The organism is Devosia yakushimensis, assembly GCF_030159855.1.
Taxonomy (GTDB): domain Bacteria; phylum Pseudomonadota; class Alphaproteobacteria; order Rhizobiales; family Devosiaceae; genus Devosia; species Devosia yakushimensis.
The window spans coordinates 3,134,219-3,191,889 of the sequence record NZ_BSNG01000001.1 but is presented as its reverse complement, the minus strand read 5'-3'; the positions used below and the strand labels follow the sequence as shown (position 1 = coordinate 3,191,889).

Here is a 57,671-nt window from a genome sequence, read left to right as displayed (position 1 = left end):
TCTCGATATCGTCGCGGGCCCATTCCGGCAGCCGGACGCTGACCGTGTAATTGTCGCCATTGGGGGCGGTCCAGTCGGTCACTTCCTCGCCACCCAGCATCGGCCCCAGGGTCGAGCCGATCTGCTGCAGGCTCACCCCCAGATCGCTGGCCAGGTCCCGCTCGATCCGCACGCCCAGCACTGGCTGGGCATCGTCCAGGCTCGACTTGATATCGATCAGCCCGTCGATCTGCCCGAGCCTGGCCATGAGCTGGTCGGCCAGTTGCTCCAATATGGTGAAGTTGTCGCCATAGATAACAATGGAGATCGGCGCGCTAACGCCACCCAATCCGCCCGCGGCGCCCACGGTCGTCTCGACCCCCGGGATTTGTTGGAGCGCAGTGCGAACCGGATCGGTCATGTCCTGCGGGCTGCGGCTGCGCTCGGATTTCTCCACCATGGAGACCACGATGGTCGCTTTGTTGTCGCCCGTCGTCGTGCCGGCATTGATCGTGGCATAAGTGCCCGCAACCTCCGGGAAGCGCTTGAGCGTCGCGTCGATCTGGCGAACCTTGGAGGCGGTATAGTCGATGGACGAGCCGGTCGGCGTTTCGATATCCACCTGGAACTCGCCATTGTCGGTCGCCGGCACGAATTCGACGCCGACCAGCGGGAACAGGAAGAATGTGCCGATAAACGAGGCCACGGCGATGGCCAGCGTCGTCTTGCGGAATTTGAGGCACCAGCGCAGCAGGCCGCGATAGCCTTCCCCGATCCACTGGAAGAAGCGGTCGAATTGCGCCACCGCCCGGCCGATCGGACCGCGCTTGGCATCGGGATGCGCCGCTGGATCGTACCAGACACTGCTCATCATCGGGTCGAGCGTGAAGGCCACGAAGAGCGAGATCAGCACGGCCACCGAAACGGTGACACCGAACTGCAGGAAGAAGCGCCCCAGAATGCCTTCCATGAAGGCCACCGGCAGGAACACCGCGACGATCGATAGCGTCGTCGCCAAAACGGCAAGGCCGATTTCATTGGTGCCGTCGAGGGCCGCCTGCCGGTGCGATTTGCCCATATGCAGGTGCCGCATGATGTTCTCGCGCACCACGATGGCGTCGTCGATCAGGATACCGACCGCCAGCGACAGCGCCATCAGCGTCATCATGTTCAGCGTGAAACCCAGGAAATAGAGCACGATCATCGCGCCGATGATCGAGATGGGCAGGGTCAGCCCGGTAATGACAGTCGAACGCCACGAATTGAGGAAGAGGAACACGATCAGCACGGCCAATACCGCGCCTTCGATCAGCATGTTCTGCACCGCGTGGAAGGAATCCTCCACCGGCACCGCATTGTCGCGCACGATTTCCAGCCGCACATCGTCGGGCAGCTCATTGGCCTGCATATTGGTAATGGCCGCGCGCACATCCTTGGCGACGCCAACCGTATTGGCGCCCTGCGTTTTGACCACATCGATAGCCAGCGCCGGCTGGCCATTGAGCAGTGCCATGCTCACGATATCGGCCTGCCCGTCCTCAATGGTCGCCACGTCGCGCAAATAGACCGGCTGCCCGCCCTGGCGGGCCACAATGATGTCGAGGAAGTCGTTGGCCTGCTCGATGCGGCCTTCGACCTGGATCGACTGCACTTGCGAGCCCTGCGTCAGCGAGCCCGCCGGCAGGTTCTGGTTTTCCTGATCCAGGGCCTGGATCACCTGGCTCACGCCCACATTGAAGGCATTGAGCTTGTCGGGATCGACCAGCACATTGAGCTGGCGCGGCACGCCGCCGACCACGGTGGCGCGGCCCACGCCGGAAATATTGGACAGCCGGGCCACGATGACGTCTTCGGTCAGTGCCGTCAGGTCGCGCGGCGACAGCGTCTGCGAGCTGACCGCCACCGATATCACCGGCAATTCGGCCGGATCGAACCGCAGCACCTGCGGGTCGCCCGCATTGGTTGGGAATCCCGCCTCCACCGTCGCCAGCCGGTCCCGCACGTCCTGTGCTGCAACCTGCGAATTGACGCTCATGTCGAAGAAAATGAGCACCATGGCCTGGCCGGACTGCGAGGTCGACTGGATATTATCCAGCCCGCCAATCGTATTCACCGCCTCTTCGATCGGCTTGACGATGTCGTTTTCCACCGCCTCGGGCGAGGCGCCGGGATAGCTGACCACCACGGCCACCACGGGAAAGTCGATATCGGGCAATTGCTCGATCGGCAGGCGCTGGTAGGAGTAGATGCCGAAGACCAGCATGGCCACCATGATCATGGTGGCAAAGACCGGATGGTTGACGCTGATGCGGGTGAGGAACATGGATCAGTTCTCCACCATCTCGATGCGATCACCCGGCTGCAACTGGGTCAGCACGGCACTGACAACGACGTCGCCGGCGCTGATGCCCGACGCGATCTCAATCACCCGGCCGGCATTCCATTCTCCGCCCTTTTCGATCCCCTGGCGCACCACCTGCTCGCCATCCACCTTGAGCACGTAAAAGCCCTCTGCATCCTCCCGGATTGCCCCGCTTGGCAGGGCCAGCGCATCGGGTTGCTCCTTGACGGCAATCTGCCCGGTGGCAAACATCCCGCCGCGCAGCAGGCCTTCTGCATTGTCCATGGCGATATAGACCGGAATGGTGCGGGTACCGGTCGCGGCGACCGGATTGACCCGCTCGACATTGCCCTCAAAGCTGCGTCCGGCAATGCCTTCCACAGTTACCGTGACGGCCTGACCGGGCTTCACCAGTGCCCCGGCGCTGACCGGCGCAGCCGCGTTGAGCTCGACCGTGGTCAGATCCACAATGGTCAGCACGGCCGTTCCCTGCTGCACCATCTGTCCCGGCTCGACGGTCCGTTCCGAAACAATGCCCGTCATAGGGGCCTTGATCGTGGCATTCTGCACGCCAATGCGGGCCGCATCCACCTGGCCTTCCAGTGCCGCAAGATTGGCGCGCAGGGCGTCAACGCTGGATTGCGCCTGTTCCAGACCCGACGAGGCCGTCAAACCGCGTTCGATCAGGTCCGTTGTCCGCATCAGCTGGCTCTCCGCCAGCACCAGTTGCGCGCGGGTCGCCGCCGCCGTGCTGGTCTGCTGGTCGAGCTGGATGCGCAGGCTCTCGGTATCGAGCTGCACCAGCACATCGCCCTCGTTCACCGCATCGCCCGGCCGCGCCATCACCGCGACCGCACGCGCGGAAACCTGCGAAGCGACCTGCGTCTGCCGCTGTGGCCCCAGCGAGCCGGTGACCTTGACCGCCTGCACCAGCGTTTGCGGCTCGACGGTGGTAATTTCGGAGGCGACCAGCTGCATGACCGGCTCTGGCGCAGCTGCTTCCACTGGAGTCTCGGGCGCCGGCTGCATGGCCTGGAACAGGAAGAAGCCGGCCACGGCGAGCACCGCCAGCACCAGCAAAATCCATGGCCAGCGCCGGCGGCGTGGCTTGAGACCTGCCGCGACCCGGGCTTCATTGTCTTTTTCGCGCTTGCTCTGTGCCCATTCGGGCTTGGCGGCGGGAGCATTCATGGCTGGGCACCGTCTGAGTTGTCGGCCTGCTCATCGAAATGGCTGGCCCAGTTGGCAAAAAAATCGGCTGATCCGGAATAGAAATCGGCTAACTGGCGGACCCGGCGCTTGGCCGGACCTGCACTGTCGGGAAAAAGCGCTTCGGTCTCCAGCACCTGCGCGGCCGAACGGCGCATGCGGGTGCTGATGGTTTCTATCATGCGACTATAAGGCTTTTGGCCCAATTCGTAATAGTCACGACGGTCGCCCGGCTTGCTGGTCTGCCGGATCATCCCGGTATGAAGCAGCAGGCGCGCATTGGTGCTGGCACTGGCCTTGCTGATGCTGAGCCGCTGCGCCATTTCGTCCAGCGCAAATGGGCGCCCCTCCACCAGCAGCAGCCCAAAAATCCGGCCCGCTATGCGTGGTGCGCCGTCAGTCTGGCTGATGACCCCCATCAGCTCGATAAAGGCATCGACATAGGAAGTATCCATCGTCAAATGGATAGAAAATTCATATCGTTCAGTCAACATTGAACGATATGAACGGTCCGGCAAAAATGACAATGCCGGCGGCTCGGAGGCCACCGGCATTCAGATTGGCTCAAGAGCTGATTAGTTCGTGGCGGGCGGCAGGGTCACGCCATAGATTTCGGCCAGATCGTCCAGCATCATATAGGCGCAATAAATGCCGCCGCCGGCATTCCATGCCAATTCACCCACGCGCTGCGCCTTGCCGGCCTTGACCGCCTCCAGATTGAGCCAAAGCGGGTCCGCCAGCCACTCGTCCATATTCGCCTTGCCTTCGGCATTGTCATTGTCCGAGGAGAAGTAGAAAATCCGGTCCCCCGCCATTTCGGGGATGCGCTCTTTCTGCACTTCGGTGAATGTCTCGAGGTGATCCTGTGCCGGCGGTCGCTTGAAGCCGACAAGGTCCAGCACCACGCCCGGGAAGCTGCCACGGAAATAGAGCCGGGTCCGCGATGGCGAGAAGCGGACCAGCGAAATCTGCTCATTAACGCCATCGCCAATGGCGGTGGCCAATTGCTTGGCGCGGGCTTCAAGCGCCGCCACATTCGCTGCAGCCTTGTCGCCTAGCCCCAGCACCTCGCCATAGAATTGGTAATTCTTGAGCCAGCTTTCCCCGATGGTCTCCGACATCACCGTGGGAGCGATGGCCGAAAGCTGCTCATAAATCTTTTCCTGGCGCACCTTGGTACCGATGATCAGGTCGGGTTCGAGCGAAGCGACGAGTTCGAGATTGATCGCCGTCTCGGTCCCCAGCGAAACGGCATCGCCAAGCAGAGGCACAAGATGGGCGTAGAATGGATCGGCATCCCAGCTCTGCGCCGCCCCAACCGGCACAATGCCCAGATGCAGCAGCGCCTCGGTGCCCTCATTGGTAAGGATCACCACCCGTTGCGGGGCGTCGGGCACTTCGGTTGTCCCCATGGCATGGGTCACCTCGCGCGCCATGGCATTGGACAGCATCAGGGCGGCAATCAGGCTGGCAGAGAACAGGCGCTTCAACATGGACAAGCTCGTCTGGACAGAAAAAAGCCACCCGCCTTGCAGCGGATGGCCAGGAATTTAGCGGGTGGACGCCAGCTCATAGTGCTTTTCGATATCATCGAGCAGCAGATTGGCGGCAATGAAACCACCGGCCGTATTCCAGATCGTGTCGGAAACGGCATAGGCCTTTCCGGCCTTCACCACGGGCAGGTTCTGCCAGAGCGGATCGGCGGTCCATTCCGCGGCCACTTTCTCGGCAACGCCGTCACCGATCTCGTAGACGAAATAGAACAGCCGGTCGCCGTCGAAGTCCGGAATGCGTTCCTTGCCCACATCATCGGCAAATTCGGGCTTGTCCTGAGACGCAGGGCGCTTGAAACCGATTTCGCTCAGGATCAGGCCGGCAAAAGTGTCCTTGTAGTAAATGCGGGTCATGCCGGACATGAAGCGCACCAGCGAAACCTTCTCTTCGAGCAGCGGTCCGGCTTCTTCGGCGATCTTGGCGATACGCCCGTCATAGGTCTCAAGCGCTGCCTTGCCTTCGGCGCCCTTGCCGGCGGCGTCGGTATAGAGGGCCATATTGACCTTCCAGTCGCCGCGCAGGCGTTCCGACATCACGGTCGGCGCGATGGCCGACAGCTGGTCGTAGATCTTTTCCTGGCGCATCTTGTTGCCGATGATCAGGTCGGGTTCCAGCGCCGCGATGGCCTCGAGATTCACCGCCGATTCCTCGCCAACCACCGTGACGTCAGCCATATCGGCCGCGATGTGATCATACCAGGGCTCGCCCACCCAGGAGCGAACGGCCCCAACGGGGGTGATGCCGACAGCCAGCAGGGCCTCGGTACCTTCATTGGTCAGAATAACGATCCGCTGGGGGCTGTCCGGAACATCGGTCGTGCCCATGGCATGGGTAATTTCGCGGGCGAAAGCGCCCGGCGCCAGCGCCAGCACCGTAGCGCAGGCCATCGCCGCGAATGTGTTGCGAAGAGTGGACATGACAATCCTAAATCTTGACATGAGGGATCAGAAAATGGTCTGGGCAAACAGTCAGAATTTAGTATGACTGTCAATATCAGCTTTTTGGTCCTTCACCCTGTCCAGTTCTTCCGTGGCCTCTCCCCGTCCAATGGTCGCCGCCCTGCCTTTACCTGTGGTCTGGGTGGTCCTTGTCATTGCCCTCTTCGCCGCAATGCTGATGAGCCTCACGCTGGGCTTCAAGCTCTATGGGCTCGATCAGGTCTGGCAGGCGCTCTTTGCCTTTGACGGTTCGGAAACGGCAGTCGTTATTTCCAATCTGCGTCTGCCGCGCGCGATCCTGGCGCCATTGGTCGGGGCGGGTCTGGCCATTGCCGGCGTCATCGTCCAGACCTTGTCGCGCAACCGCATTGCCTCGCCCGATACGCTGGGCCTCAATGCCGGCGCGTCCCTTGCCGTTGTGGTGGCCAGCACGGCTCTCGGCGTCAGCTCCCTGCTGGGCCTCTCCATGTCGGCAGCCCTGGGCGCTTTGCTCACGAGCCTCCTGGTCTTTGCCATCGCCGCCGGGGCAGGGGGCCTTTCGCCCATCCGCATTGTGCTGATCGGCGTCACCATTGCCGGCCTCGGCCATTCCATCGTCGAGATCATTCTCACCACCAACGAGGCCCAGCTCCAGCAATTGCTGTTCTGGCTCTCGGGTTCCTTCGTCGACCGGCCGATGACGCTGGCCCAGACCGGTGGACCAATCATTATTGTCGGTGCCGCCCTGGCCCTGCTGCTGTCCCGTGCACTCGATGCCTTGCAAGCCGATGATTCCACGGCCACCAGCCTTGGCGTGCCGCTGGCCCTGGTGCGCGGCACGAGCTTTCTGTCCGTGGCGCTCCTCACCGGCGCTGCCGTATCCATGGCCGGCCCCGTCACTTTTGTTGGTCTGGTCGTACCCCATGCTGCGCGCCGCCTGGTTGGTCTTCGTCATGCCCGCCAGATTCCCGCTGCCGCATTGCTCGGCGCCATCTATGCGACCGTGGCCGATGTCGCCGCCCGCTTCCTCATCTATCCCGTCGAGGCGCCGGTGGGCGCCATAACGGCGGTCGTCGGCGGCGTCGTCCTCCTCATTCTGCTCAAGCGGAGGGCAGCATGAGCGGCCTCACCTCCAACCTCGCTCCGGCGCGTGCGCCAGCGGTTCTTCTCATCATGGCCGTGGCCTTCGTGCTGCTGGCCTTGAGCGGGGTCGCCTTCGGCTCCACCTGGATACCTATCGATCAGGTGACCCGGGTCATCATGGGCGCGGGCGAGAAGACCCAGAACCTGATCGTCCTGCAATTGCGTCTGCCGCGGGTGGTCATCGCGGCGCTTGCCGGTGGCGGCATGGCCGCTGCCGGGTTCCTGCTGCAAAAGATCACGCGGAATTCGCTGGCCTCCCCGGGCGTATTGGGGGTGATCGATGGCGCCGCCCTGGGCGTTGTCATTTTCCTCGCCTTGCTCTCCGACGAATCCAATTCGCTGGTGACCTCCATCGCCTATCAGCCGGTCGCGGCGACACTGGGCGCGCTTGCCGCCATATCGCTGGTCTTCATCCTCTCGGGCCGGCAGTCCTCCTCGGCCATTCGCCTGCTGCTGTTCGGCATCGCCATTGCAGCGGTGGCCAAGGCCATTACCATCGTCATGATGCTGATCGGCCCCATCTATCGCACCAGCCAGGCCGCGCGCTGGATCGCCGGGGCGGTCAACGAGATCAACTGGAGCGAAATCCAGGTCACCGCACTGGCCATGCTGCCTTTGCTGCTCTTGTCCCTGCTCGCTGCCCGGAAACTGCCGCCGGCCGATCTCGACGAGGTCTCGGCGCGCGGCGTCGGCCTCGATCTGCCGGTATTCCGCATCCTGATCTTCGCCCTGGCCGCAGCGCTGACCGCGGTGTCCGTGGCCTTTGTCGGTGGCGTCGGGTTCATCGGGCTCATGGCGCCGCACCTGGCGCGCCTGCTCGTGGGCCGCAATGTCTATGCCGGTCTTGCCGGCAGCTTCCTGCTTGGCGCCATCATGCTGGTATCAGCCGACCTGATCGTCCGGGTGGTCTTTGCCCCCATCGAAGTTCCCGCCGGCACCGTCACCGCGGTCATCGGCGCTCCCTATTTCCTCTTCTTGTTGATGGGCAGGCAACGCCATGACGGATAGCGCAGTGGATCATCGCATCTCGGTCGACAATCTCAGCCTGGCCTATGGCACGGTCAGCGTGCTCAATGCCCTGTCGCTGCCCATTCCCAAGGGCAAGATCACCGTTCTGGCCGGCCCCAATGGCTGCGGCAAATCCACCTTGCTCCGCGCTATCCGGCGCCTCCACAAGCCGAGCGGCGGCCAGGTGCGGCTGGGCGATGTCGATATCGCCACGCTCAATGACCGCATGCTGGCCCGCCAGATCGGCTTGCTTGCACAAAGCCCATCGGCGCCCGACGACATGACGGTCGAGGAACTGGTGCGGCTGGGCCGCTATCCGCATCAATCCATGATGCAGCCCTGGAGCGCCGACGACGCCGCCGCGCTCGACCGCGCCATGGCAGGCACCGGCGTTGCTCATCTGCGCAAGCGCCGGCTGGGTTCACTTTCGGGCGGCCAATTGCAACGCGTCTGGATCGCCATGGTCCTGGCGCAGGAAACCGATGTGGTCTGCCTCGACGAGCCGGTCAACCATCTCGATATGGCCCATCAGCTCGATTGCCTCGATCTCGTGCGCCAGCTCAATGTTGAATTCGGTCGTACCGTGGTTCTCGTGCTGCACGATCTGAACCTGGCCGCGCGCTATGCCGACCGGCTGGTTTTCCTGCGCGATGGCGCCATCGCCGCCTCGGGCACGCCCGAAGAGCTGATGACCGAGGCCCGGATCGCCGAAGTCTTCGACGTGCAATCCATGGTCATCACCGATCCGGTCCATGGCCGCCCGCTTTGCATTCCCCTGCGGACACAGAGCGCGGGCGCCGCGGCGGCGTAGGAGAGACCTCCAACGCCTTCCCATCACCAGCGCCTCCCTCGGGCTCGACCCGAGGGCCACTCTCCCCTCGGCACAAGTAGCGAATGACCCTCGGGTCAAGCCCGAGGGAAGCGACTGCGATTATGACGAGAAGGTGCCTGCCGACCTTACCTCGCCCGCGCCGACCAGATCGGGGCCGGCACATAGGAAAATTCCCTGTCGAACGGATATTGCGGCACGCTTTTATGGTTGCGCACCAGCCGTTCGACGAATTGGTCCACCACGCCTGGCGACAAGGCCATGAGGCTTGGATTGGCAATGGGACCGAGATCGGGTGAGAGATAGCCCGATTTCACCACCACGATCCTGGCCAGGCGCGGGTCGAGCCCGAGCCGGGTAAAGTCCGGGATATTGTGGAAGGGCCGCCGGCGAACCGTCAGCACCAGGTCGATCCCACCGATCCGCACCACGGCCTCGCGCAGCCGCGCATCGTCCGTTTCGAGCAGGAAGATGACCTCCGCTTCGGCCTCGACCGGTTGGCTGCTGGTGTCGAGGCTCCCCCCGATCCGCAGGGCAATCTTGGCCCCCACGCCCGCCGCATAAGCCGCCTCGGTCGCCGCCTTGTCGGCAATGCCGGCAAACACCACGCCCTGCGCGTCCCTCGCGATCAGCGCCGCCAGAACTTCGGCGCGATCGCCCACGCCGCCACCAGTCGGGTTATCCCCCGATTCCGCCAAGACGACAGGCCCCGTTTCCGAAGTCACCGCCCAGTCGACGCATTCCTCGATACTGCCTGTCTTCGTCCCAAAGACGAAATCGCTCCGAATATCCCAGTAATTCTGCGCCAAAGCCGCGGCGGCCTTTTCCATGGCGGAACGATCCGTGCCGGTAATCACCGCGCAGGCGGTCGCCCGTGGCTCGTCCGCCCAGACATAGCCCACCTGGAACGAGGCATCCCAGATGCCTGTCGGGTCTTCGGTCTGCTGCAATTGCGAATAAAAGGTCCGCGCCGGCTCGTCCTGCGTACTGGTCCGCTCGCCCGGCAGCAGTACAGGCACCGGAGCCCAGACCAGGGCCGGACGCTGCCCCGTCCGCAAAGCGCGCACCAGCATGGTCACTGCCCGGCGCATCGTATCGGGCACGTCGATATGCGGCGCCGTGCGATAGGTGGAAAAAATGTCGAGGCTGTCGACGATCCGTTGGCTGACATTGCCATGGAGGTCGTAACTTGCCGCGATCAGCACATCGGGCCCGACCACTTCGCGTACCGCGGCAATGAAATCACCCTCGGCATCGAACAGCCCCTCAACGAACATGGCGCCATGCATGGCCAGATACACCCCATCCAGCGGCAGGGCGCTTTTGAGGCCATCGAGGATTTCTCCCTTCCAGCGCTCATAGATGCCCCGCTCCACCGGCCCGCCGGCAATGGCCCTTGCATGCAGGATGGTGATGAACTCGGGCGGAAAATGTGTCAGGAAATCGAAATAGGCATCCTTGAGCATGCTGGGGCCGCGCAAGATGCGAAAATCGGCCTCGCGGGCCAGCACGGGATTATAAGTGCTGCATTCGGTATGCAGCCCGGCAACGGCAATACGCATCTAAAGAACTCCGGGAACTTCTGCTTCAGGATTATGGGCGGGCGCCCTGCTGTTGACCATCAGCCGTCCGGTCAGCAACAGGCTCACCAGCAATACCGGCACCAGCGCCAATAGGCCCATGCGCATATCGGCATGTTCGGCGATGAACCCGATCACCGGTGGACCGACGAGAAAGCCGCACAGCGCCACGAACGAGAGGACCGCGACATTGGACGAGGATGGTCTGTCGGTAAGGCTCGCCGCCGCGGTCACCGCCAACGGAAACCCCACCGAAACACCGAGCCCGATAATGGCAAAGCCGAACAGGGCGGCAATCGTATTGGGCGCGATGAAGAGGATTGCCGCGCCCGCCAGGGCCAGCGTGCCGCAGATCCGCGCCGTCGTGACCGCCCCGAACCGTGCCTTGAGCGTGTCGCCGCCAAACCGCCCCGTCGCCACCATGAAGGCAAAGACCGAATAGCCTAGCCCGGCAAGGCCCCCATCGGCACCCAATGCCTCGCGCAGGAACACCGCCGACCAGTCGGCCATGGCCCCTTCGGTCATGGTAATGCCGAAGACGAAAAAGCAGATGCCCAATAGCGCCCAGGATGGCATGGCCCAGGCCGAGCGCTGGCCCGCGGTCTTGTTCTCGCTTTCCGTGGCCAGAACCGGCAGGCGGAGCGCGACGATAATCCCCAGCGGCAGATTGATCGCCGCAACCAGGAGAATTGCCCAGGCCGGCGCCAATCCCAGCGCGGCCAATCCCGAGCCGACAAGGCTGCCCACCATGATCCCCACCGACCAGAAGCCATGCGAGGTGGTCATGATCAGTGAACCGGTCGATTTCTCCACCGCATCGGCCTGCACGTTGAGCCCGAGTTCAAGGAAGGAAATCGACGACCCCGCCAGCATCAGGGCGATAAAGAGCAGTGTGGGGCTGGGCGCAAAGGCCGGCAGGCTGATCGCGATGGCGTAAAACAGAAAGCCGGAAAGGATTGCCATGCGCGGTCCGATCCTGCCCACCAGGGGGCCGGCAAAGGGCAACGTCAGCAGCGTGCCGCAGGGCAGTCCCAATAGCGTAAAGGCCAGTGCGGCTGGCCCCAGGCCCAGCGCCTGCTGCACATCGGGAATACGCGGCAACCAGGAGCCGAAGGCAAGCGGCTGCAGGAAAAACACCAGCATGGTCAGCCGCTGGACGCTCAATCCCCCCATGATCGATCAGCCCTTTCGTGGCGTTCCCATCGGGAAGGGCAGGTAGCCGGCAAAGCCAGTCAGCTTCCAGGCGCCGGAAACCTTGCGACAGAAATAGAGCGTCTGCCAGTTCATGATTTCCTTGCCGCCATCGGCCAGGGCAATGGTGCCGTCGAACTTCTTGTGGGCGATGGCGATGTCGCCATTAATCTCGATGTGTTGCAAATTGGTGTTGCGGAAAATGGCCAGGCGCTGGTCCTCGGCATATCTAACTTTCTGGCCCTCGCTCGCCTGGCGCAACCATTCGTCGCGATAGGCCTCCAGCGTCGGAAAGCCGATCTTCCAGCTATCGGGATTGTCCGATCCCCCGCCATTGATCCCCAAAAACCCCTCGCGCACGAAATCGCCATCGACCATGCTCCAGTCGGCGCTGACAAAGGCGTCGATGTCGCGCTCCATCAGCATGGTCCAGATAGCGCCGCGATCGGGGTCGTTGGGGAAAGGGTTGGTGGTGTGGCTCATCTGGCTCTCCCGGGCCTCAGGCCTGGCGCCCGCGCAATTGCGGGCAATGGAGCCTGACTCTGTTATAAATTTTCATTTCTGGCCTCTATGCGAAACTCGATTTGAGGCACGTACATAGATACCAATTCGAGCATGCTGCCCTTTTCCGGTAAGCTTGTCCACAGCGAAAACTTCAGCAAAATCGGGGAAAACGCTCAGGTTTTCGGCAGAATGGCGTTGCTTTGGGCAGGCCCGCTCTCGGTCTAGATTGGTATTGTGGATGTGTCGGATTCGTGTTGACATCCCGTTCAGAACGATCCTAATCTTGAAAATAGTTTACAGAAAACCCGACCAATCCAACAGAGAATGGCGGGAACAGGATGGGCGAATATCTATGCGGGTAGGCATTATCGGTCTGGGCTATCGTCTGGGGTATCTGGCGCGGGTTTTCTCCGCGGCGCGCAGCGATTTTTCGATTGCCGGCTATGTCGATCCTGCCCCTGCCGGCCTGCCCTATGCCACCGAACACGGCGTCAATGTCGGCAAGCAATATGACAGCCTCGAAGCCCTGCTCGATAGCGAACAGCTTGACCTGCTGATGGTCGGCTCGCCCAATCATCTCCATCTCGGCCACATCCGTACCGGCCTCGAGCGCGGCCTCAAGATCTTCACCGAAAAGCCGGTGGTAACCTCAGTCGAGGACACCATGGCGCTGGCCGAGTTGATCGCCCAATATGGCTCGGACAATCTGATGGTTGGCCTGGTGCTGCGCTATGCCCCGCTTTATGTGGACCTGCGCAAGGCCCAGGCCGAAGGCCAGCTTGGCGACATCACCTCCATCGAGGCTTCCGAGCATATCCCGCCCTATCATGGCGCCTTTTTCATGCGCGACTGGCGTCGCTACGAGAAATATTCGGGCAGCTTCATGCTCGAAAAGTGCTGCCACGATCTCGATCTTTACAATGGCGTCATGGGCTGCCGCCCCAAATATGTGTCGAGCTTCGGCGGCCGCCGCACCTTCATTCCCAAGAATGCGCCCCAGGTTTCCGGCATCAACGACATGGAACTCTACCATCGCAAGCCCTCCGGCTGGCAGGGTAGCGATAAGGTGTTCGACAGCGATGGCGACATCATCGATTTCCAGACCGCAATGGTGCAATATGAGAGCGGCGCCGCGCTGACCTTTCACACCAATCTGAACGTGCCTGACGATTTCCGGCGCTTCGCAGTGATGGGAGCCAAGGGCATGGCCGAAGGCGATTTCATCCGCAATTTCCTGCGCGTCACGGACTCGCGTACGTCCGAGCGCCTTGTCGACGCGACCTATAAGACCAGTGGCCTCAGCCAGCACTATGGTGCCGACGAGCAGATGGCCGAGGACATTCTTAAACACATGATCGAGGGCGCCCCCCTGCCGGTCTCGGTCACCGATGCGCTGGAGGCCGGGCTTCTGGCGCTCTCCATGGATCAGGCCATGCGAACCAGAACGGTGGTGGATATGACGCCAATCTGGCAGCAATTCGATGCGGCTTTGGGCCGAGCGAGCTGAGGAGAAGGTAGATGACCGGTACTCGCAGCGCTTCCCTCTTCGCTCTCGCCCTACTGGCTCCCGCCCTCATCTACATTCTGATCATCGTTGCCTATCCGCTGTTCGACACGATCGTCCTCAGCTTCACCAATGCCGCGCTTCGTCCCACCTATGATTTCGTGGGCTGGGCGAATTATCAGCGCATTTTCGGCGCCGGCAATTTCACCGAAGTCATCCTGCGCACCTTCATCTGGACCTTCTTTTCGGTCGCCACCAAGATGATCATCGGCACTTTGGGCGCCACCCTGCTCAATGCCGCCATTCCCGGCCAGACCCTGTTCCGCATCCTCACCATGCCGCCCTGGATCGTGCCCATGGCCATCGGCATTTTCATGTGGGGCTGGATGTATAATGGCCAGTTCGGCATGATTTCGGGCCTCTTGCAGAATTTCGGCATCATCAGCAAGCCATGGCCCATCCTGGCGCAGGGGAACTCGGCCTTCTGGGCCACCATTGTCACCGATGTGTGGATCGGGGTGCCCATGGTGACCATTTATCTCCTGGCCGCCATGCAATCCATTCCCAAGGATCTCTATGAAGCCGCCTGGACCGATGGTGCCGGCCGCTTCTATCGCTTCCGCCGCATCACCCTGCCGCTGATGCTGCCGGCCATGCTGACCATGAGCCTGCTCAGCCTGATCGCCACCTTCAATTCCTTCGATATCATCTGGATCCTGACCCAGGGTGGTCCCTCGGGCTCCACCACCACCATGATCATCGACACCTACAAGACCGCCATGGGTTCCCGCAAATATGGCGAAGGCGCCGCTCGCGCCGTGGTGATCTGCATCTTCGTGTCCATCTTCTGCATCGTCTACTTCCGCGCGGTTCGGAAGCTCTCGCAGGGAGAAGCCAAATGAGCCACCTCGCCCGCACTGCCGCCGCCGACCTTGCCCCGCCCGCCGTTGCAAAAAAGGTCAGGGCCCGTTCCTCCAAGGCCATGATCGACCGCTACAAGTGGTACGAGATCGTCTTGATGTATGCTGGCATGGCGGTGTTCCTGTTCTTCGTGCTGGCCCCCTTCATCGAAGGCTTCCTGGTCTCGCTCAAACCGCTGAGCCAGCTCTTTTCAACGCCCTATAGCTTCATCCCGAAAAACGGCTCCTTCGACGCCTACTTCCAGATGTGGACGTCGGTGCCCATGCTGGGCATGCACATCTTCAACTCCTTCTTCATCTCCTCAGTGGTGACACTGATCGTCGTCGTCATCGTCGTGCCGGCCGCCTATGCCTTTGCCCGCTTCCAGTTTGCCGGGTCGGGGCTGATGCTGGGCGGGTTCCTTGCGGTCAACATGTTTTCGGGCGCCGTGCTGCTCATCCCGCTTTTCCGCCTGATGCGCCAGCTGGGCCTGCTCAATACCTATTGGGCCATGATCGTGCCGGGCGCGGCTTTCCTCATCCCGTCGTCCATCTGGCTGCTGCGCACCTATATGATGCGCATTCCGCGCGAGCTGGACGAGGCCGCCTGGGTCGATGGCGCTTCCCGTCTCTATACTTTGCGCCGGGTCATCCTGCCGCTGGCCATGCCGGGCATTGTCGTGGTCGCCATCATGACCTTCATCGGCGCCTATGCGCAGCAATTCATCTTCGCGCTGACCTTCAATTCCAGGACCGAGTTCATGCCGCTGCCGGTTGGGCTGTTCGCCTTTTTCGGCAAGCAGGAAGTGCAGTGGAACGAGTTGATGGCGGCCAGTTTCGTCGGAATCCTGCCGGTCATGATCGTCATCGTGTTCCTGCAGCGCTATCTCGTCGCCGGCCTCACCGCCGGTGCCGTGAAGCAATAGGGAAAGGCCGGGCGGAAGAAGGGTCCGCTAGGCTGCTCAGTTTGGGTCGGGCTCGTCCCGATCCGAGGGAAGGCGCCTTTCGGGGCGTGCAACAAGGGAGACTAAAAAGTGCAAAAAACGACCGGACTTATCGCGGTATCGCTGCTGGCCCTCGCGGCTTCAGCGCCCGCCGCTTTCGCCCAGGACGTCAAGGAAATCAGCTTTATCAACTGCGGTGACGAGCTGACCGCCGGTTACGCCGACTATTTCAAGGAATGGGAAGCTGAAAATCCCGGCTTCAAGGTCGTTCCCGAAGTCGTCGGCTGGGGCCAGTGCCAGGACAAGGTGACCACGCTCGCCGCCGCCGGCACCCCCGTCGCGCTGGCTTATGTCGGTTCGCGCACGCTCAAGCAGTTCGCCCTCAACGATCTCATCGTCCCCGTGCCGATGACCGACGAGGAAAAGGCCGGCTATTACAATTACGTGCCCGATACCGTCACCTTCGACGGCACCCAGTGGGGCGTCCCGGTCGCTTTCTCGACCAAGGCCTTCTACTGGAACAAGGACGTCTTCGAGGCTGCCGGTCTTGATCCGGAAACCCCGCCCAAGACCTGGGAAGAAGAAATCGCCTTCGCCAAGCAGATCGAAGACAATACCGACTTCGACGGTTTTGGCGTCGTCGCCAAGACCTTCGACAACACCATGCACCAGTTCCTCCATTGGGTTTACACCAATGACGGCCAGGTCATCGATGCCGACGGCAATATCGTGCTCGATTCGCCGCAGAACCTCGAAGCCCTGACCGCGCTCAAGGACATCTCGGCCTATTCCGAAGAAGGCCCGACCGCTTACGAGCAGAACGAAGTGCGCGCCATCTGGCTCGACGGCACGCTGGGCATGATCCATGCCTCGCCCAATGCCGCCAATCTTGCCACCGAAGCCGGCATGAACTGGGGCGTTGCCGCGCTCCCGCTTGGCCCATCCGCCAAGGGCCCGGGCACCCTGCTCATCACCGACTCCCTGGCCGTGTTCAAGGGCTCGGGCGTCGAAGAGCAGGCCACCAGTCTTGCCAAGTACCTGACTGCCGGCGAACGCCAGTGGGCTGCCGAAATGGCCCAGGGCCTGACCCCGCTGCGTCCGCTTGAGCCTCAGACCGCAGAACTGCTCGCCGAGAAGCCCTATTGGGCGCCCTTCCTCGACGGCATCGAATTCGGTGGTCCCGAGCCGCTGTTGACCGACTATGTCGGCCTGCAGAACGTGATGATCGAAATGGTTCAGTCCGTCGTGACCGGCGCTGCCGAACCGGCCGCTGCCCTCACCACGGCCGCGGGCGAACTCGAGCAGTACAAGTAGCCTGAACATTACCGGCCGTCGCCCTTTGGGCGGCGGCCATCCGATCCCTTTCGACCGCCCGCGGCCTCGTGCCGCCGCCCGGAGACGCAGTGCCATGTCCCAGCTCAGCCTCAAGCAACTTGAGAAAAGCTTCAACGAAGCCCGGATCATCAAGGGGATCGATCTCGAAGTCTCCGAAGGCGAGTTCGTCGTCTTTGTCGGTCCCTCCGGCTGCGGCAAGTCGACCCTGTTGCGCATGATCGCCGGGCTCGAGGATGTCAGCGCCGGCGAAATCACCATCGGCGGCAAGGTCGTCAACGATCTGCCCCCCGTGCAGCGCGGCATTGCCATGGTGTTCCAGTCCTATGCGCTTTATCCGCATATGACCGTGTTCGAGAACATCGCCTTCCCGCTGCGCGTTGAAAAACTGCCCAATGACGAGGTCAATGCCCGGGTACACGCCGCAGCCAAGGTGCTGCAGCTCGAGCCGCGCCTGCAGCACCGCCCCGGCATGCTTTCGGGCGGCCAGCGTCAGCGCGTCGCTATCGGCCGCGCCATCGTGCGTCAGCCCAAGATTTTCCTCTTCGACGAACCCCTGTCCAATCTCGATGCCGCACTCCGCTCGGAAATGCGCATCGAGCTGATGGAGCTGCATAAGCGCCTGGGTTCCACCATGATCTATGTGACGCACGATCAGGTCGAAGCTATGACCATGGCCGACAAGATCGTCGTGCTCGATGCCGGCGTGATCGCCCAGGTCGGCTCACCGCTGCAGCTCTATCATAAGCCGGACAATCTCTTCGTCGCCGGCTTTATCGGCAGCCCCAAGATGAACTTCATCAATGGCAAGGTAACCTCGGCCGACGGCGAAACCGCCACGGTCGATCTCGGCACCCTGGGCACCATCGCCTTGCCGCGCCAGTCGAAGGCCGTCAACGGCCAGTCCGTGACCCTGGGCATCCGCCCCGAACATCTCAGCCTCGACAAGGGCGACTTCACCCTCACCATCACCCCCAAGATCGTCGAACATCTGGGCATCCATACCGTGAGCTATGCCGATCTGCCCGCCGGGGAGCATTTCGTCGCCCTGTTCGAAGGCGACCCCAAGGTTGCAGAAGGGCAGGCCGTCGCAATGAGCTTTGCCATCAACCAGGTTCATTTGTTCGACGAAAAGGGCCTGGCAGTCTATTAGCAGCTCGCCCGAGGCGGAGGAGAGCATCATGCTGGATATCGTCGGTCTGTTGCAGACCGAGAAGAACGAGTTCACGCGGTCGGAGCGCGCCCTGACCGAAATCGTGCTCGCCGATGTCGATAGCGTGCTCAAAATGTCTATCGTCGACCTGGCCGCCCAGGCCGATGTCTCCCCGCCCACCGTCACGCGCTTCTGCCGGCGCCTGGGCTGCGATAGCTATGCCGATTTCAAGGTGCGCCTGGCCCAGTCCCGTTTCGTCGGCCAGCGCTATCTGGCTCCTGCCGCCAGCCCCTCCAATGTGCGCGAGATCGCCCAGGGCGTGGTCAATGGCATCCAGTCCATCATCTACGAAACCTTCGAACACCTCGATTTCGGCGCTGTCGAACGCGCCGCTGAAAGTATCGCCAAATCCAATTTCGTGCTGGCTTTCGGCTCCGGCGGCGCCTCCTCGATGATGGCTGGCGAAATCGAGACGCGGCTGTTTCGCCTCGGCCTCAAGGTTGCCTCCACCGAAGATCATCAATTGCAGATGATGCGCGCTGCCTCCGCCCCCGCCGGCACCGTCATCGTGGCCTTTTCGCTTTCGGGCAATAATGCGCAATTGGCCAAGACGCTCACCGTCGCCGGCGAATATGGGCTGACCCGCATCGTCGTTACCCGCTCGGCCTCCATGGTCTCGGCCCAGTCCGATATCCTGCTGCCCGTCAACTGGCACGAGAACATCGACATTCTCCGTCCCACCCCGGGCCGCTACGCCTTTCTCGCCACGGTGGACGTTCTCGCCCAGACCGTCGCGACCCGCCTTGGCGCCTCTGCCGTCGCCAGCATGCGGCGCATCAAGCACCAGCTCGTCGTCAATCGGGACGGCGACGACGCCCAGCCCCTCGGGGACTGAGCCCTCCTTCCACTCCTGCCTTGGGATCCAAGCACATGACTGCCGGCTATTCTTTGTCGCTCGTAACCACCTGGACGCCCGCCAGCGAGGGGGAAGCGCTCGCCTATGGCATCGAGCTCACCAATAATGGCGATGCGCCCCTCAAGGATTTCACCCTCGGTTTTTCGGGGCCGGCCCGCATCGATCCGCACGCGACCCTCGAAAATGGCAAGCTGCTCAAGCGCCTCTCCAATCACACCCTGATCGCCCCGCCAGACGGCTTCGTGCTGCAGCCGGGCGAAACCTGGAAGGCTGTCGCACGCGGTCTCTCCTATGGCCTGCGCCATTGGAGCGACGGCGCCAATTCCGGTTACGTTGCCCTGGCCGACGGCACCATCATTTCCCTGCCCACCGCCCCCACTCAGGGCAAGGGGCACAATTCCCCGCTGCTCAAGGGCGCGATACGGTTCAAGGTTCCGGCCAAGGCGCCGGTCCCCGTTTCGATCATCCCCTGGCCCAAATCCGTTGCCACCACCGGCGCCCGCATTGCCCCGCCCGGCTTCGACCTGCAGCCACAGGGTGACGACGCCGCCAAAGCCGCCCAGGCCTTCGCCACGCTGGTCGGCGATCTCTTCCCCGTCGAGGCTATTGTCCGCCCCGCTTCCGAGGCCGGCATGCCCGTCGCGGTCGAGCACAAGGCTGGCCTGGGCGCCGAGGCCTATGAAATTGCCTTTGCCGACAATGCGGCGACGGTTTCGGCCACCACCCGGCAGGGCATGTTCTATGGCCTGGTTACCCTGGGTCACATTCTGCGGGGCGCAAAACTCCATCCGCAGACCTTCCTCTTCCCTACCGGCGGTACCATCACCGACGAGCCCGGCTTTACCTATCGCGGCTGCCATCTCGATGTGGCGCGCCAATTCTATACCGGGGCCGAAGTCGGCCGTCTCATCAAGCTCATGGCCTGGAACAAGATGAACAAGTTCCACTGGCATCTCAGCGAAGACGAGGCGTGGCGCCTCGAAATCGAGGCCTACCCCGAACTCACCGAAATCGGCGCCTGGCGCGGCCACGGCAAAGCCCTGCCGCCGCTCTTGGGTTCCGGCCCGCAGCCGACCGGCGGCTATTATTCCAAGGCAGTGGTGCGCGAAATCGTGGCTTTGGCCGATAGCCTCGCCATTACCGTGATCCCCGAAATCGACGTCCCCGGCCATTCCTACGCCGTGCTGCAATCCCTCCCGCAATTGCGCGATCCCAACGAGGTTGGCGAATACCAGTCGGTGCAGGGCTTCCCCAATAACAGCCTCAACCCCGCCTATGAGCCGGTCTATACCTTCATGGAAAAGGTGATCGACGAGGTGCTGGAGATGTTCCCCGCCGGCATCTTCCATCTCGGCGCCGACGAGGTTCCGCTCGCCGCCTGGTCCGGCTCGCCACTGGCCCTCGACATGATCGAAAAGCTCGGCGGTCCCGCTCTCCGCAAGAAGCACGAAGCCCAGCTCAACGTTCTGGGCAACCATCACGGCGCCGACGAGATCGAGGGTTCGCCTACCGCGCTCCTGCAATCCGAATTCATCCGTCGCGTGCATGAGTATATCGCCTCCAAGGGCGCGGTGACCGGCGGCTGGGAAGAGGCGGGCCATGGCGACAAGGTCGACAAATCCAAGACCTTCCTCATCGGCTGGCGCAATGTCGAGATCAACGCCGCCCTGGCTGAACGCGGCTATGACATGGTCGTTTCCCCAGGCCAGCGCTACTATCTCGACATGGCCAATGGTCAGGCCTGGGCCGAGCCGGGCGCCGGCTGGGCCGGCTGGTCAGGCCCGCAGGAAACCTATGAATTCGAGGCCCGCGAAGGCTGGACCGAAAACCAGCTCAAGCACCTGCTTGGCGTCCAGAGCTGCATCTGGAGCGAATCCATGACCGATCGCGCCATCTTCGACCGCCTGGTCTTCCCCCGCCTCTCAGCCGTCGCCGAGGCCGGCTGGACCCTGCCGGAACGCAAAAGCTGGAACCGCTTCAAGGCTTTGGTCGGATTGATGCCGATCATGTACGGCAACTGGGCTGAGGAATAGCAAATACCCCCACCTAACCTCCCCCTGATAGGGGGAGGAACCGCCCGGTGGCTAAAACGCGATCCAGTTTCCAGAGTGGAGAGATCCCTCCCCCTATCAGGGGGAGGCCAGGAGGGGGTACTCCGATGCCTAGGGATAAACCTCACCAAGGATTCTCCATCATCGGCCAGATATCCCGCCGCGCCTTGCGATAAGGCGTCGTCGCCGGATTATTCGGATAGGGCTTCCCCGCCGAGCAATAGACAATCTCCGAGGCAATCCGCGAGAACGAGTCGTAGAAGTGGTTGGTCGACTTGATCAGCAAAATCTTCCGCGATGTCGGCTCGATCCCCATCGCCGAAAACAGGCTCGGATCAAAGCTCTGCGCCCGCGTCGTATTGAGGATCACATCGATCCCGTCAAAGCTGATCCAGGCCGCATCGCCAAATGGTGCAAAGCTCTCCCCAAACCGCATCTCTGCATTGGGCACGAGTTTTTTGACCGTTACCAGTTTGTCTATGGGATGGCCCGTATCCGGCGCCGATTTGGCCCCGAAGCGCAGGGCAATCTCCGCCCCTTCGCCCGCCGCCATACAGATCTGCACCGCAATGGGGTCCCAGATCGTCCCCACCGCCACGTCGGTTACGCCCCGCGCAATCAGCTCGCCCAGGATCACCGTAGCGTCGCCCGCCGGGCCACCACCGGGATTGTCCCACACATCGGCGATCACCACCGGCCCCTTGGTCGCAGCAACAGCCACATCCACCGCCACATGCTCATCCACTTGGGCGACCATGAAGGTGCCGCGCATGGCAAACAGTTCCCGCCCCAGCTTTTCCGCCAGCGCCGCGCCGGTCTCCGGCTGATTGTCGGTCACCGCGATAACCTTGGTCCCCATCTCGGGCACATCGCCCGCCATGAAGCCATGCACCACCGAGAGCGAGAGCACCCCTGCCTCGCTCTGTTCCAGCCCATAAAGCCGGTCCACAAAGCTGCGCATCGGTTCCTTGGAGGTGGGGAACACATCGATCATCCGGCAATCGAACACACTCATCACTGGCGTGATCTCGCCCTTGAGCGCCCGCACCGCGATTGACCACAGGTCACGCGCCCGATCGACAAAGTCGATATGGGGAAATTCCTTGAACACCACGAAAAAATCAGCCGCCGCCACCCGCTTGGCCGTGAGATGGCTATGCGGATCAAGCTCGGCGCAGACCAGCACGTCCGGCCCCACAATCTCGCGCACCCGGGCCAGCAGGTCCCCTTCGACATCGTCATAGCCCTGCGCCACCATGGCGCCATGCAGCCCCAGCACCACGCCATCCACCGGCATGGCCGCCCGTAATTGCTCAAGAATTTCGTCGCGCAAGTCCTCATAGGTCGTGCGCGCCACCAGCCCTGCCGGGTCGGCCCAGCTGGCACTGCCCTCGATCAGCGTCCAGCCCAGCTGTGCACACACTTCGCGGCCCACGGTAATGGGCGCGCTGCACAGGGTCGGCGTTGCCGGATGTTCGCCCGGCTTGGCGTAGAGCGAGGCCTCGAAAGCGCGCTTGTCGATCGCGATCGGGGAAAATGTATTGGTCTCGGTGGCCAGGGCGGCGGTGAAGACACGCACTCGGAACTCGCAAAATGACAATAAAACCGGATGTCCCAAAGGGACGGGACCATGCCAAGCTAGCACAGGGCATATCCCGCAATCACGTAAGAAATTTACATTTCTGCTGTCATTTTTCGCGAGAATTGCCCAATTTCTGGCGATAAGCTCGCGATCAGTGAAATTGTCTTTCAGAAAAGACCGAAAAGGAGGGTCCCAAATGCCGATCAAACGTTATGGCGCCGAAAAGTCCGGAGCCGGCGGTCAGAACCTGCCTTTCGCCCGGGCGGTGGAGGCGGGGGGCTGGCTCTATGTCTCCGGCCAGGTCGCCATGAAGGATGGCGAGATCATCAATGGCGGCATTGTCGAGCAGACCCACGCCACCATTGCCAATATCATCGCCATTCTTGAGGAGGCCGGTTACGGTCTCGAACATGTGGTGCGCTGCGGCGTCTGGCTCGATGATCCGCGTGATTTCTGGAGCTTCAACGGCGTCTATAAAAGCTATTTCGGCGAGCATCCGCCGGCGCGGGCCTGCGTGCAGAGCCATATGATGGTCGACTGCAAGGTCGAGATCGATTGCGTCGCCTATAAGGGGCCCTGACATGAGCTCAGCGTTTCGTCTCGATGGCAAAACCGTCCTGATATCAGGTGCGGGGGGCGGCATCGGCCGTTCCCTGGTCGCTGTGTTCAGGCAGGCCGGGGCCAATGTGATTGGTGCCGACCGCGATGCGGACCTGCTGGCCGGGCTGGACCTTGCCGGGCAGGTGCTGTTCGAATTGGCCGATCCCAAAGCCACGCGAACCGCCATTGAGCGCCATATTGCCGAGCATGGTGTGCCCGACGCCGTCGTCTCCAATGCCGGCTTCACCCGCGCCGAAACGCTCGATCATCTCGATGACGATATCTGGGCCTCGGAAATATCGATCAATCTCAACGGCGCCTATGCCATGACCGATCCCGTGGTCAAGGCCATGGCGGCGCGCGGCAGCGGCAGCCTGGTCTTCATCTCCTCCGTCAATGCGCTCGCCCATTTCGGCAACCCGGCCTATTCCGCGGCCAAGGCCGGGCTCGTTGCCTATGCGCGCTCGCTGGCTGTCGAACGCGGCGCCCAGGGTCTGCGCGCCAATGTGATCTGCCCTGGTTCGGTCCGCACCCCGGCCTGGGATCATCGGCTAGCCGCCGACCCCACATTGCTCGACAATGTCTTGCCCCATTACCCGCTGGGCCGCATGGTCCTGCCCCAGGAAGTGGCCAATGCCGCCGTCTTCTTGTGCTCGGACGCCGCATCGGGCATCACCGGTACGGTGCTGCCGGTCGATGCCGGGCTGACAGCCGGCAATCTGCGTTTCGTCGATGAAGTTCTGAGGGGCAAATGAGCAACATAGCCGAACTCGATACCCCCGCGGTCCTCATCGATCTCGACCGCGTCGAGGCCAATCTCAAGCGCGTGCAGGATTATGCCGACGCCCATGGCCTCAAGCTCCGGCCCCATATCAAAACCCACAAGCTGCCTCGCTTCGCCAAGCGCGCCGTCGAACTGGGCGCGGTGGGCATCACGGTGCAGAAACTGGGCGAAGCCGAAGTCATGGCCGATGCCGGCATCACCGAAATCTTCCTGCCCTACAATATTATCGGCCCCGCCAAGCTCGCCCGCCTCAAGGCCCTGGCCGCCCGCATCAATATCGCTGTTACCGCCGACAGCGCCCAGACCGTCGCCGGTCTCTCAGCCACCTTTGCCGGCTCAACCAAGCCGCTCACGGTGCTCGTCGAATGCGATACCGGCATGGGCCGCTGCGGCGTGCAATCGCCAACCGAAGCCGTCGCCCTGGCGCAAAAGATCGCCGCTTCGCCCGGCCTCCATTTCGGGGGCCTCATGACCTATCCCGCCGCCGGGCAGGTCGAGGCCAATGCAAAATGGCTGGCCGACGCCAAGGCTGCCCTCATCGCCGCCAACCTGCCGCCCGAAGTCGTTTCCAATGGCGGCACGCCCGATATCTGGCGCGCTCATGAGGTCAAAACCGCCACCGAACATCGCCCCGGCACCTATATCTATATGGACCGCTTCCAGGTCGCCAAAAATGTCGGCGGCTTTGCCGATTGCGCGCTGACCGTGCTGGCAACCGTCGTCAGCCGCCCCACCGAAAACCGGGCCATCATCGATGCCGGCTCCAAGGCGCTCACCAGCGATACCCTCGGCATGACCGGCTTTGGCCTCATCGAAGCCTATCCCGACGCCGTCATCACCGGCCTCAGCGAAGAGCATGGCACGATCGATCTCACCAATTGCCCCACCAAACCGGCCATTGGCGAAAAACTCCGCATCATCCCCAATCACGCCTGCGTCGTCTCGAACCTGTTCGACAGTGTGACGCTGATCTCCGGCGACCAGGTCGTTGAAACCGTCCATGTCGACGCCCGCGGCCGTGTCGATTAGCGTGGCCTTGCCGCCCGATTTCTTCGATCGCCCCGTCCTCGATGTTGCGCGCGATCTGATCGGCGTGACCCTCCTGGTCGATGGCGTCGGCGGTCCGCTGGTCGAGGTCGAAGCCTATGACCCAAGCGATCCGGCCTCGCACAGCTTCAACGGTCCGACCCCGCGCAACGCCGCCATGTTCGGCCCGCCCGGTCGTGCCTATGTCTACAAAATCTATGGCATCCACTGGTGCCTCAATTTCGTCTGCCGGCCGGGTAGCGCCGTGCTGATCCGCGCTCTCGAGCCCACTTGCGGCACCCATCTCATGGCCGAGCGGCGCGGCGGTCTTCCCGCCCGCCAACTCTGTTCGGGTCCGGGCAAGCTCTGCCAGGCGCTTGATATCACCATTGCCCACAATGGCCTGCCGCTCGATGCCCAACCCTTCGAACTGCTGCCGGGCGAGCCGTCCGAAATCCATGCCGGTCCGCGCATCGGCATCACCAAGGGCGTCGAAACGCCCTGGCGCTTCGTCGCGCGCCATTCACCATTCCTCAGCAAGCCGCTGCCCCGAATGGCCGGCGGATAAAGTCGTTCTTTGCCCTTCCTTGCCTTGCGGCTCACCCCTTGGCTGTGATTCAAGTTTCCCCGTGAGCGCATTGGATTCGAGCATGGACCTGTTTGGCGCGGCAAGCCGGGATGCCTCCCGCGACCCGCTCGATGTCTTGCGCGATATCTTTGGCCATAAGAGTTTTCGCGGCCAGCAGGAAGATGTGGTCCGCCATGTCGTTGGCGGCGGCGACGCCGTCGTGCTCTTCCCCACCGGCGCCGGCAAATCGGCCTGCTACCAGATCCCCGCCATATGCCGCCCCGGCGTCGGCATCGTCATCTCGCCCCTCATCGCCCTCATGCGCGATCAGGTCGAGGCTCTGCGCCAGGCCGGCGTCGCCGCCGCCGCGCTGAACTCGGCCATGACCGCGGAAGAGTCCGCCGAAGTCCGCCGCCAATTGCGCTGCGGTGAACTCGACCTGCTCTATGTCGCGCCCGAACGCGTTGCCACCCAAGGCTTCCGCAATATGGTCGAAGGGCTCGATATCGCGCTCTTTGCCATCGACGAGGCCCATTGCGTGAGCCAATGGGGCCACGATTTCCGCCCCGAATATCGCGATCTGGCCCAGCTCACCGAACTCTTTCCCGGCGTGCCTCGTATCGCGCTCACCGCCACTGCCGATCCGACCACGCGGGCCGACATTATCGAGCGGCTGGGGCTTGAGGGCGCCCACGTCTTCTCCACCAGTTTTGACCGGCCCAATATTTCCTATTCCATCATCGAGCGGGACAAGGCGCGGGAGCAATTGCTGGCCTTCCTCGCTGCGCACAAGGGCAGTTCGGGCGTTGTCTATTGCCTCTCCCGCGCCAAGGTGGAGGACATTGCCGATTGGCTGTCCGGCAAGGGCATTCCGGCTCTGCCCTACCACGCCGGGCTCAGCGCCGAGCGGCGCAGCGCCAATCAGGATGCTTTCCTCAAGGAGGAAAACATCTGCATGGTGGCCACCGTTGCTTTTGGCATGGGCATCGACAAACCCGATGTGCGCTATGTCGCCCATATGGATCTGCCGGCCTCCATCGAGGCCTATTATCAGGAAACCGGCCGCGCCGGCCGCGATGGCCAGCCTGCCGATGCCTGGATGAGCTATGGCATGGCCGATGTGGTGCAGCGTCGCCGCATGATCGACGAGGGCAATGCCCCTGACGAGGTGAAGCGGCTCGAGCATTCCAAGCTCAATGCTCTTTTGGGCGTTTGCGAAACCGCCGAATGTCGCCGCAAGGCGATCCTGGCCCATTTCGGCGAACCTCATGGCGGCAATTGCGGCAATTGCGATACCTGCCGCTCGCCCGTCGAAAGCTGGGATGGCACCGAGGCCGCCATCAAGGCCATGGCCGCCATCTACCGCACCGGCCAGCGCTTCGGCGCCGCCCATGTCATCGATGTGCTCGTGGGCAAGGCTACCGAAAAGGTCGAGCGTTTCGGCCACGACAAACAGGCCGTGTTTGGCCAGGGACGGGATATCGACAGCAAAACCTGGCAATCGGTGCTGCGCCAGCTGACAGCCAGCGGCCTTGTGGTGGTCGATCACGCTGCCCATGGCGCGCTGACACTGGGGGAGGGCGCCCGCGCCGTATTCCGCCACGAGCGGATGGTCACCCTGCGCAAGGACCGGCCGAAAAAGGCCGCCGAAGTGCGCCAGCGCCTCTCCAATGCCGTGCAATTGCCCGAACCGGCCATGACCATTTTCAATGCCCTGCGCGACGAGCGCCTGCGCATCGCCAAGGAGCAGGGCGTGCCGCCCTACGTCATCTTCCACGACACCACGTTGCGCGCCATGGCCCTGGCCCGCCCGCGCCACCTGCACGACATTCTCAACCTGCCCGGCGTCGGCCAGGCCAAGCTCGACCGCTATGGCGCGGCCTTCCTGTCGGTCCTGGACGATCTGGACGTTTAGCCTCGAAATCCCGACCCGCCCACGATGTTATCCACACCACGATGTCATCCCGGACTTGATCCGGGATCCATCCTGAGATGTCGGGGCCGCGCGCAGCGTCGGCACATAGAAACTACGAAAAACCTTGTAAGTACAATCGCTTACAATTAACCGCCACGCCAGCTTCCATTTCTCCTCGCGCCCTGCGGGTGCAACACTTCCTCCAGTTTAATCATGCATTAACCATGACATACTGGCGGTCCGCATGTTTCGCTCCGACATCGTTACCGAAACGGCCACGGTTCTTGGCCAGGTCCCTCCGGTCTCTCCTGCCTTGGCTGACCATCTTGGCCAGCTCTGGCGGGCGCGATACTGGGCCGGGGCAGGGGCCCTGTGCTGCGCTGCCCTGGCTCTCGCCGCGCTTCTGGTGCTGACTCCCAGCTATCGCGCCAGTGCGCAGATTTTCATCGATCCGCAAAATCTTCAGCTGCTCGAGCGCGACCTGACGCCATCCACCGCCTCCGGCGATGCTGGCGTTGTGCTGATCGAAAGTCAGGCGCGTGTCATGGCGTCCGATTCCGTGCTGCGCGCCACCGCCACCCAGCTCGGCCTCGATCGCGACCCCGAATTTGCCGGCAAGCCCAACCCGCTCCGTGTCCTGCTCGATGGTCTTGCCGGCGGCATTTCCGATGCCCCGCGCGATGATCTCAGCAAGGCCGTGCTGGCGCTGAGCAAAGCCGTCCATATCGTGCGGCTCGACCGGACCTATGTCGTCGATATCCACGCCGAATCCGAGAGCGCCACCAAGGCGGCCGCCATCGCCAATGCCGTTGTCGGCAATTACCTGGGCCTGCGCGAAACGCAGCGCGCCGCCCAGGCCGAACGCGCTTCCGGCGCCCTTGAGGGGCGTCTGGCCCAATTGCTCGGCGAGCTGGAAGCCGCCGAAAACGCCGTCGAGCGCTTCAAGACCGCCAATGGCATTGTCGAAACCGGCGGCCAGCTTTTGCTCGAAGGCGAGGTCGGGCAAACCAACCAGGCGCTGCTGGCCGCCGACAATGCCGCCGCCGCCGCCCGCGTCGAGCGCGATCAGTTGCGGGCCCTGATGGCAGACCCCGACCGCATCGCCGCCGCGCCCGAGGCCATGGGCTCGGTCGATATCGCAAGGTTGCGCGATCAGCTGCAAACCGCGCTTGCCGATGCCGCAATACTCCGCGCCACGCTTGGCGCTCAACATCCCCGGCTCCTCGTGGCCGAAGAGCGCATTGCCGGCGCCCGTGCCGCCATCGATGCCGAGGTACAGCGCCTGCTGACCGCTGCCGACCTGACCCTGCAGCGGGCCGAAGACAATGCTGCCGACCTGCGCACCAGGCTCTATGACGCCACCGCAAATCTGCAGGCGACCGATGCCAAGCGCATTCGCCTGCGTCAGCTCGAGCGCGAAGCCGAGGCCGGCCGCGCCGTCTACCAGGACGCTCTGTTGCGTTCCCGTGAAACAGCCGAACAAGCGCGCCTCGATACGCTCAACGCCCAGGTCGTTTCGCAAGCCGTCGCACCATCCGAGCGCAGCTTTCCGCCCAAAGCCAGTGTGCTGCTGCCGCTGGGCCTGATCGCGGGCCTGCTGCTCGGCGGCGCGCTGGGCATATTGTTCAACCGCCGCCGGGGAGGTTGATCGTGCAGCGCCGCACCGTCCTTGCCGGTCTTGCCGGGTTGGCGGCGGCGCCCGCCAGCCGCGCCCAGCAACCCGCCCGCATCGAAATATCGGGCAATCGCCTGCTCTGGAACGATGCGCCGCTCCGTCTCTGCGGCATTGCCATGGGTGACCCGGTCTATATCCGCGCCGGCCGCTCGCTCGATGATTACCGCGTCATCGCCCAGGATTGGGCCGCCAATTGCGTCCGCATCAGCGTCCATCCCGGCCATTGGCGTTATGACAGCACGCTAATGGGCCAATATCTCGATGCCGATATCGCCGCTGCCCGGGCACAAGGGCTATTCGTCATCCTCGATTGGCACGTCATCGGCTTTCCCGATCACTATGAGCCCATCCCCCCGCCCGAATGGGGCCTGCCACCCGATGCCTATCTTTCCACTATTGCCGATGCCATCGCCTTCTGGACATCCATGGCCCAGCGCCATGGTGACGATCCGGCAGTTCTGTTCGAACTCTGGAACGAGCCAGTTGGCCACGAAAGCCACTGGCTGTCCGATGGCGCCTGGTGGCCCGATTTCAAACAGGCCTGGATGCAGATCACGGCCGCGATCCGGAGTTACAGCGACAATATCGTGCTCTGCTCGGGCGGCCGCTGGGCACATGACCTGACCGGCGCCGCCGCCGACCCACTGCCCGATCCGCGCACCGCCTATGCCTGGCATGTCTATCCCAATGAGGACCGCAATGACGCGGACCGCTGGTTCAAAAGCCTGGGCACATTGGCCGTGCACAAGCCCATAATCGTCACCGAATGGGGCTTTTGTCCCGGTTGCACCGATGGCTTGGCGGGCGGTCTCGCCGATTTTGCCGAGCCCTTCACCCAGAATGTGCTCGATGCCCTCGGCCTCAGCCACACCGCCTGGTGCTACAGCGCCGGCGCCGCGCCGGCCCTGCTGGCTGCCGATGGCCAGACGCCATCCGATTACGGTGCTTTCGTCAAAGCCTATCTCACCGGCCTGCGCGATGCGTGATGCCGCCGCCCGCCCGGCCATGGCCGATATCGGTCAGGTCCTCGTCGCCCTTTTCGCGGGCTTTGCCATCCTCGTGCTCTGGACCCAGGCGCAGCCTTTCGCCAGCCTCTCCGACTATGGCGTCATCGACGACCCCACCCAGTCCAATAGCCTGCGCCGCAATCTGACCCTGCTGATCCTCTTCGTGGCTCTGCTGCTGGTCTGGCGCGCAGGCACTATCGGTCAGCTCTGGGGCGCCGTCAGCCCCGGCCTTGTCGCCATTTTCGGCTGGTTTGCGTTCACCGCGTTTCTCTCCGCCAGCCCGGGCCTCGCGCTCAACCGGCTGGCTCTGGCAGGCGTGGTCATCGGCATTGCCCTGTGCCTGCCATTGCTCTTCACTCGCATGGAAGCTTTCGTGGCAACCCTGGCTTCGGCCACGACCATCGCCATGCTGCTTTGCTTTCTGGGCGTGCTTTTCATTCCCGATCTCGCCATCCATAGCCTGCGCGATACGGTGGAACAGGGCCTGGCCGGCGACTGGCGCGGTATCTTTCGCCACAAGAATGACCTCGCCCCCATGGCGATCCATTTCAGTTTTGTCGGCCTGCTGCTGTGGCGCCTCGGCCGCCCGTTTTGGGGCAGCGCCATCATTGCCGGGGCCCTCGTCCTGCTAGCCATGTCGGGCGGAAAATCCGCTGCGCTATTGCTGGTCCCCGCTTTGGCAGGAGCGGCGCTGATCGCGCGCAGCCGTCATTCCGCTCTTCTCGCTCTTCTGGCTGTTGGCGGCCTGGCGCTGATTACCCTTGGTTCGGTTGCTTTCCCGGCTCTCGCAGTCATGACCAGTCACTTGCCCGATCCCACCTTCACCGGCCGAGCCGATATCTGGCAGCTGGCGCTTGAGGCCGCTTCCCGCCGCCCACTGACCGGCTATGGCTACAATGTCTTCTGGGATACCGGCGTCATCTATGCCGTCGCCGGGTCCAGCGACACCGCCGCGCAGGTTTCGCACGCCCATAATGGTTTTCTCGATATCGCCATTTCCGCCGGCCTTCCCGGCCTGCTCCTGGTGCTGGGCTGGGCCGGCATAGCGCCGCTGCGCCACATCGCCGCCATCCGGCGCCGCCCGCTCGACCGTGCCGAACGCGCCTTGCTCGAATTCTTCATCCAGGGCTGGCTCTTCACCCTGCTGATTTCGAGTCTGGAGGCCGTGCTGTTCAATCGCGGCGATTCCATCTGGTTCACGGGCCTTTTGTCCATTGTCTGCCTGCGTTTCTGGTCCCGCTCCGGACTTGCCCGATGAATGTGCTGCAGCTCGTTATCCGCGATGAGCCGGGCGGCGTGCAGGTCCTGACCGCCATGGTCGCCCAAGGCCTGCAACAGCGCGGCCACCAGGTCGAAACCATGGCGCTGGCGGGCAATATCCCGGCCGTTTCCACCGCCATTCTGTCCCGGCATTACGATGCGGTTCTGTCCTATCAGGTCGCCGCCGGACTGTGCGGTAGCGCCCTGGCGGCATTGACGCGCATCAAGCTGCGCGCAAGCCACCTCACCGCCATTCCCTCGGCCATGCGGCCCCATTGGCGCCTGCTGGACCGGCTCTGGGGCCGGTTCGGCATTCACAGCGCCATCATTGCCAATTCCGCTGCGACCTTGGCGAGCGTCGCCGGCTATCCCGAACCCTATCGACAGCGCACCCTGCTGATCCCCCACGGCGTCATGCCACTGCCCGCGCCGGCGGACATCGCCTGGCGTACGCGTCTCGGCATTGCCGCAACTGCCCCATTGCTGGTGGCCAGTGGCCGGCTGGCCGCCCAGAAAAACCACGCCACCGCCATTTCTGCGCTGCCCCTGCTGCCCCGCGCCCATCTGGCAATTGCCGGCGATGGCGAATTGCGCCAATCCCTGCTGGCCCAGGCCGCCCAGCTTGGCGTCGGCAATCGCCTGCATCTATTGGGCAATCTCGACCGCATAGCGCTGGCCGCCTTGCTGGCCCAGACCGATCTCTATCTCTTCCCCTCGATCTGGGAGAGTTTTGGTCTCGCCGGGGTCGAGGCGGGCCTGCTCGGCCTGCCCGTCCTGGCTGCCGGCCTGCCGGTCTTGCGTGACGTGCTGGCGCCCGCCGCGGCAATGGGCATGGCCGCCTTTCACAACCCCCTCGATGCCGCCCAGCTTGCCGGCACGGCGCAAACCATGCTGGCCACGCCGCCGAACGCCCAGCGGCGAGCCGCTTCCATCGAGGCCATGCGCGCCCGCCACGGCATCGAGCCCATGATCGAGGCCTATTGCCGTCTGCTTGATACCCTGCCGCGCCGCGTCGAGAGATAGCTCAACATCTGCCTCGCCCCGAACAGGTTCCATTTGACGGCGAGCGCCGCCGCCGAAGCCAGCGTCAGGCAGAGCCCCGTCCACCATCCGGCCCAGCCTGCCGCCACCTGCAATATCAGCGCGCTCAGCCCCGTAGCGACGATCCAGCCCGTTGCCAGCCCCATGGCCCGCCACTCCACCGGCATGATCCGGCTGTGACGGTCGGCGAGGATAAAGCTCGCCAATCCCGCCCCCTGGGTGAGCAGCAATGTCCAGCCCGCCCCGACCATGCCAAATCGCGGCATCAGCACCATTGCGCTCACCGCCGCCACCGCCACCATGATCGCGCTGGCCACCACTTCCCGCCGCGGCGATCCGGCAAAATAGATGACCTGTCCGAAATAATAGGCGCGCAGCGCCAGCAGGGCCGTCCCCGCCACCAGCAGGGGCAATATGCCTGCGCTCGCCTCGGCGTAGCTGGGCGCCAGCAGCACATTCAGCAGCGCCGGCCCGAACAGCAGCCAGCCCAGCGCGCCAAACCCCACCACGGCCCAGAGCGTGACAAAGGCCCGCTGCAGTGCTTCCCGCCGGGTTTCTGCGTGACCGGCCTGCGCCTTGGCCACCGACATATAGGCCGCGGCAATCGCTTCGCCCAACACGACAAAGCCTTGCCGCACCACGTCCACGCTCGCGCCATAAGCGGCCACGCTGGCAGCGCCTCCCAGCCGCCCCAGCACGATCCGGTCAAGATTGATGGCAATGGCCCCCGCCGCCAGCGCACCGATCAGCGGCCAGCCATAATGTGCCAGCGCCAGTAGATCGGCTCGTTCCGGCCAGACCACGCCATTCCGCCAGATTGAGCGCCGCAATCCCGCCAGCACCGGCCAGGCTGCCAGGGCCTGCGCCACGCCCACCGCCGCCAGCAAAAGCGGCGCCGATTGCGCCGCCAGCAATGCGCCCGTGCCCATGGCCAGCATCAAGATACCGCGCAATAGGCCCGCTGCGGTCACCTCTCGCACCAGCAATTGTGCCCGCCCCACTTCGACGGCGCCGATATGGATGACAAAGCCCGAAACCAGCAGCGCCAGTCCCAATGCCTCAGGCAGCGCCACCCGACCAGCAGCCACCGTAATGACCAGGCCGAGTAGACCTATCAGCCCTGCCGCGCCGAGCGCCACCAGCAGCGCCCCCGCCAGACGCGCGGCCCGCCCTGCCTCGAACACTCCGAAATGGGCATGCATCAGCCATTGGAACAATCCGCCGAAAACGATGAAGGCGGCAGCGAACCCGATCAGATAGTCCCCGAACACCGCCGGCTCCGCCAGCCGCGTGAACACCGCCACCGATACCAGATTGAGCACCGCAGCCGCCAGTCGCGAAGCCAGATATAGCGAAGCGTGTCTTTCGCTCAACAGTATAGCTCAAGAATAAATATAAATACGTAAGGGAAATCCATCGGCCTTAACCCATTAACCGGCATAGTGATGACAATATAGATTTCAACAATACAAATCTTGCTCAACACATAATTTCTGGAGGCGGAAGTGTTGGGCGTAGACGCAATTGCCGGTGACAAGCCGGTTGTCATGCTCATCCGGGCCCTGGACGGGGGCGGCGCGCAGCGCGATGCCATCGAATTGGCCAATGGCCTGCATGGTGCCGGCTGGCCGGTGACGATCGCCACTCTGGATGGCGCCGGGCCCCTGGGCGCGCGTATCGCGCCGGGCATACCGGTGTTCGATTTGGGGCAGGGGCGTAAATTGCGCATGGCGCGGGCGGTCCCCGCGCTGGTGGCCATGATGAAGACTTTGCGGCCCGCGGCGGTCATCGCTTCCGAGGCGGCCGGCAATTGTCTGCTGGCCTTCGCGGCGACCCGGCTCGATCGGGCAAAGCGGCCCAAAATCATCCTGCGCGAAGTGGCCGCGCCGCTCGCTGCCCGCCACGCCGATCCCTATTGGCAAAACCGGCTGGCCTATCGGCTGGCGCCGCGCCTCTACCCGCTCGCCGACCGCGTGGTGAGCCCCGGCGCTGCCGTGCGCGACGAGCTGATTGCCCGTTTCGGCGTATCGCCTGCCCACGCGGTCAGCCTGGGCACCAATGCTGTGCTCAGCGCGGCCCGGCTGCAAGAGCTTGCGGCGCCCGCGTCCCGTGCCAGCGATCTCATCATGGCCATTGGGCGTCTCTCTCCGGAAAAGGATTTTGCCACCCTGATCAAGGCTTTTGCCATGGTTCGCCGCACGCGGCGCCTGCGGCTGCACATTCTGGGTGAGGGAAGCGAACGGCCCGCGCTCGAACGGCTGGTCGGAAAACTCTCCCTGCATGATTGCGTCGATCTGCCCGGTTTCGTGGCCGATCCGCTGTCGCGTCTGCAAGGCGCGCGGCTCTTCGTGTCCTCTTCCCGCCACGAAGGGTTCGGCAATGCCATTGTCGAGGCGCTGGCCTGCGGCACGCCGGTCGTCGCCACCGATGCGCCCCATGGCCCGCGCGAAATTCTTGGGTCGGGTCATCCCCTGGTGCCGGTTGGCGATCCCAGCCTATTGGCCGAGGCTATTCTTGAAGCGCTGGACCGGCCGGTCGACCGGCAGATGCTGCGCCACCGCGCCGCCGATTTCACCACCGAACGCACGGTCGAGGCCTTTGCCGCCATGCTGCTCGCCCTGGGGCTCGGCGCCGATATCCCCCATCCGCACGAGAAAACGTCATGATCGATTGGTCCGATCCTCTTGCCGGTGCATCGCGCCGGCTGGCCCGCGCCGTGCCTTTCCGCCCCTTCTGGCTGGCGCTCGAGCGGCCTGTCGTGTCCTTCAGTTTCGACGATTTCCCCCTCTCGGCCGCCGAGCATGCCGCGCCTCTGCTCGAGGCCAACGGGGCGCGCGGCACCTTCTATTTTGCCCATCGCCTGGCAGGTGGTTTTGAAAATGGCCAGTTCATCGCTGGACATGGTGTGGCCGCAAACTTGGCGGCAAATCGCCATGAACTTGGTGGACACACCAGCGATCACCTCAATGTCCAGCGCGTCGCGCCGGATCACCTTATTGCCGATGTCGCTGCCAATGCATCGGCAATCGCGGCGCTGAGCGGGCTGGCGCCGACCTCCTTCGCCTACCCGTTCGGCGTCGTGTCGCTTAACGCAAAGCGGTTATTGGCCTCCCGATTCGCCGGCCTGCGCGGCATTCAGCCCGGCATCAATCGCGGCTGGATCGATCTGGCTCATTTGCGGGCGCAGGAACTCTATGATTCGTCCTCCGATCTTGCCGGCATCGCCCACCTGCTCGACCGGCTGCAGCAAAAGGGCGGCTGGCTCATTTTTTACACTCACGATGTCCGCCCCGATCCCAGCGCCATCGGCTGCTCGCCCGCCCGCTTCGCCGCCGTACTCGATTTGGTGCGCCGCCGCGATCTCTCAATTGAAACGGTTGCGGCCACGCTGCGCCGCATCGGCGCGGCGGGAGCAGCCTGATGCGGTCTCGCGCTATCGCGCCAATGCAGCGCAGCGACGTGCCGGAAGTCGCGGCCCTGTTCCAGCGCGTTTTCCGCAAGGGCGGTGTGCCCAGCCCGCAATTCTGCGCCTATTTCGAAGAGAGCTTTTTCGGTTCGCCCCTGCATAGCGAGGCCGAAGGTGGCCTTGTCCATCGCGACGCCGGTGGCGCCATCGACAGCGCGCTCCTGGTCATTCCCATGCAGGTGCGCGTCAATGGCCAGCTCGTTACCGGCCGGCTGATGAGCAATTACATGACCGATCCGAAAAAGCGCACGCGCGGCGGCGCCGATATGGTGTTGACCATCCGCGCCCGCAATCAGGCCTTCTGCTTTTCCGATAGCGCCAATCCGGTCAGTGCCGACCACTGGAAAGCGGTGGGCGGCCATGTCCTGCCCATCCAAGGCCTCGACTGGCGCCATGTCCTGCGCCCTGGCGCCTGGTTCGCCAACCGCGCCGCTGCCAAACTGCCGCCATTGCTGGCGCGCTTCGCCGGCATTCTCGCCAAACCGCTCGACGCCGCGCTCCGCCGTCTCATCCCCAGCCTCGTGCCGCCGCCGGACGGGGAGGGGACAGCCATCTCGCGCGACGATTTCATCGCCGCCGCACCAGGCCTCGTCGAACGCTTCGCCGTTCACCCCGTCTGGGGCGCCCCCGAATTGGGCTGGATGCTGGACATGGCCGCCCTCAACACGATCGATGGTCCGCTAACCCTGCGCCAGGTGCGCGACGAAAACGGCAAGCTGGCCGGCTGCAGCGTCTTTTATGCCCGCCCCGGTGGCGTGGCGCGCATGCTCAATATTCTGGCGCGCCCGGGGCAGGAGGGGGCGGTCGTCGCCGACCTGCTGGCCCATGCCGATGCCATCGGCTGCGTTGGCGTGCAAGGCATGGCGCAACCCTTCCTCATGGAGGCCTTGTGCCGCCGTAAGGGCGTGAGCTTTGTGCCGCGCGGCTTTTACTGCATCTCCACCCGCGATCCCGCCATCGTCGACGCCGCCCGGCGTGGCGACGTCTATCTCGGCGGCCTGCTCGGGGAAGACTGGAGCCGGCTGGTCACCGACTTTCACGATTGAACCGGCGCGGCGGAGCGGTCATTGTGCCGCCCACCACTATTGCCGGAAGGGCAAGCATGACCACCTCCGCCCCTCCGGCCCGCCCGCGTTTCGTCATTGTCGACATTGCCCGCGGCGTCGCGATCATTGCCATGATCGCCTATCACCTGTGCTGGGATCTGAGCTATTTCCGCTTCATCGCTGCCGATGTGGGCTATGACCCGCAATGGGTGGCGATCGCCCGCACCATTCTCTCGGCCTTCCTGTTCCTCGTCGGCGTCGGGCTGGTGCTCGGCCATGGCCGCGCCATTCGCTGGCGTGCCTTCTGGAAGCGCTGGCTCTTCGTCGCCGCCGGCGCCGCCATCATCACCATCGCCACCTTCTTCGCTTTCCCGCAGAGCTTTGTCTATTTCGGCGTGTTGCACGCCATAGCCCTGTTCAGCCTGATGGCGCTGCCTTTCCTGCGCGCCCCGCTCTGGCTGGTGGCCCTCGTCGCCGCCATCATTATCGGCGCTCACTTCGCCTATGCCGATCCCCTGTTCAACGCCAAGACCTGGTCGGTACTCGGCTTCTGGACCGTGCCGCCGCCAGCCAACGATCTGGTGCCGATCTTCCCCTGGTTCGGCGTCGTCCTGCTCGGTGTCATAGTCACCCGGCTCGTCCTGGCCTCCCCGCTCGCCGACAGGCTCGCTGCCATCCAGCCTGAAAACCGCCTCGCCACCACGCTGGCCGGGGCAGGGCGCTGGAGCCTGCTCATCTATCTGCTGCACCAGCCGCTGCTGCTCGCCGTGCTCTATCCGCTGGCCGCGCTGACCCATCCCGAAATCGCCATGCGCAGTGCCGATTTCCTCAAATCCTGCCAGCAGACCTGCACCACCGGCGGCACCAGCGCGCCGCTCTGCGTCACCTATTGCCAATGCGGCCTCGAAGGCGTCGAAAAAGACGATTTGTGGAACGCCATCTATACCGGTCAGGTCACGGCCGCCGAGCAGGCCCAGCTCGACGCCAACAACCGGCAATGCTCCACTTTGATCTATCCCGAGCTCAATCTGCCGCAATGATGGCGTCATTGCGCGTCATCGGGGTCTGACTTTGCGTTTTTTGCTTAGATTCGATCTTGAATGGCAGAGCGAATAAGCGTTTTCTATTGCTGCGAGTTGATTTGTCCAACCCCCGGATGCGCGCCGACCTCGCATCCGCCTGGACCTACACAATTATATATTGAAGTCTGGATACTTCCTTGACCACCAATAAGGCTGGCCGCGTCCGATCACGCGGCGATGCACGGGCCCATGTGGCCGCCGCTCACGCTGGCAAGGGTGAGGGCACGCTGCTGCGGATTGCCAAATTCTCCTTCCGTCATCCCTGGCAGGCGGCAGCCGCAATTGGCGCGACAATGGTGGCTTCGGCCCTGCAGCTGATGATCCCGCGCCTGCTGGGTCATGCGGTCGATCAGGCGCAGGGTATTCTGGGCGTGGGCGCCGAGGAAGCCCAGCAAGCTTTGATGTGGAGTGCCATCCTGCTGCTCGCCGTTTCGGTGGCGCGCGGCATCTTCACCCTGCTGCAGAACTATTATTCGGAATCGGTCGGCCATTATGTCGGCTACGAGCTGCGCCTGGCCTTCTACGAGAAGATCCAGCGCCTGAGCTATTCCTACCACGACAAGGTCCATACCGGCGATCTCATCACCATCGGCCTGCTCGATCTGGATGGCGTGCGCATGTTCTTCTCCACCGGCATGGTGCGTGTCGTGCTGCTCTCGGTGCTGATCGGCGTCGGCGCCTATATGCTGCTCACCACCGATATCCTTCTGGGCCTATTGAGCCTGAGCTTTGTGCCCTTCGTTGCCTGGCGCTCCTCGGTGGCCCAGCTCACCTTGCGCAATACCTGGCTTATCCTGCAGCAGAAGCTCTCCGGCCTCACCCGGGTCATGGAAGAAAATCTCGGCGGCATCCGCGTCGTTCGCGCGTTCTCCGGCCAGAAATTCGAGCTCGCCAAGTTCGACACCGCCTCCGAGGAAGCGCTGGCACTGGCCCATGAACGCGTCGGCGTGCGCGTGCGCAATACCTCCGCCATGACCGCTTCCTTCTTCACCGCCATGGGCCTGGTGCTCTGGTTCGGCGGCAGCAAGGTCATATCGGGCGAGATGAGCGTGGGTACGCTCGCCTCCTTCCTCACCTTCATGACCATCCTGCAGATGCCGGTGCGCCAGCTCGGCCTCATGGTCAATTCCTTTGCCCGCGCCTATACCTGCGGCGACCGCTTCTTCTCCTTCATCGATGAACCGCTTGAGATCGATGACAAGCCCGGCGCCACCGAACTCAAGGTCACCAATGGCACGCTCAAATTCGATGACGTGCACTTCACCTATGCCGGCGCCACCCATGCCACGCTCGATGGCGTGAGTTTCGAGGCCAAGGCGGGCGACACCATTGGCATTGTCGGCGCGCCGGGCAGCGGCAAGTCGACGCTCGCCCACCTCATTCCGCGCTTCTATGATCTGACCTCGGGCAAGATCACCATTGATGGGCAGGATGTCAGCGAAGTGACGCTGCAATCGCTGCGCCGCGCCGTGGCCGTGGTGCAGCAGGATAGCTTCCTCTTCACCACCACCATCGAAAACAACATTGCCTATGGCGATCCTTGGGCCAAGGAAACCAAGATCGAACGGGCCGCCGAAAGCGCCCAATTGCACAATTACATCATGGGCCTGCCCACCGATTACGATACCGTGGTGGGTGAACGCGGCGTCTCGCTGTCGGGCGGCCAGCGCCAGCGCCTCGCCATTGCGCGCAGCCTGGTGCTCAAGCCCGCCGTCATGGTGTTCGACGATTCCACCGCTGCCATCGATGCCGGCACCGAGCATCGCATCCGCAGCGCCATTCGCCGCTATGCCAGCAATCGGGTCACCCTGATCATCTCGCACCGCCTCTCTTCGCTGCTTCATGCCGATACCATTCTCTTCCTTGAGAATGGCAAGATCGTCGAACGCGGCAGCCACGAGGAATTGCTGGCCAAGGGCGGCCGCTATCGCGCGCTCTACGACCTGCAGACCCGCCCCACAGAAGACGTCGAAATCGGGAGCGCCGCCCAATGAGCGTGATGGACGAAGAACGCGAAGTCGCCGCTTTCCCTGGCCAGCGCCCCCCACGCGCCAGCGTCGGCAGCCATCGCATCGAAGAAGAAGTCTTCGGCACCGCCTATGATCCCAAGACGGTGCGCCGCATCTGGGCCTTTGTGCGCCCCTATCGCACCCGCATCTACCTCTCGGTCGCCGCCGTGCTGGTCTTCACCATGACCCAGCTGGCCATTCCGCTGATCATCGGCTGGGCCATCGATAGCGGCATGACCCAGGGCGGGAGCGTCGCCAATCTGGGCTGGGCAGTCTTTGCCTTTGCCATTGCCGTGCTGTTCAATTTCGGCGCCTCCTATGTGCAGGAAACCGAAGTCGGCCAGGTCGCCGAAAACGTGCTGTTCGACATGCGCCGCGCCATGTTCGCCCAGCTCCAGCGCGTCTCGCTCAGCTTCATGGACAAGACCGAAGTCGGGCGCCTCATGAGTCGGCTGCAGGGCGACGTCAATTCCATGCAGGAATTCCTCGAAACTTCGGTGATTTCGGTGGGCGACATGGTGCTGTTGGTCGGCATCGTGGTCGTCCTGCTCACCCTCGATTTCCGCCTGGGCCTGCTCACGCTCTCCACCATGCCGATCCTGTTCATCGTGCGCATCTTCTGGCTGCCCCCGGCCAAGCGCGCTTTCTGGGCGGCGCACGAAACCAATTCGGTCACCAATGGCGCCATGGCCGAAGGCATTAATGGCGTGCGCACCGTGCAGAATCTGGATCGCCAGAAGGTCAATTTCGACCTCTATGACGACAAGGCCTATGCCAACCTGCTCACCCAGCTTACCGGCTCCAAATTCGCCCAGGTCATGGTGCCCATCGTCGACAGCCTCACCGGCATTGCCATGGCCGTGGTCGTGGTGGTTGGCGGCTCGCTGGTGCTCAATGGCGGGCTCGAAATCGGCGTCATCGTCGCGTTCCTGTTCTATATCCAGCGCTTCTTCGACCCTATCCGCTCGCTCACCATGCAATATTCGATCATGCAGCGCGCCATGACCTCGGGCCGCCGCATTACCGAAGTGCTCGATGTGCCCGTGTCGATCGCCGACAAGCCCGATGCCGTTACCCTCACCCGCGACATGGATGGCTCGGTCGAATTCCGTGATGTGGTATTCGGGTACAATCCCGAGCGCCCCGTGCTGCGCAATGTCAGCTTCAAGGTCAATCCGGGCGAAACCGTCGCCCTGGTCGGGCCCACCGGCTCGGGCAAGACCAGCGCCATGTCCCTGGTCCACCGCTTCTATGAGGTGCAGTCCGGCGCCGTTCTGGTCGGTGGCAATGATGTGCGCGACGTCACCCAGGAATCTCTGGGCGAACAGGTCGCCATGGTGCTCCAGGAGCCCTTCCTGTTCACCGGCACCGTGTTCGACAATATCCGCTACAACAAGGCGAGTGCCACCCGCGAAGACGTCATGGCCGCGGCCAAGGCGGTGGGCGCGCATGACTTCATCAGCCAGATGCCCGGCGGCTACGACGCCACGCTCGAACAGCGCGGCTCCAATCTCTCGCTGGGCCAGCGCCAGTTGCTGAGCTTCGCCCGAGCGCTGGTGGCCGATGCCAAAATCCTCGTGCTCGACGAAGCGACCGCCAATATCGATAGCTATACCGAGCGGCAGATTCAGAAAGCCCTGCTGACCCTGCTCAAAGGCCGCACCGGCATGGTCATCGCCCACCGTCTCGCCACCATCCGCGGCGCGGACCGCATCATCGTGCTGCAAAATGGCGAACTGATCGAAACCGGCAACCATGATGAGCTGATGGCCCAGAACGGGCTCTACGCCAAGCTCTACAACATGAACTATGCCAGCTTCGACGACATCCCCGACGACCTGGTCGCCAAGGCCAACGCCAAGGCAGCAAGCACCTGAAACGGCAAGCGGTCGCACCTGCCATTCTGTTGTTTGCTGGGGGGTAGTCACCACCCACAGGGTCATTCCCGCGAAAGCGGGAACCTCTGTTTTGAAAAGCAACCGACATCACAACACCCACAACGTCATTCCCGCGCAGGCGGGAATCCATTCTTTTCTTGCACCAGCAGAGTTGAAAGAGTGGATTCCCGCCTGCGCGGGAATGACGTCGCGGAGGCGAAAAATCTCCGCGCCCACCCCAAGGCCAGGGGGCTGACCGGCGTCTAATCTTTGCTAATAGTAACGCCCATCAGCTCGGAGCCCTCCATGCGTCTCGCCATTCTCGCCACCATTCTGCTCACCACCACGCCGGCCTTCGCCGTGGATGCCATCACCTATAAGGGCACGCTGGGTGATCACGAGATCATTGTCGAGCTCGCTGCGCCCGGCCCGAACCAGCTGATCGGCCGCTACAGCTACATGGCCAAGGGTGGCGATATTCCGCTCGATGTGAATGGCAGCGTCGGCACCGCGGCCATCACCATGTTCGAGGAAGCGCCCTGCACCGAGGCCACCTGCACCCAGGACGACGATGGCAACGTCGCCAATCCGCCGGTCAGCGCCATCTGGACACTGACCGCCTCGGCGGATGGCGCGTCCTATGCTGGGGAATGGGTCCCCATGAACAAGAGCAAGAGCCTGCCCATCGCGCTCACCGAGATTGCCCGGCGTACCTTGCCCGACGATGCCGAGATCACGCCCTATGGCCTGCGCGACAGCACGTTCGAGCTGTTCTACGGCGGGGAGGCGATCTTTGCGCCCCATACTGCGCCCTATGATTTCGCCAAGATGGAAGTGGTGATGGATGCCGGGGAAACCGAAACCCTCGAAGGCTCCACCTTCCGCTACGTCACCGATCCGCGCACCAAATTTCCCTTCCCGCGCATCCTGTCGCTGTCCGATGGCTCCCTCGTCCAGCAGGCCAATGAGGCCCTGGAGCGCCGCCACACCGTCCTCAATTTCTTCGCCTTCGATTGCATGGCGCAGGTCTATGCCGGGTTCGGTGCCAATGAATATAGCCTGGGCATGGGTGCGGGCACGCTGGGCGACTATGATAGCGAAAACATCGTGCTCACCTATCTCTCGCCAACGGTGATGAACTGGGTGGAATCGGGCAGCACCTATTGCACCGGCGCTCATCCCAACAATCACAGCGACACCTATATCGCCGATACCAAAACCGGCGAGCCCTTCCCCCTGGGCAAGGTGTTCAAGGACTGGGTGGCAAGCTACAAGATGGACAGCTACGGCGAGCCAGTGGATCAGGCCGCCGCGCTCGAAGCGCCGGGCAACTATATCTGGACCGCGGGCCAGCCCCTCATCGACTATGCCATTGCCAACCGGACGCCCAACGACGAATCCGACCTCGACGATCAATGCGGTCTCGACGATCTGATCGCCAGCAATCTCGCCCTGCGCTTCGTGCCCGGCGACCAGGTCCTGTTCACCATTGAAGGCCTGCCCCATGTCAACTTCGCCTGCAGCCAGGACCTGCTGACTGTCAAGCTGAGCGACGTCCCCGAATTGCTGGCCCCCACGGCGAAAGACTATTTCCCCGCGCTGCAATAGGTCCGCCGAAATCCGACAGCCTTCAGTGTGCACTATCTCCCCACACCCCAATCGCCTCCCTCGGGCTCGACCCGAGGGCCATTCTCAACCCGGCACCAGCGGCGAATGACCCTCGGGGCAAGCCCGAGGAGCAACAGTGGGTGGGGAATAAAGGTGCGAGGAACCACGGATACTTCACCACCCCTCGACCGGGGAGGTCGGGAAGGGGTGTCGAGAGCCCCAATCCGCAGGCTCCTGCGCCTCCCTCCCCCTTGAGGGGAGGGAATGAGGGTGGGGGTTGCGCGGCTCCTGCGCAAATGCCCCAACCACCCCCACCCCGGCCCTCCCCTCAAGGGGGAGGGAGGCGAAAGAACCGCAGGCGCCGCACTGGTGGATACCAAGACCGACCGAGAGAGGTCACCCGCCCCCTTGTAGGGAGGGACAAGGGTGGGGGTAATGAGAGCCCCAAACCCACAAACTTATCCCCCTCCCCAAAACCTCCCGCATACTCCCTCCATCTTCCGGGATGCGGGCGGCGCTGCAGCGACGAGTGTCCGGAAGCCAGCCGGGGGAGTGGGGGTCGCGCTCCGCTCCGGGTCGAGCGGACGAGGCAATCGGGCGGGAGCTACGGCAAACGCTGGGGCCTGCGATCGCGCCGTCCGAGAAAGTCCCGGCACCCCGAGGCGGCGTCCGTCTCATTCTAATCACTTTCGAGGCGAATGCCGTCTCGGGGTCCGTCCGTCTATTCGAAAACCGCGGCACAGGCGGCGCTTCGCCATGGGCATCCCCTCTTGCCGCATCCGTCATGGCGCCGCCAGCGCGATAAGCGCATGACAGCACCATATTGGGATAGTCACATGAGTCTTCTTGTTGGCGTCGCCATGCTGGTGGCGGTGTTCGGAACATCGATGATATCGGGCATTTTCGGCATGGCGGGCGGGCTGATCCTGCTCGGCATTTTCCTGCTGATCCTGCCGGTGGGCACGGCCATTGCCGTCCAGGGCATCATCCAGCTCATCGCCAATGGCTCGCGCGCCTTTTTCTCCCGCGCCTATATCGATTGGCGCGTGCTGGGGATCATGACCCTGGGCCTGCTGACCGCTGCCGCCATCCTCTTCATCGTTCGCTACACGCCCGACCTCGCCACGGTCTGCATCACCATCGGCCTGCTGCCGATCCTGCTCTGGATTCCCCAATCCTGGCTGGCGCTCGATGCATCCAAGCCCCACCACGCCTTTATCTGCGGTTTTCTCGGTGGCGGCATCAATCTCGCCGTTGGCGTCGCCGGCCCCACCATCGATATGTTCTTCATCCGCACGCCGATGGACCGGCGCACCATCATCGCCACCAAGGCCGCCGCCCAGGTGGTCAATCACGCCGGCAAGATCATTTTCTACTGGAACGCCACCATGGTGCTGGCCCCAGCCGAATGGGCCGCTGTCGCCCTCGCTGCGCCTTTCGCCATCATGGGCACCAGCGCCGGCCATTGGGTGCTGCAGCGCCTCACTGATGCCAATTTCAAGCGCTGGACCCGCCTCATCGTCACCGCTATCGGGACTTTCTATCTCGTGCGCGGCATCTTGCTCGTGATCTAGGGACCAATGGCCATCCACTCAGGCTGAGGCGAAAATGGTGGATTTCGAGAACCGGAGCGCAGCGTACTTTTGGGTACGTGAGCACCGGAAGCGCAGAAGGCCGCCATTTGCAGGCCAGCATCAGTGGATGGCGATTGGTCCGAGGAGGAAACTATGGTTATGGTGCCCCCTATCTGGGGAGATGACATGGCACCATTCGATAGCGTCACCGCGCGCCTTATCCTGCTTTTGGCCGAAACCGGTTCCATCGGCCGCGCTGCCGAACGCGAGGGCATAGCCACCTCCGCCGTCAGCCGCCGTGTGTCCGATCTCGAAAGCCGGCTGGGCGTGGTGCTGTTCGATCGCTCCGCCCACGGCGTCAAGCTCACCACTGCCGGCGCCGCCTATGCCGAGGGCTGCCGCAATGTGCTGCGCGCCATTGCCGATCTCGATGCGGTCATGGCCGATTTCGGTGCCGGCCTGCGCGGCAGCCTCCGCCTGGCCTGCACCAGCTCGGCCCTGACCGGCCGGCTGCCCGAATTGCTGGCGCGCTATGCGGCAAAACATGCTGGCATCGAGCTCGACATCCAGGAAACCAGCGCCGCCAAGGGCCTCCTCGCGCTGGACGAGGGCAGGGCCGATATCGCCATCGTTTCCGACAATTACGATTTCACGCGCTTCGAGATCAAAGCCTTCGAGGACGATCGCGTCTGGGTGCTGGCCCCGCCCGATCACCCCCTGGCCGCAAGGATCGAGCCGCGCAAGGATATTCCCTTCGAAATGGTGCTGAGCCACCCCATCGTCGGCATCCATCATGCCGGCTCGCTCGATCGCCTCCTGGGCGATGCCGCCCGCAAGGCCGGCCAGCCCTTTAAGGAAAGTGTCCGCGTCGAGAGCTTCCCCGCTCTCGTCCGCATGGTGGAAGCCGGCTTCGGCATCGGCTTCCTGCGCTCCACGAGCCTTCATCTCCTGGCCGGCACCGACCTCATCTGCGCCCCCCTGGCCGAGCCCTGGGCGCTGCGCCAATTGCTCGTCGTCCGCCGCAAATCGAGCCCCCTCTCGGCCGCCATGAAAAGCTTCATCGCTCTGTGCAGCGAAACTTACGTGCCTTCCGTTTAGACCCGGCGCGACAATATTGCTGTTGAGCCCGACCGCCCGACCTCATAGGACTGTGAGCATGATCCAGCGGCGCAGCATGGCGAGAGAATTGGGAACGGCCCTGGCCGTGCTCGCCCTCTATTTGCTGACCATTCTGGCCCCGCTCCATCAGGCGCGGGCCAGCCAGCTCGATTTCGCCAAGCTCGACTACGAAACCACCACGGCCGGCTGGGTGCTCTGTACCTCTACCGGCAGCACAACCGACAGCGACATCACACTTGCCAAATGCCCCGCCGCCGGCATCGGCAAGAACGATCTGGTGCTACCCGCCTTGGCCAGCCTCGATCTAGGCGCGCCCGCTATCGCCGCCATCCCCACCGGCATTGTTCAGCAGGCAGAAGCGCTGCTGCCGCGCCAGGTGGCGCCCGGTGGGCCGAGAGCGCCTCCGGCCCAGCTCTGATTCTTGGCCCCTTCCGGGCCCAATCGCGCTGACCTTTCCCGGAGCTTTCCGATCATGATCCGAACTTTCTTCACCGCCGCCCTCGCGGCCCTTCTCGCCTTTTCCGCACCCGCCTTTGCCCATGACGGCACCACCCATCTGGGGCCCATCAACATTTCTCAGCCCTTTTCCCGCGCCACCCTGCCCAATGCCCCCGTTGGCGGCGGCTTCATGACCATCGAAAACACCGGCGCCGAAGCCGATCGCCTCGTCTCGATCACCTCGCCCGCTTCGCCCGATGTGCAAATCCACGAAATGGCCATGCAGGGCGACGTGATGAAAATGCGCAAGCTTGCCGATGGCCTCGAAATCGGCGCCGGCGAAACAGTGACGCTCGCTCCCGGCGGTCTCCACCTGATGTTCATGGGCATCACCCAGCGCTTCGTCGAAGGCGAGACCGTGCCGGTCACTTTGACCTTTGAAAAAGCCGGCACGGTCGAACTTGAACTGCCCGTGCTCGGCGCTGCCGCCGACGCACCGGCCGATCACGCTGGTCATTGAGGCGCGCCATGAACCTCAAAACCATTCGCATCATCCTCTGGGCCGCCGTTGCTGTCGTGGCCGTCACCACCGCGGGCGGCGCATTTCTCCTGCGCCAGGCCGGCACGGCCACGGCCGCGACCGGCTTTGGCGGGGGCACCTATGCCCTGGTCAACCAGCGCGGCGAGCCGGTAGACCAGACCATGTTCCAGGGCCACCCTTCCGCGCTGTTCTTCGGCTTCACCCATTGTCCCGAAGTGTGCCCCACCACCATGGCTGAAATGTCCACCTGGTTCGAAGCTCTGGGCGATGACGGCAAAAATCTCCAGGCCTATTTCGTCACCGTCGATCCCGAGCGCGATAGGCCCGAAATTCTCGGCGACTATGTCAGCTGGGTGTCCGATCGCATCACCGGCGTCACCGGCAGCCAGGAAGAGATCGACAAGATCGTCAAGGCCTGGGGCGTCTATGCCGCCAAGGTTCCGCTCGAAGGCGGAGATTACACCATGGACCACACCGCTTCGGTCTTCCTGCTCGACAGCAAGGGCGAATTCCAGGGCACCATCGCCTATGGCGAAGACAGCAACACCGCTATCGGCAAACTGCGCAATCTGCTCGCCAAGTCCTGAACCTGAGCGATTTATCCCCGCCCCCTCGTGGGGAGGCTAGAATGATTGAAATTCTCGGCCTCCTTAAGGGGAGGAGGGATCGCAGATGGCAGGGCCTCACCTCTCCCCTCAGGGGAGAGGTTGGCGGCAAGGCCGGCGGGGATGACCGGCCCGGCGGAGATAAATTCCCGCCGGGCATTTAAAAGATGATCGTCTGCGTCATCTTATCTTTTGACTCCCCTGGCCCCCGCCGATAGTTAAGCGGATAAGCGTCATCAAGTTTTGGCGCGCCCGCTTATTGCTGTTGGATTGGAAGCCTCGTGAAGCACATCACCCGCACTCCCGCCATCGTCGCCGCATTGCTTGCCGGCGCATTTTCCCTCACCGCCATGACCGCCTCCGCTCAGGACAAGGTCATTATCCATGCGCAGGGCGAAACCACCATTTCGGGCGTTCCCGCCAAGGTCCTGACTTCCGATTGGGCCGCTTTCGACAACCTCCACGCCCTGGGCGTGCCGGTCGCGGGTGTCCCCGCTTCCAACGCGCCGGGCTACCTCAAAGACTTCGTCGCCGCCGACGCCATCCAGATCGGCTCGCTCTTCGAGCCCGATTTCGAAGGCATCGCCGCTTCCGAAGCCGATCTCTATATTGTCGGCGCCCGTTCGCGCGATGCCTATGGCACCGCCAAGGACATCCTGCCCACCGTGGACATGTCGATCGACAATTCGGCCATCATTGCCGGCGTCCAGGGCAATATCACCAAATATGGCGAGATCTTCGGGCTCGAGGACAAGGCCGCCGAGCTCAATGCCACTCTCGATGCCAAGATTGCCGAAGTGAAAGCCGCCGCCGAGGGCAAGGGCACTGCGCTCGTGCTGGTCACCAATGCCGGCAATGTCGGCGTCTATGGTCCCGATAGCCGCGTCGCCTGGATTCACAACGAATTGGCCATTCCCTCGGTCATGGAAAATGTCGATGACGGCGACCATGGCGGGGACACCGTCTCCTTCGAGTTCATCCTCGAGCGCAATCCCGATTGGCTCTTCGTCGTCGACCGCGATGCCGGCGTCGGCAGCGAAGGCGCCGCCGCTTCTCTCCTCGATAACGAGCTGGTCAACCAGACCAGCGCCGCCAAGCAGGGCCATATCGTCTATCTCGATCCGCAGGCCGCCTATATCACCATGCATGGCTATAGCGGCATCATGCTGCTGCTCGATCAGGTCCTGGCCGGCCTCAAGGCCTGATAGCGCTGAGCTTTCCTGACAGTCAGAGAGCCCCAATCTTATCCCCTCCCCCTTGAGGGGAGGGTTAGGGTGGGGGTTCTGCAGTCACCACACACTCGAAGCCGGTGGAGACTTCAGCATCGCTGCTTAGGGAGAAAACAACGCCGTGCGGTTACTCATTGTCGCCACCCTGGTGACGATCATTCTGGCCATCATCAGCCTCTTCATTGGCGTCAGCGATGTCTCGCTTGGCGCCCTGCTGTCGTCCAGCGCCGAAGACCGCCCGATGCAGGTGCTGCTGATCAGCCGCATTCCGCGCACCCTCGCCATCATCCTGGCCGGCGCCTCCATGGCCATTGCCGGGCTCGTCATGCAGATGATCGTCCGCAATCGCTTCGTCGAACCCTCCACCGCCGGCACCACCGAATCCGCCAGCCTGGGCTTCCTGGTCGTCACCATCTTCGCCCCCGGCTGGCCCCTCATGGCCAAGATGCTGGTCGCCGCGCTGTTCGCGCTGGGCGGCACGGCCCTATTCCTGCGTATCCTGCGCGCCGTTCCCCTGCGCGATGTGCTGCTCGTGCCTCTCGTCGGCATCATGCTGGGCGGCATCATTGGCGCCGTCACCACCTTCTTCGCCTACCGTTTCGAACTCATGGCCTCCATGCTGGCCTGGACAATGGGCGATTTCTCCGGCGTCCTGCGCGGCCGCTACGAACTGCTCTGGATCGGCCTGTTCTGTGCCGTGCTCGCCTATATCGCGGCCGACCGCTTCACGGTGGCCGGCATGGGCCGCGATTTCACCACCAATCTGGGCCTAAATTATCAGCGCGTCATGGTGCTGGGCCTGGTCATCGTTTCGCTGGTCAGCGCCGTGGTGCTGGTCTCGGTGGGCTCTATCCCGTTTCTGGGGCTGATCGTGCCCAATCTCGTCAGCCTCATGGTCGGCGACAATATGCGCCGCACCGTGCCCTGGGTCGCCGTCATGGGCGCCGGCTTCGTTCTCGCCTGCGATATTCTGGGCCGCGTCATCCGCGCGCCCTACGAAATCCCGATCAGCGTTGTCGTCGGCGTTATTGGCAGCGCCATATTCCTGGTCCTTTTACTGAGGACACGCCGCCATGCCGCCTGATCTGGCAAATAGCGCGATGCGCAAGGATCCATGGCTGGGCCTCACCCGCCCCGCCATTGCCCTCCTTATCCTCGGTGCCCTGGCCATCATCTCCATCGCCTGCTTCATGACGCTGGGCGCCAAGGGCAGCTGGAGTTTCATCCTCCCTTTCCGCGGCCGAAAATTGCTGGCGCTGTGCCTCGTCGCCTATTCGGTCGCCATCTCAACCGTCCTGTTCCAGACCGTCACCAATAACCGCATCCTCACCCCCTCCATCATGGGGTTCGATGCGCTCTATGTGCTGATCCAGACCGCCATCGTCTTCTTCCTCGGCGTCGGCGCGCTGGGCACGCTCAATCCGCAAGCCCAGTTCGGCGTGGAAGTCCTGGTCATGGTCGCCTTCTCGGGTCTCCTCTTCCGCTGGCTCTTCCTTGGCGAAGAGCGCAGCCTCACTTTGCTCGTGCTGGTCGGCATCGTCTTCGGCATCCTGTTCCGCAGCCTCTCCCAATTCATGCAGCGCCTGCTCGATCCCAATGCCTTCAGCGTATTGCAGGATACTCTCTTTGCCAGCTTCGCCACGGTCGACACCTCTCAGCTGCTGGTCGCGACCCTGATTGTCATGGTAGTCACCGTCATCGCCATCCGCATGCTGCATACCTATGACGTGCTTTCGCTGGGCCGCGCCCATGCCATCAATCTGGGGCTCGATTACAAGCGCACGGTCATCGTCATTCTCATGCTGATCGCGGTGCTGGTCGCTGTCTCGACCGCGCTGGTGGGACCCATCACGTTCTTCGGCCTGCTCGTCGCCAGCCTCGCCCATGGCCTTGTCGGCACCAGCCGGCACAAATATGTGCTGCCCGCCGCGGCGCTCCTCGCCATCACCTTCCTCGTGGGTGGACAGACCCTGCTCGAGCGGGTCTTCTCCTTCGATACCGCCCTCTCGATCATCATCGAATTCCTCGGCGGCATCGTCTTCATCTATCTCATTCTGCGGAGAACCGCGCGATGATCGTCACCCAGGCCGTCACCAAGACTTACGGCTCTTCCTGCGTCGTTGATGGCGTCTCGCTCACCTTGCCTGCGGGCGGCATCACCTCGATCATCGGTCCCAATGGGGCCGGTAAATCGACGCTCCTCTCGATGATCAGCCGCCTCATGAGCATGGACCGGGGCACCGTCACTGTTGATGGCCTCGATGTCACCCAAACCTCCTCCGAGGTCCTGGCCAAGCGTCTCTCCATTCTGCGCCAGGACAATCACATGACCGCGCGCCTCACCGTGCGCGACCTGGTCTCTTTCGGCCGCTACCCCTATTCCAAGGGTCGCCTCACCGCCGACGACAAGACCCATATCGACAACGCCATCAGCTATCTCAACCTCACCGACCTGGCCGACCGCTTCCTCGACGAGCTGTCCGGCGGCCAGCGCCAGCGCGCTTTCGTCGCCATGGTGCTCTGCCAGGATACCGACTACGTGCTGCTCGATGAGCCGCTCAACAATCTCGATATGAAGCATGCCATGGGCATGATGAAACTGGTCCGCCGCGCCGCCAATGAATTGGGCAAGACCGTCGTGCTGGTCCTGCACGACATCAATTTCGCCTCCTGGTATTCCGACTACATCGTCGCCATGAAAGACGGCAAAGTCGCCAATCAGGGTCCGGCCCCCGAAATGATCCGTCCCGAAGTGCTCTCCGCCATCTACGACATGGACATCAAGGTCCACGACATCGGCGGCCAGCGCATCAGCGTCTATTACGAGTAGCCAGAGAGCCCCAAATGCTTGGGGAGGTGACCCCAAGCGCCCAACTTGCTACATCTGACCCAACCAACCGGAGCCGCCCATGAAGCCGTCGATTTCCATCATCACCATTGGCGTCGACGAGCTGGAGCGGGCCTTCGCCTTCTATCGCGCCCTCTTCGACATTACCGACGAGCAGATCGGGGCAGGGGAGGACCATGTCGCCTTCTTTTTCGACGACGCCTTTTCCTTCGTGCTCTTCCCTCGCGACCAGATCGCCCAGACCGCCGGCAAGGATGTCGCCGTAGCAGGCACACCCGGCTTCGTGCTCAGCCACAAGGCCGATAGCGCCGAAGCGGTCGACGCCATTCTCGATCGCGTCCTGGTCGCCGGCGGCTCGGTCATCACACCCGGCACCCAATCGGAATGGGGCTACTCGGCCTATTTCGAGGATACCGAAGGCAATGTCTGGGAGCTGATGGCGTCCCCGCCGGTCAATTAGCCCGCCTTGCGTTTGTCGAACGCCTGGCGTGCGCCCTCAATCTGCGCCTGATACCGCTCCGCCCAGATCCATACGCCGCAAAAAGCGTCGCTGAGTTCCCGGCCGATCTCGGTCAGGCGGTAATCGACATGTGGCGGAATGACGGGATGCACCTCCCGCTCCACCAGCCCGTCATATTCCATCTGCCGCAGCGTCTTGGTCAGCATCTTCTGGCTGATATCGCCAACCTGGCGCCCCACCTCAGTAAAGCGCAGCGTACCATGCTGGTCCAGCGCCTCCAGGATCAGCATGGTCCATTTATCGGCCACCTTGCCGATAATGTCGCGCACCAGCGCGCCGATCACCGGATCGAGTGTTTTTTCCAGATGATCGTCATTTTGTGTGGCCGCAAACTGGCTTGTCACCGACACTCTCCTTTGGGTGCGTATCGAACTTTGGAGCGCCTACTTTCGTTTGAAGAGTATCAGGCATATCTCTGCTGCACGCAACCAAAGAGAGAGATTTTCGCCATGCGCATGACCGGCAATACCATCCTCATCACCGGCGGCGGTTCGGGCATCGGCCGGGCACTTGCTGAAGCGTTTCACCAGCAGGGCAATCAGGTCATCATCGCCGGCCGCCGCCAGTCCATGCTCGACGCCGTCGCGGCGGCCAATCCCGGCATGGCCGCCATCTCTGTCGATATGAATGAGCGGGCCAGCATCGAGGCGTTGGCACAAGCCGCAGTTGCCGCTTACCCGGCGCTCAATATCGTCATCAACAATGCCGGCATCATGCGGGACGAGGACGTCACCGCCGGGCCCGACTATCTGGCCATCGCCGAAGACACCATTGCCACCAATCTTCTGGGGCCGATCCGGTTGACCGCGGCGCTGCTGCCCCATTTGCAGCAACAGGCCAGCGCGGCCATTCTCACCGTCTCGTCGGGCCTCGCCTTTGTGCCCAAGGCCTCAACGCCCACCTATAGCGCCACCAAGGCGGCCATCCATTCCTATACGATGTCGCTGCGCTACCAGTTGCGCAACACCAGCGTCGAAGTCATCGAACTCGCCCCGCCCTATGTGCAGACCTATCTGCAAGGCGAGCGCCAGGCCAATGATCCCAACGCCATGCCGCTCGACGCCTATATCGCTGAAACCATGCAATTGCTGACCGATGGCCCGGCCAATGGGGAAGTTCTGGTCCAGCGCGTCCACCGCCAACGCTTCGCCGAAGCCACTGGCAATACCGAGGCGGTCTTCAACTTCGTCAATCCGGCCTGATATCGAACCGGGTGGCGGAGCCTAAAATCCGCCGCCCGTCTTGAACCCGCCATGCTTGCGCGTGCCGCTCGACCCCGTCCGGGGCCGCGAAAACCCGCCGCCGCCCGAAGAACTGCCGCCACCGCCCCAGCCGCCGCCAAAGCCACCCCGGCTGCTGCCGCTGCTGCGGCTCGAACCGCCGCCAAAGCTGCTATCAGGCCATTGAAAGCCTCCGCCCTGCGGCCAGGGTGTATTGGAGCGCTGCCGGCCATTATCGGGCAAGCCCAAGCCCCCGCCCCAATCGGATGAACTGCTCCAGTTCTGGCTGCGCCGCCACTGGTCCCAGTAAGACGCCGCCGAAATGCCGCCGCGCAGGAAGTCGTTGAGCAGGTCGCCCACCAGCCGGTCTTCGCGGAAGGTCGAGCGCGGATCGTCGAACCGCTGCTTCTTGAATTCCCACTGGATGTCTTCCAGCTCCCGCCGCCGCGCCGCCAGGGTCTTGAGGCGCTCCTTCTGGTCGCGCGTCTCGTCTTCTTCGTCCTTGGCGCGGGCGCGGGCATCGTCGATCTGGGCGACGATCGTATCGTCTTGGCCCGTGCGCGTGCGCCGCGCCTCGGCCAGAAGGGTCTGAATATCCTCGCGCGCCAGGGCATTGGCCAGCTCCGCCAGCGCGCTGGCAAAGGCCGGGTTGTTCCCCTCGGCCAGTACGCCCAGCGTCTGGGTGGTCTGGTCGCGCTGGTCTTCGGTGGCAACGATCTCGGCGTCGAAAGCATCGATCCGCTGCTGCACATTGGTCAGCGCCGCGCGGATCGGCTTGCCGCCCGCCGCATCGATAGCCTCGGTTTCGAGCGTTTCGAGTTCGGCCTCGGCCGCTTTGGCACCCTCGATCTGCCGCTCGGCATGCTCGCGCAACCGCAGCGGAATTTCGTTCAGCATGGCAAAATTCGGCCGCGCCTTGGCGAAGCCAACAATATTGGCAACGAGGCCGTCGAAATAGCGGATGAGATTGTTGGCGCGGTAATTGGACGTGCCGTAGCCCGCTTCCCACAGATACATGAACAGCGGATCGTCGCGATAGGGCTTGCCCTTTTCCTCGCGGTCGGTCTCGGCCTGTTCCGTCTTGCGCATGGATTGGTTGGCAATATCGGCCAACTCCTGCGCCGCCTGCCGCTTGGCCGCGAAGGCCGGCTCCTTGGCAATGCTGGCCGAAAGCTTATCGCCCAACGCCTTGAGCTCGGCCTGGTGGCCTTCCAGCTCCTTGAGCGCGCCGGCGCGTTCGGTTGTGAGCCGGGCCAGCGTCGCGTCGATATCGGCCGCGGCCTGCTCGGCCTTGCTCAGGTCCTGCGCATGGCTCTTGAGCATGTCGCGGGCCTTGGCCTCCGCCGTCGATATCCGCCCGTCCAGCTCCCCCTGCACGCTGGGGTCGAGCCGGAGCTGGGCGAGTTGACGGAACAATTCCGCCTCGCTCTCGCGGATCTTGCCCACCCGCTCTCCCGAACGGGCCAGGCGCTTGGAAATCTCGTCCTCTTCGCGACGGATGTCGCGCATTGCCTCATCGAGCGAGGCCAGGGCTTCGGGTCCGCGCAGGCTCATTGCGTCACCACCGGGTCACCGCGCCGCCGAGAACGGGCATGTTATATTCCACCTCGAGAAAACCATCGGCCTTGCGGCCAACTTCATTGGCCTGGATGATGCCGTCGTCGCGCTTGTCGGCAGCCACCGCATTGTAGACAACCTCGGGCACGCGCACCGCCCAGATATTGACCGTCTCGGTCTCCCCATTCTCCTCGTTGAGAATGGGCAGGCTCAGCACAGTGCCCGATGGGTCGAGCGCTTCGACCACGACATAGTAATTGGTCGCGTCGGTATTGACCTCGGGAAAGGTCCAGAAGCCCGATTGCACATCGGGGCGGTTGACGATGCGCAGCGTATATTGCTGGCGCAGCTTGTCGCGCAGCGCCGTCAGGTCCGTCACCGCCTGCTCTGCGCCCGGCCGATTGCCCTCGGCGGCAAAGGCCTTGCCGCGGCTGCGCAGGGCCTCGGCCTGCACTACTGCCGTCTGCACCTTGGTCTCTTCGAAAATCGTCTGGTAGAGGCCATCCATCTGCGTCGGCAGGCCTTCGGCCAGTTCCACCCGCGCCTGTTCGACCTGTCCCGCCTGATAGGGGCGCCACACGCCGAAATAGCCGATGCCCAGCACCACCAGGGCGAGCAGCACGGCCATGGCCGGCTTGCCCCATTTCTTGCGGCTCACATAAAGCTTTGCCAGCGTAGTGCCAAAGCTCGGCTTGGGCTGGTCATAGACGAACCGGCTCTCGGCCAGCGCCGCCACACCCTCCTTGAGGATGTGGTCGGGCACTTCGATGCCTTGCTGGTGATAGATCTCGCGCAGCTTGTCGATCAGTTGCGCCTCGCGCGCAACGCCGTCGAGTTCGCGCGTGGCCAAGTCCTGGCGATGGCGCAGTGTATCCACCACGTCCATCGCCAGCATCACTTCGTCGAGGGGCGCAGCGGGCTTCGCTGTCACGTCACTCATGGTTTGCGCTCACCTATGCGAGTGCCCTCGTCAGTTCTTGGTTTCGAGCAACAGGGCATTGCCATCGGCGGCCAGAGCCGCCAGGCGCCGCTTGCCATCCTCGACCGCGTCACGGATTTCGGCCGAATTCTTGGTCGAGGCCACGCGCATCTCGTTGATGATGGTGCGGCTCTTTTCCTGGAAGTTGACCACCGAGTCGACGAGCTTCTTGACCGCATCGGCGCGCACCGTGGGGCCGTAGCCGGCCTTGACGGCCTCTTCCTGCACCTTGTCGCCGATTTCGCTGAGGGTCTCGAGGCTCTTGCTCATGCCTTCCTTCATCGCATTGAGCGTTTCGGTCGATTCATGCAGGCCGAACATGCCGGTGAACGAAGCGCTGAGCGCCGTCAGCACGGTTTCATTGGTGGAAAAGAAGCTGATCGACTGCTGATAGACGCGTTCCTTGGCATTGGTGGTCTGCATCAGCCGCGCCATCACCACTTCCGAGGTATTGTAGGAAATGGTCAGATTGTCCGAGAGGTCCTTGGCGATCTGGTAGCGCTTTTCCTCGTTCTGCATCTCGCGCAGCTTTTCGTCGCGGTCCATTTCGAGGCGAGCGCGGTCAGCCGGGGTCGTGCCGGCATAGGCGGCCACGGCAGCCGAGGAGGTCTGCAGGATGTTCTTTTTCTCCTCGAGCCGCTTTTCAGCTGTGCCCAGTACTTCGAGCGCCATCACCTCGGCCTGTTTCAGCGCGCCGCGGAAATCGCGATAGGCCTCCAGGATCGTCTGCTCGCGCTCGATCTGGTCCTTGGTGTCGCGAGTAACGTCCAGGTAAACGTCGCGGATCTTATTGAAGCGCGTGGCGATATCGCCGCGGCTCACCTTCATCCACACATTGGAGGCGCGCTCGAGCAGGTCGATCTTGTTGTCCGAAAGCTGGTCGACCATGCCCTTGGCATCGTCGCGGATCGAGTCGAAGCCCTTGGTGATTTCTTCGTAGCGCTCGCCGATCTTCATGGCGGCGATCTGCTCACGCACCACCTCGTTGAAGGCGCTCGCCTGGCTCAGCGTGCGGCCGATCAGCACCACGCGGGTCTCGTCCAGCTCGGTAATCTGGCTGAGCAGGCCCGTGATCGGCTGCTCGCCCTGCTGTTCGGGCCAGATGCCAAGGTCGCGGATCGCTCCGACCGCCTTGTCCAGATATTGCAACGGCTTCTCGGCAATGGCCGATACGACCGTATTTGCCTGTGCGGTGGTGACTTCGTTGGCCATTTATTGCTCCCCGTGATCTGACGCCGATGCGGCGGAATGCGTGCCTCGCCGTCATAGATTGACCCTGCGCTGCATCATGACAATTGCCACACGCATGCGACACAACTATTTAGGCCATATTGGTGCGAAAAAGCCGCACGTAAAGAGTGGACCGGCGATGCTGGCAAGCATTTGTTTCCATGCCTATTCGGGCCACATTGGGGCAGTCCGTCCCACACGTCCGGCAGGA

51 protein-coding genes (1 of these 51 cut by a window edge) are annotated in these 57,671 nt (G+C 63.1%); 37 read left to right on the top strand and 14 right to left on the bottom strand.

What is annotated here, in order from left to right:
- The 5 genes in view from QQL79_RS15430 to QQL79_RS15410 are tightly spaced (at most 57 nt apart) and all read right to left on the bottom strand, a layout consistent with a single transcriptional unit that may run on beyond the window.
- On the bottom strand, nt 1-2,302 hold the 5' portion of the coding sequence (locus QQL79_RS15430; protein ID WP_284392372.1) for an efflux RND transporter permease subunit. It extends 827 nt beyond the left edge of the window; the window shows 2,302 of its 3,129 coding nt (coding positions 1-2,302); it begins with the start codon at nt 2,300-2,302; its stop codon lies beyond the left edge, outside the window.
- Between the two features lie 3 nt (nt 2,303-2,305).
- Entirely contained in the window at nt 2,306-3,511 is a 1,206-nt protein-coding gene (locus QQL79_RS15425) for an efflux RND transporter periplasmic adaptor subunit (protein ID WP_284392369.1), read from the bottom strand.
- Nucleotides 3,508-4,083 (bottom strand): GbsR/MarR family transcriptional regulator, encoded by a 576-nt coding sequence (locus QQL79_RS15420; RefSeq protein ID WP_284392368.1) that lies wholly within the window; start codon nt 4,081-4,083, stop codon nt 3,508-3,510. The genes QQL79_RS15425 and QQL79_RS15420 overlap by 4 nt, the downstream gene beginning before the upstream one ends.
- A 21-nt stretch (nt 4,084-4,104) precedes the next feature.
- Nucleotides 4,105-5,022 (bottom strand): ABC transporter substrate-binding protein, encoded by a 918-nt coding sequence (locus QQL79_RS15415; RefSeq protein ID WP_284392367.1) that lies wholly within the window; start codon nt 5,020-5,022, stop codon nt 4,105-4,107.
- Nucleotides 5,023-5,079: 57 nt separating this feature from the next.
- On the bottom strand, nt 5,080-6,000 hold the full coding sequence (locus QQL79_RS15410) for an ABC transporter substrate-binding protein (RefSeq protein ID WP_284392365.1): 921 nt from the start codon (nt 5,998-6,000) through the stop codon (nt 5,080-5,082).
- A 112-nt stretch (nt 6,001-6,112) separates the two neighbouring features.
- On the opposite strand from QQL79_RS15410, the gene QQL79_RS15405 reads away from it, so the two are divergent.
- The 3 genes from QQL79_RS15405 to QQL79_RS15395 are packed head-to-tail and all read left to right on the top strand — an operon-like array spanning nt 6,113 to nt 8,962.
- On the top strand, nt 6,113-7,120 hold the full coding sequence (locus tag QQL79_RS15405; RefSeq protein WP_284392363.1) for a FecCD family ABC transporter permease: 1,008 nt from the start codon (nt 6,113-6,115) through the stop codon (nt 7,118-7,120).
- The gene (locus QQL79_RS15400; RefSeq protein ID WP_284392360.1) at nt 7,117-8,151 is read left to right on the top strand and encodes a FecCD family ABC transporter permease; all 1,035 of its coding nucleotides are present in this window, start codon (nt 7,117-7,119) and stop codon (nt 8,149-8,151) included. The genes QQL79_RS15405 and QQL79_RS15400 overlap by 4 nt, the downstream gene beginning before the upstream one ends.
- On the top strand, nt 8,141-8,962 hold the full coding sequence (locus QQL79_RS15395) for an ABC transporter ATP-binding protein (RefSeq protein WP_284392358.1): 822 nt from the start codon (nt 8,141-8,143) through the stop codon (nt 8,960-8,962). The genes QQL79_RS15400 and QQL79_RS15395 overlap by 11 nt, the downstream gene beginning before the upstream one ends.
- 146 nt (nt 8,963-9,108) lie before the next feature.
- On the opposite strand, the gene QQL79_RS15390 is transcribed toward QQL79_RS15395, so the two are convergent.
- From QQL79_RS15390 to QQL79_RS15380, 3 genes are read right to left on the bottom strand one after another with little or no spacing between them, the layout of a single operon-like run.
- Nucleotides 9,109-10,542, bottom strand: a complete 1,434-nt coding sequence (locus QQL79_RS15390) for a M81 family metallopeptidase (RefSeq protein ID WP_284392355.1) — start codon at nt 10,540-10,542, stop codon at nt 9,109-9,111.
- Complete coding sequence (locus tag QQL79_RS15385) at nt 10,543-11,724, bottom strand: MFS transporter (protein WP_284392904.1); 1,182 nt, start codon at nt 11,722-11,724, stop codon at nt 10,543-10,545. It abuts the gene before it with no gap.
- A gap of 15 nt (nt 11,725-11,739) precedes the next feature.
- Nucleotides 11,740-12,234 carry a hypothetical protein gene (locus QQL79_RS15380; protein WP_284392353.1) on the bottom strand — a complete coding sequence of 165 codons (495 nt, stop codon included), beginning with the start codon at nt 12,232-12,234 and terminating at the stop codon, nt 11,740-11,742.
- Between the two features lie 373 nt (nt 12,235-12,607).
- Here QQL79_RS15380 and QQL79_RS15375 point away from each other — a divergent pair, with 373 nt between their 5' ends.
- From QQL79_RS15375 to QQL79_RS15345, 7 genes are all read left to right on the top strand, one after another.
- Entirely contained in the window at nt 12,608-13,762 is a 1,155-nt protein-coding gene (locus QQL79_RS15375; RefSeq protein WP_284392351.1) for a Gfo/Idh/MocA family protein, read from the top strand.
- Between the two features lie 11 nt (nt 13,763-13,773).
- Entirely contained in the window at nt 13,774-14,661 is an 888-nt protein-coding gene (locus QQL79_RS15370; protein ID WP_284392347.1) for a carbohydrate ABC transporter permease, read from the top strand.
- Between the two features lie 80 nt (nt 14,662-14,741).
- On the top strand, nt 14,742-15,584 hold the full coding sequence (locus tag QQL79_RS15365; RefSeq protein WP_284392902.1) for a carbohydrate ABC transporter permease: 843 nt from the start codon (nt 14,742-14,744) through the stop codon (nt 15,582-15,584).
- A 129-nt stretch (nt 15,585-15,713) separates the two neighbouring features.
- Nucleotides 15,714-16,916: an extracellular solute-binding protein gene (locus QQL79_RS15360; RefSeq protein WP_284392900.1), complete on the top strand. Its 1,203-nt coding sequence runs from the start codon at nt 15,714-15,716 to the stop codon at nt 16,914-16,916.
- Between the two features lie 94 nt (nt 16,917-17,010).
- Entirely contained in the window at nt 17,011-18,087 is a 1,077-nt protein-coding gene (locus tag QQL79_RS15355) for an ABC transporter ATP-binding protein (RefSeq protein WP_284392345.1), read from the top strand.
- A gap of 28 nt (nt 18,088-18,115) precedes the next feature.
- The gene (locus QQL79_RS15350; RefSeq protein WP_284392343.1) at nt 18,116-18,982 is read left to right on the top strand and encodes a MurR/RpiR family transcriptional regulator; all 867 of its coding nucleotides are present in this window, start codon (nt 18,116-18,118) and stop codon (nt 18,980-18,982) included.
- A 35-nt stretch (nt 18,983-19,017) separates the two neighbouring features.
- The gene (locus tag QQL79_RS15345; RefSeq protein WP_284392341.1) at nt 19,018-21,036 is read left to right on the top strand and encodes a beta-N-acetylhexosaminidase; all 2,019 of its coding nucleotides are present in this window, start codon (nt 19,018-19,020) and stop codon (nt 21,034-21,036) included.
- Between the two features lie 142 nt (nt 21,037-21,178).
- On the opposite strand, the gene QQL79_RS15340 is transcribed toward QQL79_RS15345, so the two are convergent.
- Nucleotides 21,179-22,633 (bottom strand): M81 family metallopeptidase, encoded by a 1,455-nt coding sequence (locus QQL79_RS15340; RefSeq protein WP_284392338.1) that lies wholly within the window; start codon nt 22,631-22,633, stop codon nt 21,179-21,181.
- Between the two features lie 199 nt (nt 22,634-22,832).
- Between QQL79_RS15340 and QQL79_RS15335 the strand changes: the two genes are divergently transcribed.
- From QQL79_RS15335 to QQL79_RS15295, 9 genes are all read left to right on the top strand, one after another.
- Entirely contained in the window at nt 22,833-23,216 is a 384-nt protein-coding gene (locus QQL79_RS15335) for a RidA family protein (protein WP_284392336.1), read from the top strand.
- 1 nt (nt 23,217) lies between these two features.
- A complete protein-coding gene (locus QQL79_RS15330) occupies nt 23,218-23,991 on the top strand; it encodes an SDR family oxidoreductase (RefSeq protein ID WP_284392334.1) in 774 nt (257 codons plus the stop codon).
- Complete coding sequence (locus tag QQL79_RS15325; RefSeq protein WP_284392332.1) at nt 23,988-25,049, top strand: D-TA family PLP-dependent enzyme; 1,062 nt, start codon at nt 23,988-23,990, stop codon at nt 25,047-25,049. Before QQL79_RS15330 ends, QQL79_RS15325 begins: the two co-directional genes overlap by 4 nt.
- On the top strand, nt 25,021-25,614 hold the full coding sequence (locus QQL79_RS15320) for a DNA-3-methyladenine glycosylase (protein WP_284392330.1): 594 nt from the start codon (nt 25,021-25,023) through the stop codon (nt 25,612-25,614). The genes QQL79_RS15325 and QQL79_RS15320 overlap by 29 nt, the downstream gene beginning before the upstream one ends.
- Before the next feature lie 82 nt (nt 25,615-25,696).
- Entirely contained in the window at nt 25,697-27,529 is a 1,833-nt protein-coding gene (recQ, locus tag QQL79_RS15315; protein WP_284392328.1) for a DNA helicase RecQ, read from the top strand.
- 244 nt (nt 27,530-27,773) lie between these two features.
- The gene (locus QQL79_RS15310) at nt 27,774-29,177 is read left to right on the top strand and encodes a GumC family protein (RefSeq protein ID WP_284392325.1); all 1,404 of its coding nucleotides are present in this window, start codon (nt 27,774-27,776) and stop codon (nt 29,175-29,177) included.
- Nucleotides 29,178-29,179: 2 nt separating this feature from the next.
- Nucleotides 29,180-30,190: a glycoside hydrolase family 5 protein gene (locus QQL79_RS15305; protein ID WP_284392324.1), complete on the top strand. Its 1,011-nt coding sequence runs from the start codon at nt 29,180-29,182 to the stop codon at nt 30,188-30,190.
- The gene (locus QQL79_RS15300; RefSeq protein WP_284392321.1) at nt 30,183-31,469 is read left to right on the top strand and encodes an O-antigen ligase family protein; all 1,287 of its coding nucleotides are present in this window, start codon (nt 30,183-30,185) and stop codon (nt 31,467-31,469) included. The genes QQL79_RS15305 and QQL79_RS15300 overlap by 8 nt, the downstream gene beginning before the upstream one ends.
- The gene (locus QQL79_RS15295) at nt 31,466-32,494 is read left to right on the top strand and encodes a glycosyltransferase family 4 protein (protein ID WP_284392320.1); all 1,029 of its coding nucleotides are present in this window, start codon (nt 31,466-31,468) and stop codon (nt 32,492-32,494) included. Before QQL79_RS15300 ends, QQL79_RS15295 begins: the two co-directional genes overlap by 4 nt.
- Here QQL79_RS15295 and QQL79_RS15290 read toward each other — a convergent pair.
- Nucleotides 32,449-33,885 (bottom strand): lipopolysaccharide biosynthesis protein, encoded by a 1,437-nt coding sequence (locus QQL79_RS15290; protein WP_284392318.1) that lies wholly within the window; start codon nt 33,883-33,885, stop codon nt 32,449-32,451. The two genes, QQL79_RS15295 and QQL79_RS15290, sit on opposite strands and share 46 nt — an antisense overlap.
- 132 nt (nt 33,886-34,017) lie before the next feature.
- On the opposite strand from QQL79_RS15290, the gene QQL79_RS15285 reads away from it, so the two are divergent.
- The 17 genes from QQL79_RS15285 to QQL79_RS15205 all read left to right on the top strand — a co-directional run bounded on the left by QQL79_RS15285 (nt 34,018) and on the right by QQL79_RS15205 (nt 52,414).
- On the top strand, nt 34,018-35,178 hold the full coding sequence (locus QQL79_RS15285; RefSeq protein ID WP_284392316.1) for a glycosyltransferase: 1,161 nt from the start codon (nt 34,018-34,020) through the stop codon (nt 35,176-35,178).
- The gene (locus QQL79_RS15280) at nt 35,175-35,933 is read left to right on the top strand and encodes a polysaccharide deacetylase family protein (RefSeq protein ID WP_284392314.1); all 759 of its coding nucleotides are present in this window, start codon (nt 35,175-35,177) and stop codon (nt 35,931-35,933) included. Before QQL79_RS15285 ends, QQL79_RS15280 begins: the two co-directional genes overlap by 4 nt.
- On the top strand, nt 35,933-37,024 hold the full coding sequence (locus QQL79_RS15275; protein WP_284392311.1) for a GNAT family protein: 1,092 nt from the start codon (nt 35,933-35,935) through the stop codon (nt 37,022-37,024). The genes QQL79_RS15280 and QQL79_RS15275 overlap by 1 nt, the downstream gene beginning before the upstream one ends.
- A gap of 56 nt (nt 37,025-37,080) precedes the next feature.
- A complete protein-coding gene (locus tag QQL79_RS15270) occupies nt 37,081-38,064 on the top strand; it encodes an acetyltransferase domain-containing protein (protein WP_284392310.1) in 984 nt (327 codons plus the stop codon).
- Nucleotides 38,065-38,243: 179 nt separating this feature from the next.
- Nucleotides 38,244-40,100 carry an ABC transporter ATP-binding protein gene (locus QQL79_RS15265; RefSeq protein WP_284392309.1) on the top strand — a complete coding sequence of 619 codons (1,857 nt, stop codon included), beginning with the start codon at nt 38,244-38,246 and terminating at the stop codon, nt 40,098-40,100.
- Nucleotides 40,097-41,992: an ABC transporter ATP-binding protein gene (locus tag QQL79_RS15260; RefSeq protein ID WP_284392307.1), complete on the top strand. Its 1,896-nt coding sequence runs from the start codon at nt 40,097-40,099 to the stop codon at nt 41,990-41,992. Before QQL79_RS15265 ends, QQL79_RS15260 begins: the two co-directional genes overlap by 4 nt.
- Nucleotides 41,993-42,298: 306 nt before the next feature.
- Complete coding sequence (locus QQL79_RS15255) at nt 42,299-43,600, top strand: hypothetical protein (RefSeq protein ID WP_284392305.1); 1,302 nt, start codon at nt 42,299-42,301, stop codon at nt 43,598-43,600.
- Nucleotides 43,601-44,436: 836 nt separating this feature from the next.
- Nucleotides 44,437-45,174 carry a TSUP family transporter gene (locus QQL79_RS15250; RefSeq protein ID WP_284392303.1) on the top strand — a complete coding sequence of 246 codons (738 nt, stop codon included), beginning with the start codon at nt 44,437-44,439 and terminating at the stop codon, nt 45,172-45,174.
- Between the two features lie 186 nt (nt 45,175-45,360).
- Nucleotides 45,361-46,272 (top strand): LysR family transcriptional regulator, encoded by a 912-nt coding sequence (locus QQL79_RS15245; RefSeq protein ID WP_284392301.1) that lies wholly within the window; start codon nt 45,361-45,363, stop codon nt 46,270-46,272.
- 58 nt (nt 46,273-46,330) lie between these two features.
- Nucleotides 46,331-46,711 (top strand): hypothetical protein, encoded by a 381-nt coding sequence (locus tag QQL79_RS15240; RefSeq protein WP_284392299.1) that lies wholly within the window; start codon nt 46,331-46,333, stop codon nt 46,709-46,711.
- Nucleotides 46,712-46,765: 54 nt separating this feature from the next.
- A complete protein-coding gene (locus tag QQL79_RS15235; RefSeq protein WP_284392297.1) occupies nt 46,766-47,251 on the top strand; it encodes a copper chaperone PCu(A)C in 486 nt (161 codons plus the stop codon).
- 8 nt (nt 47,252-47,259) lie between these two features.
- The gene (locus QQL79_RS15230; protein WP_284392295.1) at nt 47,260-47,859 is read left to right on the top strand and encodes an SCO family protein; all 600 of its coding nucleotides are present in this window, start codon (nt 47,260-47,262) and stop codon (nt 47,857-47,859) included.
- 299 nt (nt 47,860-48,158) lie between these two features.
- A complete protein-coding gene (locus QQL79_RS15225) occupies nt 48,159-49,082 on the top strand; it encodes a siderophore ABC transporter substrate-binding protein (protein WP_284392293.1) in 924 nt (307 codons plus the stop codon).
- A gap of 145 nt (nt 49,083-49,227) precedes the next feature.
- Nucleotides 49,228-50,190 (top strand): ABC transporter permease, encoded by a 963-nt coding sequence (locus QQL79_RS15220; RefSeq protein WP_284392291.1) that lies wholly within the window; start codon nt 49,228-49,230, stop codon nt 50,188-50,190.
- Between the two features lie 16 nt (nt 50,191-50,206).
- Entirely contained in the window at nt 50,207-51,181 is a 975-nt protein-coding gene (locus tag QQL79_RS15215) for an iron chelate uptake ABC transporter family permease subunit (RefSeq protein ID WP_284392899.1), read from the top strand.
- Nucleotides 51,178-51,936, top strand: coding sequence for an iron ABC transporter ATP-binding protein (locus tag QQL79_RS15210; protein WP_284392290.1), 759 nt, complete (start codon nt 51,178-51,180; stop codon nt 51,934-51,936). Before QQL79_RS15215 ends, QQL79_RS15210 begins: the two co-directional genes overlap by 4 nt.
- Nucleotides 51,937-52,015: 79 nt before the next feature.
- On the top strand, nt 52,016-52,414 hold the full coding sequence (locus tag QQL79_RS15205; protein WP_284392288.1) for a VOC family protein: 399 nt from the start codon (nt 52,016-52,018) through the stop codon (nt 52,412-52,414).
- On the opposite strand, the gene QQL79_RS15200 is transcribed toward QQL79_RS15205, so the two are convergent.
- Nucleotides 52,411-52,818 carry a winged helix-turn-helix transcriptional regulator gene (locus tag QQL79_RS15200; protein WP_284392286.1) on the bottom strand — a complete coding sequence of 136 codons (408 nt, stop codon included), beginning with the start codon at nt 52,816-52,818 and terminating at the stop codon, nt 52,411-52,413. The genes QQL79_RS15205 and QQL79_RS15200 overlap by 4 nt on opposite strands.
- A 105-nt stretch (nt 52,819-52,923) precedes the next feature.
- Between QQL79_RS15200 and QQL79_RS15195 the strand changes: the two genes are divergently transcribed.
- On the top strand, nt 52,924-53,676 hold the full coding sequence (locus QQL79_RS15195; RefSeq protein ID WP_284392284.1) for an SDR family oxidoreductase: 753 nt from the start codon (nt 52,924-52,926) through the stop codon (nt 53,674-53,676).
- A gap of 21 nt (nt 53,677-53,697) precedes the next feature.
- On the opposite strand, the gene QQL79_RS15190 is transcribed toward QQL79_RS15195, so the two are convergent.
- Genes QQL79_RS15190 through QQL79_RS15180 form a run of 3 tightly spaced genes read right to left on the bottom strand, consistent with a single transcriptional unit; the run spans nt 53,698 to nt 57,442 of the window.
- Nucleotides 53,698-55,248, bottom strand: coding sequence for a hypothetical protein (locus QQL79_RS15190; RefSeq protein ID WP_284392282.1), 1,551 nt, complete (start codon nt 55,246-55,248; stop codon nt 53,698-53,700).
- 4 nt (nt 55,249-55,252) lie between these two features.
- Nucleotides 55,253-56,191, bottom strand: a complete 939-nt coding sequence (locus QQL79_RS15185) for a DUF6384 family protein (RefSeq protein WP_284392280.1) — start codon at nt 56,189-56,191, stop codon at nt 55,253-55,255.
- A gap of 30 nt (nt 56,192-56,221) precedes the next feature.
- Nucleotides 56,222-57,442, bottom strand: a complete 1,221-nt coding sequence (locus QQL79_RS15180; RefSeq protein WP_284392278.1) for a cell surface protein — start codon at nt 57,440-57,442, stop codon at nt 56,222-56,224.
- Nucleotides 57,443-57,671: the final 229 nt, after the last annotated feature.

Bases quoted from the DNA above. Each gene is read 5' to 3' on its own strand.
- QQL79_RS15425 (WP_284392369.1), bottom strand. From the start codon at position 3,511: ATGAATGCTCCCGCCGCCAAGCCCGAATGGGCACAGAGCAAGCGCGAA.
- QQL79_RS15420 (WP_284392368.1), bottom strand. From the start codon at position 4,083: ATGCCGGTGGCCTCCGAGCCGCCGGCATTGTCATTTTTGCCGGACCGT.
- QQL79_RS15415 (WP_284392367.1), bottom strand. From the start codon at position 5,022: ATGTTGAAGCGCCTGTTCTCTGCCAGCCTGATTGCCGCCCTGATGCTG.
- QQL79_RS15410 (WP_284392365.1), bottom strand. From the start codon at position 6,000: ATGTCCACTCTTCGCAACACATTCGCGGCGATGGCCTGCGCTACGGTG.
- QQL79_RS15400 (WP_284392360.1), top strand. From the start codon at position 7,117: ATGAGCGGCCTCACCTCCAACCTCGCTCCGGCGCGTGCGCCAGCGGTT.
- QQL79_RS15395 (WP_284392358.1), top strand. From the start codon at position 8,141: ATGACGGATAGCGCAGTGGATCATCGCATCTCGGTCGACAATCTCAGC.
- QQL79_RS15390 (WP_284392355.1), bottom strand. From the start codon at position 10,542: ATGCGTATTGCCGTTGCCGGGCTGCATACCGAATGCAGCACTTATAAT.
- QQL79_RS15380 (WP_284392353.1), bottom strand. From the start codon at position 12,234: ATGAGCCACACCACCAACCCTTTCCCCAACGACCCCGATCGCGGCGCT.
- QQL79_RS15375 (WP_284392351.1), top strand. From the start codon at position 12,608: ATGCGGGTAGGCATTATCGGTCTGGGCTATCGTCTGGGGTATCTGGCG.
- QQL79_RS15370 (WP_284392347.1), top strand. From the start codon at position 13,774: ATGACCGGTACTCGCAGCGCTTCCCTCTTCGCTCTCGCCCTACTGGCT.
- QQL79_RS15365 (WP_284392902.1), top strand. From the start codon at position 14,742: ATGATCGACCGCTACAAGTGGTACGAGATCGTCTTGATGTATGCTGGC.
- QQL79_RS15355 (WP_284392345.1), top strand. From the start codon at position 17,011: ATGTCCCAGCTCAGCCTCAAGCAACTTGAGAAAAGCTTCAACGAAGCC.
- QQL79_RS15350 (WP_284392343.1), top strand. From the start codon at position 18,116: ATGCTGGATATCGTCGGTCTGTTGCAGACCGAGAAGAACGAGTTCACG.
- QQL79_RS15345 (WP_284392341.1), top strand. From the start codon at position 19,018: ATGACTGCCGGCTATTCTTTGTCGCTCGTAACCACCTGGACGCCCGCC.
- QQL79_RS15335 (WP_284392336.1), top strand. From the start codon at position 22,833: ATGCCGATCAAACGTTATGGCGCCGAAAAGTCCGGAGCCGGCGGTCAG.
- QQL79_RS15330 (WP_284392334.1), top strand. From the start codon at position 23,218: ATGAGCTCAGCGTTTCGTCTCGATGGCAAAACCGTCCTGATATCAGGT.
- QQL79_RS15325 (WP_284392332.1), top strand. From the start codon at position 23,988: ATGAGCAACATAGCCGAACTCGATACCCCCGCGGTCCTCATCGATCTC.
- QQL79_RS15320 (WP_284392330.1), top strand. From the start codon at position 25,021: ATGTCGACGCCCGCGGCCGTGTCGATTAGCGTGGCCTTGCCGCCCGAT.
- recQ (WP_284392328.1), top strand. From the start codon at position 25,697: ATGGACCTGTTTGGCGCGGCAAGCCGGGATGCCTCCCGCGACCCGCTC.
- QQL79_RS15310 (WP_284392325.1), top strand. From the start codon at position 27,774: ATGTTTCGCTCCGACATCGTTACCGAAACGGCCACGGTTCTTGGCCAG.
- QQL79_RS15300 (WP_284392321.1), top strand. From the start codon at position 30,183: ATGCGTGATGCCGCCGCCCGCCCGGCCATGGCCGATATCGGTCAGGTC.
- QQL79_RS15295 (WP_284392320.1), top strand. From the start codon at position 31,466: ATGAATGTGCTGCAGCTCGTTATCCGCGATGAGCCGGGCGGCGTGCAG.
- QQL79_RS15280 (WP_284392314.1), top strand. From the start codon at position 35,175: ATGATCGATTGGTCCGATCCTCTTGCCGGTGCATCGCGCCGGCTGGCC.
- QQL79_RS15275 (WP_284392311.1), top strand. From the start codon at position 35,933: ATGCGGTCTCGCGCTATCGCGCCAATGCAGCGCAGCGACGTGCCGGAA.
- QQL79_RS15270 (WP_284392310.1), top strand. From the start codon at position 37,081: ATGACCACCTCCGCCCCTCCGGCCCGCCCGCGTTTCGTCATTGTCGAC.
- QQL79_RS15260 (WP_284392307.1), top strand. From the start codon at position 40,097: ATGAGCGTGATGGACGAAGAACGCGAAGTCGCCGCTTTCCCTGGCCAG.
- QQL79_RS15255 (WP_284392305.1), top strand. From the start codon at position 42,299: ATGCGTCTCGCCATTCTCGCCACCATTCTGCTCACCACCACGCCGGCC.
- QQL79_RS15250 (WP_284392303.1), top strand. From the start codon at position 44,437: ATGAGTCTTCTTGTTGGCGTCGCCATGCTGGTGGCGGTGTTCGGAACA.
- QQL79_RS15245 (WP_284392301.1), top strand. From the start codon at position 45,361: ATGGCACCATTCGATAGCGTCACCGCGCGCCTTATCCTGCTTTTGGCC.
- QQL79_RS15240 (WP_284392299.1), top strand. From the start codon at position 46,331: ATGATCCAGCGGCGCAGCATGGCGAGAGAATTGGGAACGGCCCTGGCC.
- QQL79_RS15235 (WP_284392297.1), top strand. From the start codon at position 46,766: ATGATCCGAACTTTCTTCACCGCCGCCCTCGCGGCCCTTCTCGCCTTT.
- QQL79_RS15230 (WP_284392295.1), top strand. From the start codon at position 47,260: ATGAACCTCAAAACCATTCGCATCATCCTCTGGGCCGCCGTTGCTGTC.
- QQL79_RS15215 (WP_284392899.1), top strand. From the start codon at position 50,207: ATGCGCAAGGATCCATGGCTGGGCCTCACCCGCCCCGCCATTGCCCTC.
- QQL79_RS15210 (WP_284392290.1), top strand. From the start codon at position 51,178: ATGATCGTCACCCAGGCCGTCACCAAGACTTACGGCTCTTCCTGCGTC.
- QQL79_RS15205 (WP_284392288.1), top strand. From the start codon at position 52,016: ATGAAGCCGTCGATTTCCATCATCACCATTGGCGTCGACGAGCTGGAG.
- QQL79_RS15195 (WP_284392284.1), top strand. From the start codon at position 52,924: ATGCGCATGACCGGCAATACCATCCTCATCACCGGCGGCGGTTCGGGC.
- QQL79_RS15190 (WP_284392282.1), bottom strand. From the start codon at position 55,248: ATGAGCCTGCGCGGACCCGAAGCCCTGGCCTCGCTCGATGAGGCAATG.
- QQL79_RS15185 (WP_284392280.1), bottom strand. From the start codon at position 56,191: ATGAGTGACGTGACAGCGAAGCCCGCTGCGCCCCTCGACGAAGTGATG.
- QQL79_RS15180 (WP_284392278.1), bottom strand. From the start codon at position 57,442: ATGGCCAACGAAGTCACCACCGCACAGGCAAATACGGTCGTATCGGCC.